The sequence below is a fragment of the Photorhabdus hindustanensis genome (assembly GCF_002968995.1).
Classification (GTDB): domain Bacteria; phylum Pseudomonadota; class Gammaproteobacteria; order Enterobacterales; family Enterobacteriaceae; genus Photorhabdus; species Photorhabdus akhurstii.
In genome coordinates, this window is the sequence record NZ_PUWT01000059.1 from 1 (window position 1) to 57671 (window position 57671).

The following is a 57671-nucleotide window of genomic DNA, read 5'->3' on the forward strand; positions in this document are numbered from 1 at the left end:
ATATTACCTATAGAACGGTACAAAGCAGGCTACATATCATTTATCAGAAAATAGGAATAAATTCATTAAGCCAGTTAAAAGAATATTGCAGGGGTAAGGGATATGATAACTATGCTCCTACTCGATTTATTAACACGAATCCCTATATACCTCTAGTATAACAATGAACTACACATTCTATTAGGGTTCTGCTTGGCAGAACCTTAAGCCTTGTTTCTCTCACATTCTATCCAGCATATTTCACATTGCAATTATTCATTAAAAACATAATTAATAATAAAAATTTTACACAATATAGAATATTAGTATATTGAAGATGATTACAGGAAACTGCTCCTCTGTAAAATCATCCGCACCAAATAGGTGCCCAGAAACTCATAAATATAATTATCCATTGTGTCGTAAAAGTGATAATTTTACATGGAAGTTTTTACAGTTTAATCATGATAGGTGAAATTATGAAAGATAACACTATGAGTTTCTCTGTAAACAAAGATCTGGATGTTCATTCAAAAAGCTTTGACGCCTTCATTTCATATATGGAAAACAGCAACGATTTTTGGGCTATAAAAGACAGGGAACATCGATTCGTCTATGCCAATGATACTATGATTTATTACAGCGGTCTTCCTAAGGGTTTTAGCATAGAAGGGAGACTTGTTAGTGAGTGTCCAGCTCCGTGGTCTGAGCTTGAAGATATTGTACATGCTAGTGATGGCAATGTAATGACGAGTCAAAAGACCATTCCGGTACTAAACACCTTCATTTACGGCGGGAGAGAAAAAATAATCCAACCATTTTTGGTCAATGTTACACCACTAATGAAGGATGGAGAATGTATTGGGGTTGTGGGGCACGGTAAAAAACTTGAAATTTATTCCATGTATCATTTTGAAAACAACAGGCATCCTGAATCATTATCATTTGGCAATCCAACTGAGATTTTTACAGATAGAGAGTTCGATATAGTATTTTTCGCTTTGCAATCACTCAGTGCTAAAGATATAGCTAAAAAATTAGGTATTTCATATAGAACAGTACAAAGCAGGCTACATGTCATTTACCAGAAAATAGGGATAAATTCATTAAACCAGTTAAAAGAATATTGCAGGGGTAAAGGATATAATAACTATGCTCCTACCCGATTTATTAACCCTAATCCCTTTATACCTCTGGCATAACAATGCACAGTATTGCTGTCGTTACTATACCATTAGGGTTCTGTCTAAACAGAATCCTATGCGCCGACCAAAACTCGCTTAACAACGCGAAAAAGTTTTATGGGATACCTCACATGGACGTTATCACGGTTTTACAGTTCAATCATGATGGGTGAAATTATGAAAGATAACACGATGAGTTTCTCTGTAAACAAAGATCTGGATATTCATTCAGAAAACTTTGATGCTTTCATTTCGTACATGGAAAACAGCAATGATGTTTGGGTTATAAAAGACAAGGAACATAGATTCATCTATGCCAATGATACTATGATTTATTACAGCGGTCTTCCTAAAGGTTTTAATATAGAAGGGAGGCTTGATGGCGAGTGTCCAGCGCCGTGGTCTGAGTTTGAAAGTATTATACAAGCTAATGATAACAATGTAATGATGAGTCAAAAGACCATTCCGGTACTACACACCTTCACTTATGTCGGAAAAGAAAAAATAATCCAACCATTTCTGGTCAATGTTACACCTCTCATGAAGGATGGAGAATGCATTGGGATTGTGTCGCACGGCAAAAAACTTGAAATTTATTCCATGTATCATTTTGAAAACAACATTCATCCAGAGTCATTAACTTTTGGCAAACCAACTGATTTATTTACCGACAGAGAGTTCGATATAGTATTTTTTGCGTTGCAATCTCTAAGCGCTAAAGACATAGCGAGAAAATTAGGTATCACATATAGAACAGTACAAAGCAGGCTACATATCATTTATCAGAAAATAGGGATAAACTCATTAAGCCAGTTAAAGGAATATTGCAGGGGTAAGGGATATGATAACTATGCCCCTACCCGATTTATTAACCCGAATCCCTATATACCTCTAGCGTAATAATGCACAATATGGCTATTTCTGCCCATCCCCCGATATGGGTCAAAGTTGGAAGTGACTGCTCCACGCCGTAAAGAGGATGTCGCAAAAGCCAGACCGCTAATATCCCCATCCGTACAGGGTAAGGGTTTACGGCGGTTTTTGCTAAGATTCTAATGCTTGCTTTCCATGCTCTCTAAACTCTCCATCAGATCCAACATATTTATATAATGCTTGCCTGCCGATCCCAAGCTCCTCACACAATTCAGAGACACTACAGTTGCTACTTTAATTGCTTCAACTTATCAATGGATTTGTTTTCTATAAGAATCTTCATTTGGTTGACGGCGACGTTATTAAGCTTTTGAAATCTATCGTTTGCTGGTACTCCTTGCTCAATAAGTTCAGCATTGAAGCTTTCTAGATTGGACAGCACTACAAGCTGCTCTAGCGTAGCATAATCTCGTATATTGCCTTTTAGATCCGGATTTTCTTTGCGCCAGTCACTGGCAGTTTTACTGAACAAAGCCAGATTAAGCATATCGGCCTCATTGGCGTAGACAAAGTTTTTCGCTTTCGGGTTAAGCTCCAAGGTGGGAATAATGTTTGAGCCGTTGGAATTCTTTTAACAAATACAACTTAAACTCTGCACTGATCCAGGAAGCAAACTCGAAAGCAATATCCTGATGCGCATAGGTTCCGCCATATCTGCCAGATTTCGATATGATCCCGATTGCATTGGTGGCTGTGATCCAGCGTTTCGGCGTAAGAGAGAAACTGTTTGACCCGGCTTCATTTTTAAACCCATCGAATTCGATGGAATTAAAATCCGAATTATGCAACTGCTCCCAAAGACCAATAAACTCAATAGTACTGCGATTACGCATCCAGTTTTGCAAGATGTAATCGCTACGATCCCCATCTTTGTACTTAGCAATGTCAGATAAGGATATATAGTCATCCTGTTTATCGGAGAATACGGATACTTTTACACCTCGAACATCAATTTTCTGTGCCATCTGTCTTCCAATAGGCTTTTTGAAGTATTAATTAAACGAAGGTTTAAATGACACTCTAGTTTTTGCCCGAATAAACATTAAAAATGTGTAATATAATCTGTATATTAATCTATGTCCATTAAATGAAATAAAAAAATAGAATGAATGATGCCCTCAACATAACCAATCCCGTCCATAAAAATAATGAATATCAATCAGCAGCACTTGGTGATCCTTACTCCGTCAGAAATCCAGAACTATTTTGGCCTCTTCCTATTTACTTTAGAGGAGCGAGAATATTATTTCATCTTATCTGTTTCTCTCACTTTCCATCCAGCATATTTCATATTGCAATTATTCATTAAAAACATAATTATATAGAACAGTACAAAGCAGGCTACATATCATTTATCAGAAAATAGGGATAAATCATTAAGCCAGTTAAAAGAATATTGTAGGGACAAGGGGCACGATAACTATGCTCCTACCCGATTTATTAACCCGAATCCCTATATACCTTTAGCATAACAATTACAGCATCGCTGTCGTTACTATGTCATTAGGGTTCTGTCAAACAGAACCCTACACCCCGTTCAAAAAATTTTGGTTTACCCACTTTTGTAATACTACGCCTATCTGGTGATCCGTGAAATCAACAGAGATATAAAGAAGAATGCCCACATAATAAAATATTAAATAATTGATGCCGAAAAAAATTAATTATGACAAACATCAAGACGTGACGTTAATAACTCTATTTTAATCTTATGATCATACCTGAAGCTTTCCACAAAACACCATGAAAGCTTCAGGTATTTAATCTCTTCTCATTAAATTTTTTTCGAGAAGTTTATTTTAATTCATTTTGAATATCTGCTTGGCCATATTTCGAAAGGCTCACAATCTAAAGCAGTAGCAATGAGCTGCTCACCTTTAGGCCACGGACGGTGCAAAGCATTTGATAAAGTGGATGATGCAAGCCCCGCCCCTCTTGAAATAGCAGATAACGACGTTCCCCGCTTTTTAAGCCCTGCAATAATATCAGCCGGGTGCCAGTCGTTTTTTACAATCATTCCTTATTCTCCTTTCAGTTTGGTTATTCAAGGTGCTATATTCATACTCTCTTTAGATTAATATTTTTATATTGTTACAGCTTTTTCCCTGAGTCCGCACTGGTGCGGAATATAAAAAATAGGTGTACTAAGACGTTAAACTCCGCTAAGTACAGCCAAATATTCTCCGAATAGGAACATGTTACATCTAACAGCTAAAAGGTCATAAATGAACTTTAATTGTTAAAAAATGTTCTTTTATGGATACTAAAATGTTTAAAAAGTTTAGTTATTTTTGGAAATGTTGGAAGCGCATTAAATACATTAGCGAACATCCTAAAAAAGCGCTTCAATTACGAGGAATAACACCAATTAATACTTTATGTCCATAGAAAAATTGCTTGCACAACAGCAAAGCCAGTCGATAATTATCGACTGGCTGAATGACTGTTAACGTGCTTCATTCTGTGCCGTTAACCTGCCCTTAATGCGACAAAACCACCGTCCTCCCAATATTGCCACCATAAGTTCAAGAGAAGCTATTGCAGCTAGAGTTAGGATAAATAAAGTTTTGCCCGCGCCAACTAATATCCATCCACCGATTGCCGGAAATCCAAATATCCCCACAAAGTAGGCGACAACGAACCAGGTGAGAGCAGCATGACGATTCTCAAGCGCAGAGTCGTTTACTGCCCATGTTTGAATAACGGGATACACCAATCCATAGCCTATCCCCGTTAACATGGCCGCCACAACCTGGAACATAGGGTGAACCGGTACGCCTAGCAGGGCCAGAATGCCCATAATCAAGAATAACATCAGCGCGATGACTAATGGTGTACGGGGCATTGTCGATAAACGGCGGGCTAATAAAAGCCGCGCTACAACCACAGTCGCTGCATGTACAGCAAAGAATGTACTTGCATTTGCTTGAGTCCCTTCAACCAGCGAACTCTGGAACGACATCATTCCAGAAAATACGCCACCTCCCAGCCCCACCATGATAATGGGACGGATCGCACTACTTGCAGCAATCTTGGTTATTTTTCTCACCCAAGGTCTCAGTGATAACTCCCGTTGACCATGCGGCTCCTTGATCCCAAAGGTCGCCAGAAGTAGGGAGGCGAGGATGCCAATGACGCCAACAAAGAGAAACGTTGTTTGTATGGGCACTCCTGCCTGTTCAACCGCTGCGGCAAGGAGGATGGGACTGCCGCAAATCCCAGCCATTTGAAACGCGCTGAAGCGAGTAAACCAGTGCCCCCTGTCAGCATCAGTAACACGTTCCGACAATGCCATAGGCCCACTGATATAGAACATTCCCCAACCGAGTCCAATCAAGAACGCTGCGATACGCGGGATATAACTCAGTTCACCGCTGAAACCGCCTAAAAGAAAATATCCGCAAGACATCGCCAGCGCCGCGAGGGCTGCAAGGCGTGATGCTTCCAGTCGCCCGGCAAACCATCCAACCAAAGGAACGCCAATCAAGGTGCCGACCAAGGCCACGCTAAGGGTCGTTCCAGTATCAATGTCACTCCCCCCTTGTGACCGAAAATACGCGGAAATAAGAAAGGTGGCGCCATATCCCCCCGCAGTGAACAGGGTTCCGAACAGGAGAAAAAGTGCCGACATTGTTCGCATGAGTCAAACTCCATCTTAATTATTACAGGACGCCGAATGGCTTTGGCGCCATCGACCTCAATTTATTCACCGCTTTTTGTAGACGTAGACAAACATACCGTATCTCGTCCTCGTCATTAAATCTGCCCAGTCCGAAGCGCACACTGGCTTGAGCCTGAGCATCGTTGAGTCCTATTGCTTTCAATACATGTGATGGCGCCCTGTTAGCGGATGTACATGCAGACCCAGAGGACAACGCGACTTCGGAAAGCTCCAGCAAAAGCGAATCAGCATCCAAGCCGTTGAAGGAGACATTTAACAGACCGGGAAGGCATTCGATGAGATGACCATTTATCCGAACGTCAGCCACATTCTCGATAATATACGACCGAAGCAAATCCCTTAAATAACGTAACCTCATCGACTCATCAGGCAAGTTTTTAACAGACAGCTCGACGGCGCGCCCAAAGCCGACTATCCCCGGAACGTTAAGGGTTCCAGAGCGTAAGCCTCGCTCATGTCCCCCGCCGACGATGAGAGGAGCGAGTGCTATATTCTTATTGCGTGAATCGATATAAAGTGCCCCGACCCCCTTTGGCCCATATATTTTGTGCGCGGAAAATGAGGCAAGGCTTATATTCATACGCTGTACATCAAATTTTATTTTGCCAAGCGCTTGCGTGGCGTCTGTATGAAAAGGAATGTCACATTCCTTACAGATCGCGCCTATCTCCTCAATTTTTTGTATTGAACCAATCTCATTGTTAGCGGCCATAATCGAAACGAGATAGGTATCATCTCTTATTGCACGAGATATTAAGTCTGGGGATACAATGCCGTCGCTTTACGGCGGTAAATAAGTCACCTCCGTTCCCATTGATTCGAGCCTACTGCAACAATCAAGAACAGCCTTGTGCTCAATTGTCGATGTGATGACATGCCCCTTTTTGCCCCGATGTTGAAGGCCCGCGATTGCAAGATTGTTCGACTCGGTGGAGCCAGACGTGAATATAATATCGGAATGACTCGTCGCATTTATCAATGTTGATATCACTTTTCTTGCATTATCAACAGCCTCCATCGCTTTCCACCCAAATGCATGGTTATTACTGGCAGCATTCCCATAAGCGCAGGTGAAATAGGGCATCATAGTTTGAAGCACATCGGGATCTAATGGCGTTGTAGCATTGTTATCCAAATATATCGGCCGAGTTAAGTTGTACATAATGTTCCCCCTTAACAAACAAAGATGAAATTATTTTTTTATTATCTTGACTATATTTACTAAGCAGTAACTACATCGCCTTTACTCACCTCCCCCTCTTCATTAACAAGATTAAGACGAATGGCAGTTGAAACTCCGAGCATGTGGCTGAGTTGCAGCCCACGCACATATGCCAAAGCTCTCGACCAAGCGCAGTCCTCAAAGAATACCTCCAGAATAGCGTCTGAGCCTTTGTGATCACCTGCGGCTTTCTCAAAATATTCCTTCGTAATTGCCGCACAGGTGAGTTTCTGAGTTGGCTCTTCGTAAGAAGTATCTGATGTCGACGGTTTGCCGTCAGCAAGGTTTTTGGACACCATCCGTCGAGTGATAATTTCGGGTATTTCCCCAGAGGCTAGGATGTGGACAAGGTGTTGCCTGGCTGAATCTTCGTGAATAACACGTATTTCACTGAGAGGAATCTGATATTTTTCTGCTACAGGTAAGAAGATATTCCTGATCGAAGCGTGGAGATGACTCAGGCGGGGGTTCCGTTTTTGAGAATTAGTCAGGTTCTCTATCAGGAACTGGAGGCGAAATATCCCATGATGATCGAACGCCACGGATATCCTCGGTAATTGGCCGCATTCATCTTGGCTTCGCTTGGCGAATATCAGAGCAGCCTCAAAAGCTTTCAACTGAGCTTCGATAACTATTTTACTATCCTCATTAAGATAAACTCGTGAATTCCCTGCCAGTATGCTTACGTTAGTTTCTCGCTGATTCATTTTCATCAATATCCTTTTCCAAGATGGATCGTATATATAAAAGATGACCACAAAGATTCATTAATTTTTGGATCAAGGGACTTTCTTAAAGAGTGGTTGATATAACGCATGGAAAATAAGGTGATCTTTAATAATTTCACATACGCTAAATACCGTTCTCTCTTACGGCCCCTGTTATAAAATAAGTATGTTTGATATCAGGCAAGGGTATAATTCCCATAAAAGAAGTTGGGTAAAGATTAACGTGTCTTTTTTATTAAAAAATAGATCTTCGTCTTGTTTAAATGTTTTTTCTTTTTAACCTTGCAACCGTGGTTCTAAGCCCGACCATCGGACATCATCTAGCTCTCAGCTTATCGGGTAATTCTGTCACACCAATACAAGGCTCTAATTGCCAAGTATGGATATATCCGAACTATTGTTGAGACAGCTAACTAAAATCCGTTATATCAAGGTAAATCTTCTCAGCAACATTAAGGAGGGGATTCTCGCTATTAATCCATCGGCGAAAAGTTTCACATGTGAAAACATAGCTACACCGACTGCCTCAGGAAAACTCAAAAATTGACGTTGTAGAAGTTATCGGGTTATTACCCTTATGAAAGAGGGCTTTATCCCTCCTGTCAGACCGCCGGCACAATACAGTATCGCAGCTAAAGCTGGTGGTTTTAGCCTTTCATTTGGAAGAATAAAATTATTTCAGGTTTGTCATGCTCAAACATCAACCTATTACACACAGCTCAACTTAATTCTTTCTCTTCGAATCACAGTTAGCTCTCCGCTCAACAAACACATTTAAAAAATCAATCACTTATCCTCTTACTATCCGAATAAATCAGCATGGCTACCAACTCGATACAATATCAATTCAGTGTCCGTACGTCGATAAATCAGAAGTAAATCCAGCGCTCCATGACATTCCAAATAACCAATATAGTTACCGTTCAGGCGGTGTACTTTATACTTCGGTGGTAATGGCTGGCTGGTTTGCAAAAGCGCAAGGGTTTTCATAATGATTTCTTGCGCTTTTTATTGTTGACGTACTTTTTGGCATCCTTTTTAAATCGGCTCTGATAAACGAAAATCAGCACTGTTACCAACCTAAATCACTTTTTAATTCATCAAGCGTGTTGGCACGGTGAACGCCTATCCCGTTCTCTAGATCATGAATTGCCTGTAACGTCTCGCTATTCGGTTGCAGCAACCCATCCGGCAGCCGACCTTCTGCGGCTAATCGATTAATAACCATACTTCACTTTTATATAGTAGTTGTTCCACTACCGGCAAAAGAATAAGAAACACTCAACACATCAAAACTGCCAAACAAATCAGTTCTTGCATCTGTATTCTTTGACATGCTTCTTCACTCGCTCACAAAGGGTAAAAAATTATGGTCCAATATCCGTATCAGCACATTGCATATCTCCCCCTTATTCAGGTATACCTGAACCCAGCGACACAATTCTGGAGAGCCAACGCTCATTAAAACTCTCACGTATTATTGGCGACCAACACAGCCCCACTGCAATGGCGTGCCTGGCAATGGCAGCGTCGTTACCATCGATGAGTCTACCCAACTGCGGCGAGCAGCCTTTTTATTTTCGGGGCAACGTTAACAACGGCTCGTATGTTGGTTAAGGCATTAAGGAGGGTTTTACCCCTCCTATTTAATGCTAATACTTAATTACCAATTAAGCCTGACCTTTTACTTCTTTTAAGCCATTGAAAGGTGCGCGATTACCCAAAGCTTCTTCAATACGGATCAACTGGTTGTATTTAGCAACACGATCAGAACGGCTCATAGAACCGGTTTTGATTTGGCCTGCCGCGGTACCTACTGCCAAATCAGCAATAGTCGCATCTTCTGTTTCACCGGAACGATGAGAAATGACCGCCGTGTAACCTGCGTCTTTTGCCATTTTAATCGCTGCCAGTGTTTCTGTCAGAGAACCAATCTGGTTGAATTTAATCAGAATGGAGTTAGCAATACCTTTCTCAATACCTTCTTTCAGGATATTAGTATTGGTAACAAACAGGTCGTCGCCAACCAACTGGATTTTTTCGCCCAAGACTTTTGTCTGGTAAGCAAAGCCTTCCCAGTCAGATTCATTCAATCCATCTTCGATAGAAACAATCGGGTATTTTCTGGTCAAATCTTCTAGGTAATGAGTAAACTCTTGAGAAGTGAAAGTTTTACCTTCACCTTTCAGTTCGTAGTTACCTGTTTCTGGGTTGTAGAATTCAGAAGCGGCGCAATCCATAGCCAAAGTGATATCTTTACCCAAAACATAACCAGCTTGTTCTACCGCTTCTTTAATAGCAGCTAGCGCAGCCGCATTAGATTCCAGGTTAGGCGCATAGCCTCCTTCGTCACCAACCGCAGTGCTCATGCCTTTTGCTTTCAGAACCTTAGCCAAGCTATGGAAAACTTCAGAACCGATACGAACCGCCTCTTTCAGCGTTTTTGCTCCAATCGGTTGAATCATAAATTCCTGGATATCAACGTTGTTATCCGCGTGCTCACCACCATTGATGATGTTCATCATCGGCAACGGCATAGAGAATTTACCCGGAGTGCCATTCAATTCAGCAATGTGCTCGTACAACGGCATACCTTTCGCCGCCGCTGCCGCTTTAGCGTTAGCCAGAGAAACCGCCAGAATCGCGTTAGCACCGAATTTGGATTTATTTTCAGTACCATCCAAGTTGATCATGATTCTGTCGATGTTAGTCTGATCTTTAGCATCCTGACCGATAACTGCCTGTGCAATCGGGCCATTCACTGCATCAACAGCTTTCAATACACCTTTACCCATAAAACGGGATTTGTCACCGTCACGCAGTTCCAACGCTTCGCGAGAACCGGTAGATGCACCAGAGGGCGCAGCCGCTAAACCCACAAAACCCCCTTCCAGATGCACTTCTGCTTCTACGGTTGGGTTGCCACGGGAGTCAATGATTTCACGACCGATCACTTTAACGATTTTGGACATTAGGTTTTCCTCAGTACAAGTTACATTTCAGGTAAGTGACGGAATACTTCATACCGTCACTCACTGCACATCTTATTTGAGCTGGCCTTTCTGATATTTACCGGCGGCTTTAACAAAACCAGTAAACAACGGATGGCCATCACGAGGGGTGGAAGTAAATTCTGGGTGGAACTGACAAGCCACGAACCAAGGATGGTCTGGGATCTCAATAATTTCTACTAATTTATGGTCTACTGAACGACCCGCTACCCGCAGACCAGCGTCTTCAATACGTTTCAACAGTAAATTATTCACTTCATAACGATGACGATGACGCTCAACAATCGTATCTGCCCCATACAAGGTACGCACCAAGCTATCTTTTGTCAGGTGACATGGCTGACCACCCACACGCATCGTTCCACCAAGATCACTCTCTTCGCTACGCACTTCTAAATTACCGTCTTCATCACGCCATTCGGTGATCAGGCCAATAACCGGGAACCGGCAATCTGGCTCAAATTCTGTTGAGCTGGCTTTTTCCAAACCCGCAACATGGCGAGAAAACTCAATCAATGCCACCTGCATGCCGAGACAGATCCCCAGATAAGGGATTTTGTTCTCACGCGCATAACGGGCTGTCATGATCTTGCCTTCCACACCACGGCCACCGAAACCACCAGGAACCAGAATCGCATCCAGTCCCTTCAATAATTCAACACCACGAGTTTCAACATCCTGAGAATCAAGCAGTTTGATGTTAACCGTCAGACGATTTTTCAATCCACCGTGCTTCAATGCCTCAATCACGGATTTGTACGCATCAGGCAGTTCAACGTATTTACCCACCATCCCAATAGTGACTTCACCAGAAGGATTAGCTTCTTCGTAAATGACCTGCTCCCATTCGGACAAATTTGCTTCCGGGCAATCAAGGCTGAATCGTTTACAAATATAATCATCTAAGCCTTGAGATTTCAATAGCCCTGGGATTTTATAAATGGAATCAACGTCTTTTAGGGAGATAACCGCTTTCTCCGGCACATTACAGAAAAGAGCAATTTTTGCCCGTTCGTTAGCAGGAATGACGCGATCTGAACGACAAATCAGAATATCCGGTTGAATACCGATAGAGAGTAGTTCTTTTACCGAATGCTGAGTAGGTTTAGTTTTGACTTCGCCAGCCGCTGCCAGATAAGGCACCAGTGTCAGATGCAGATATAAAGTGTGTTCACGGCCAACTTCTACCGCCATTTGGCGAATAGCTTCCAGGAATGGCAGCGATTCGATATCACCAACAGTACCGCCAACTTCCACCAGCACCACATCATGACCTTCACCACCACTGATGATGCGATCTTTGATTTCATTGGTGATGTGAGGAATAACTTGAACGGTCGCCCCCAAATAGTCGCCACGGCGCTCTTTGCGCAGCACTTCGGAGTAAACCCGCCCCGTCGTAAAGTTATTGCGGCGAGTCATTTTAGTGCGGATAAAACGCTCATAGTGACCTAAATCGAGATCAGTTTCAGCACCGTCTTCGGTAACGAAGACCTCCCCGTGTTGAATTGGACTCATCGTACCTGGATCGACATTGATGTACGGGTCCAGTTTCATAATAGTCACATTGAGTCCACGGGCTTCGAGTATAGCCGCCAGAGAGGCTGCGGCAATGCCTTTACCCAGAGAGGATACGACCCCGCCGGTCACAAAAATATAATTAGTTTTCATGCTGAACCTGAAAGTTTAGGTTTAAAAGATGATGGATATAACCAGGACGGGAAAGCAGTATACCCGAACCTTAAATTCGCCACAAATAATCTGAACGCAATCAGGTATTTTCCACTATACTTTAACCAAGAAACTCCCCTAATTATTATTTAAATTCATTAGGTTAGTTTCTTTAAGAAAAATCTCATTACTGCAAGAAACTGAAAATCTCAGCTTTACGATTATTGCTTCTTAACCTGTTGCCACATTTGTTCCATTTCTTCCAATGTCGCTGCTTCCAAGGTTTGGCCTTGGTTCAGGATCAGTTTTTCTACTTCTCTAAATCGGCTCTCAAACTTATTGCATGCTTTTTGCAATGCAATTTCTGGCTTGTAGCCCAGATGACGCGACAAATTCACAACAGCAAATAACAGATCGCCAATCTCTTCTTCCAGATGCTGTTGATCAACAACCGCCTGATGAGCTTCATCCATCACTTCGTCGATCTCTTCGTAAACTTTGTCCAGCACCGGCCCCAAAGTATCCCAGTCAAAACCCACCGCAGCACAACGTTTCTGTATTTTATAAGCTTTCATCAATGCCGGCAGGCTTGCCGGAATGTCATCAAGGACCGAATGTAGATCTTTTTGCGCTCTTTCCTGCGCCTTACTTTTTTCCCAACCACTGATAGCCACATCACCGCTGATATCCTGCTGCTGACCGAAAATATGTGGATGGCGGCGCTCCAGTTTATCGCTAATTGCATGGCAGATATCATCAAAATCAAACAACTGTTGCTCTTTGCCCATTTCAGCATAGAACACCACCTGAAATAACAGATCGCCCAATTCTTCTTTTAGATCAGAAAAATCACCGCGCTCAATGGCATCAATGACTTCATAAGTCTCTTCTAATGTATAAGGCGCGATGGTTTTGAATGTTTGTTGTTTATCCCAAGGACATCCCTGTTGAGGGTGGCGCAACTGCGCCATAATCTCCAGTAACCGTTCTATCGCAAATGATTTCATTTTTTATCCAAATTTTCCCGCGGTCAGTTGCCATGAAGACGTTTGGCTTCAATAACATCCGGTAACTGATTGATTTTCGCCAAGATCCGCCCCAGTACTTGCAGGTTATAAATCTCAATATTCATATCGATGGTAGCAATCTGCTGTTTTACATCACTACGGCTACTCACCCCAAGCACGTTCACCTTCTCATTCGCCAAGATCGTGGTGATATCACGCAATAATCCACTGCGATCGTTCGCAACAACACGCACAATCAGTGAGTAACCACTGGAATAGCTCTCTCCCCAAACCGCATCCACCACCCTTTCCGGCGCATTCGCCTGCAACTCCGCCAACTGTTCACAATCAACCCAATGGATAGAGATTCCCCGACCACGCGTGATAAAGCCGACAATCTCATCGCCGGGAATTGGCTGGCAACAACGGGCAATGTGATGCATCAAGTTACCCACACCTTCTACCACAATCCGCCCGTCATCTTTAGTAGAACTACGCTGAGGATGTGATTTACTCTCTAAATTGCGAAGCGCTTCCCGATCTGCATCCTCTGCGGTGGTTTTCTTGAGTTTGCTTTGTAAAAAATTAACTAATTGGTTAATACGGATATCACCAACGCCAATTCCCGCCAGTACTTCATCAAGTGTATGGACGTTATAACGAGCAATGAGCAACTTTTCCGCCTCTTTTAGGCTGATATCCAAGTGTTCCAGTTCGTTATCCAGCATCTGACGACCTGCGATAATGTTTTTATCCCGATCCTGTTTGCGGAACCAGTTATGGATTTTCGCCCGACCGCGGCTGGTGGTGACATATCCCAAGTTTGGATTTAACCAATCACGACTTGGGTTCGGGTGTTTCTGTGTGATGATTTCAATCTGATCGCCCATTTGTAATTGATAGCTGAATGGCACAATGCGACCACTGATTTTCGCTCCAATACAACGATGCCCCACATCGCTGTGAATATGGTAGGCAAAATCCAGCGGCGTAGAACCGGTAGGGAGATCAATAACATCGCCTTTTGGTGTAAATACATATACCCGATCATCAAACACCTGGCTGCGAACCTCGTCCAGCATCTCACCAGAATCAGCCATCTCTTCTTGCCATGCGATCAGTTTACGCAGCCATGCAATACGTCCTTCATATCCGGCACGACTGCCCGCCACCGCTCCCTCTTTATATTTCCAGTGGGCGGCTATTCCCAATTCTGCATCTTCATGCATCTGACGGGTGCGGATCTGAATTTCCAATGTCTTACCACTTGGCCCAAGCACTACGGTATGAATAGATTGATAGCCATTTGGCTTCGGGTTAGCAACATAATCATCAAATTCATCCGGCAAATGACGATAGTGAGTATGTACTATCCCCAGCGCCGCGTAACAATCCTGCAAACGTTCAACCACAATTCGCACAGCCCGAACATCAAACAGCTCATCAAATGCCAGTGATTTTTTCTGCATTTTGCGCCAAATGCTGTAGATATGTTTAGGACGCCCGTATATTTCAGTAGTAACGCCCTCCTTGAGCATATGCTTGCGTAATGTATTGACAAAGTGATCAATATACTGCTCACGATCAATTCGGCGCTCATGCAGTAATTTCGCAATTTTTTTATATTCATCAGGATGGAGATAACGGAAGCAGTAATCCTCAAGCTCCCATTTAAGTTGACCAATGCCTAGTCGGTTAGCGAGCGGCGCATAAATGTTGGAACACTCTTTCGCAGCCAGTACGCGCTCATCTTCAGTCGACTCTTTAACTTCCCGCAAATGGGCGATCCGCTCTGCCAATTTGATAATGACACAACGAAAATCTTCCACCATTGCCAGTAGCATCCGGCGCACATTATCAACCTGTACAGAGCAGATTGAATCGTGATGAGTGGCTTTTAACTGGCGAATGGCGTCCATTTCCATAACGCCTTTCACCAGATTGGTAATTACACTGCCAAACGCCTCGGTGACGGTTTGATCGTCAAGTAATTTAGCTTCCATCAACGGGAATAGTAGCGCAGCACGCATGCTGTCATTATCCATACTTAGCGTAGAGAGGATCTCAACCATCTCTACGCCACGCCATAATAGAAGTTCTGAATCAGGATGATTTTGCGCTTTTTCGTGACAATAACGCCAGGTTTCGGCTAATTTTTCACCCAATTGAAGATTCGCTACATTTAAACTAGCGATCCACCTGTTTACTGCAAACTCTCCCGCAGGGGTTAAATGAGCACTTCTTACCGCAACCATAATCTCTCCCGATTACTTCATAGCTTCTATCCAACCATGATCTTAACGACTAAATAGCGCCATTGACTCCAGATGGCCTGTATGCGGAAACATGTCCAGCATCCGCACACTGATAATTTGATAGCCAGCCTCAAGCAGAATCTTACTGTCCCGCGCCAATGTTGTTGGATTACAAGAGACGTAGACCACTTTTTCCGGGGCTAATGCAACAATGTGTGACATGACTCCTGCCGCACCCGCACGCGCCGGATCTAATAAAACCTTGTTAAACCCCAGTTTCGCCCAGGGTTGATGATGTATGTCAGCTTCCAAATTCTCATGGCAGAAAGATATGTTATCCAAATTATTTAATCTGGCATTATATTGCCCATTAGCTACCAGCGTGGCAACCCCTTCGACTCCGACCACAGATTGCACTACGCGACCAATAGGTAAGGTAAAATTCCCCATTCCACAGAACAGATCGAGCACCCTGTCATTCGGTTGTAAATCGAGCCACTCCATCGCCTGAGCAACCATTTGTTGGTTCACCTGATCGTTAACCTGAATAAAATCTCTTGGACTGAAAACCAGTTTCAAGCCACCTACCTGATACCAAGGTTCCGGCGGTTGATTCAGTGATTCAAGTGAGGTTTCATCCGCTGCCAGATAGACAGCAACGTTATGTTGCACGGAAAATGTGCATAGTTTCTCTTTATCTTCCCGTTTCAAGGGATCAAGATGGCGCAATATCATCAATGGACCATTATCTGCTAGCACCAACTCCACATGTCCCAACCGTTTAACCGCTTTCAAGTTATTCAGACACTGAGATAATGGCTGCAATAACTGTTCCAATTCAGGTCGCAAAACAGGGCACTCTTTTATAGCAACTAATTCATTAGATTGATTTTGACGAAATCCCATCACCAGTTGGCGCTGCTTTACTTGATAATGTAAACCAAGCCTTGCCCGACGCCGATAACCATATTCGGGACCGAGAATCACCGGCTTGGCAGAAACCGTTACACCGGTTTCCCGTCTAATCAGATGTTCGAGGACGCTGGCTTTACTCTCACGTTGTAAATCAGGCGCAACATGTTGTTGCTGACAACCGCCACATACTCCAAAATGCGGACAACGGGGATTTACACGATATGGACTGTCAGATAGACGCTTAACCAACTTTGCTTTTGCAAACTGACGCTTCTCTTCCGTTAGTTGTACCTGTGCTTGTTCACCGGGCAATAATCCGGCGACAAAAATAGTTTTACCCTGATGGCGAGCTACACCCTGCCCTTGGGCATCCAGATTATCAGCAGTAACTGTGATGATATGTCGATTTACTATTCGGCGGTTGGGGGAATAAAATTGCACCATGATTCTTACGGACTATGAATTATTAAGTTCTTATTTTCCCACAATGGACGATTATGACCAAATATAGCTTACGCATCCGCATGATGAGCCTGATCCTGGTTCCCATTTTACTGGTTGGCATGTTTTTCAGTATCTCATTCCTCTGTTATCACTATCGTGAACTGAAAAATCAAATTGTTCGATCTGGGATCAGTATTATTGAACCCCTTTCCATCGCCAGTGAAATTGGTATAAACCTGCACAACCGTGAACGTGTCAACTCATTGATAACCCGGCTTCATCGCAGAAATTCTGAGATAGTTCGGGCGATTGCCATTTTTAATGATGATAATCAGCTATTTGATATATCAAACTATAAATACAATGCAGCTCAACTACAGATCTCGCCAGATATGCCGCTGCCAACCACCCTGACAAAAACGGAGGTTAAAAATAGTATTATTTTACGCATACCCATTATTTCAGAACACTATTTGTCCCAGAATCAGCAGCATGCCGACGCCCCATCTTTACATCCGATTGGTTATATCGCTATTGATCTCGATTTACGGTCAGCTCACTTACAGCAATATAAAGAAATCGTTATTTTTATATTACTATTACTCATTTGCCTCGGTTGGGCATCGTTGTTCGCCTACCATTTGGTTCGTAAGATCACGAAGCCAATCAGCGATATCGTCAGTACTGTCGATAGAATTCGCCAAGGACAATTAAATAGCCGTGTCAATGGGAAATATTTTGGTGAATTGGATACACTGAAAAATGGCATTAACGCAATGGCCAAATCGCTTTCCAGCTATAAAGAAGAGATGCAAAACGATATTTATCAGGCAACGTCAGATCTTCGGGCAACAATGGAGCAATTCGAAATTCAGAACGTTGAGCTGGCAATAGCGAAAAAACGCGCTCAAGAAGCAGCCAGAATAAAAACGGAATTTCTGGCAAACATGTCTCATGAATTACGCACACCACTTAATGGCGTCATTGGCTTCACCCGCCAAGCACTGAAAACACCTTTAACAATACAGCAAACTGAATATCTGTATATTATCGAGCGTTCCGCTAATCATCTACTGAACATTATCAATGATATACTGGATTTTTCACGGCTTGAAGCGGATAAATTGGTATTGGAAAACATTCCATTCCTGCTACAAGATACGATTGATGAAGTTATGGTGTTACTGACACTCAGCGCCAAAAGTAAGAATATTCAGCTAACTCACCATGTTGATCCCCAAATACCGAATCTGGTCGTAGGCGACCCTACACGCCTCCAGCAAATATTCACCAATATCATCGGTAACGCGATTAAATTCACTGACCAAGGTTCTGTGGAGATAAATATCAATCTGCTACAACAGAAGCACCATAAAATCAATTTAGAGATTACGGTCAGCGATACAGGTATTGGTATCAGCCCTGAACAGCAACCTCATCTATTTCAGGCTTTTCATCAAGCAAATGCCAGCATTTCCCGCCGTTATGGCGGCACCGGCCTCGGTCTGGTTATTACACGGAAACTGATCCAAGAAATGGGCGGAAATATCAGTTTTACCAGTGAGCCGAAAAAAGGTTCTGTTTTCCGTTTTGATTTATGGCTAGGAAAAAACGATTTCATTCTAACCGGCTCGGTTGTACCACAAAAGACGCTTATCCATCCCCCACGTTTACCGATGACCGTCATGGCCGTTGACGATAATCCAGCTAACCTCAAACTAATAGGCTCATTACTGGAAGAAATCGTGGAAAAAACCGTGCTATGTAGCAGTGGAGAAGAAGCTTTGCAGTCAGTAACCGCTCACCATTTTGATGTTATTCTGATGGATATTCATATGCCAGGTATGGATGGCATCTGTGCTTCCGACCGCATCCACCAGCTACCGCAACACCGCAGTACGCCGATCATTGCGGTTACAGCCTATACTTGCCGACCAAAGAGCGATACAGATCAATCGCCATTTGAGGATTTCCTGACCAAACCTCTTGATGAAGATCGCCTGAGATCGGTGTTAAATCGCTACGTTAAGACGCCAAAATCACAACATATTAACTGGTCATTAGCTCTACAACAGGCAATTGGAAAAGAACAGTTAGCTACAGATATGTTGCAAATGTTGGTAGATTTACTGCCAACGATTAAAACAATCACAGAAAAAGTTTTGTCAGGGGAAACGGTGGAAGATTATCAGCAGCAGCTCCATAAACTACACGGTAGCTGCTGTTATAGCGGCGTGCCGCAACTTAAAGCCCTCTGCCAATTAATTGAACAACAATTACAACAAGGCGTTCAATTAACAGATATAGAACCCGAATTGTTGGAACTAGCAGATGAAATTGATAATGTCCTTACCGCCGCTAAAAAAATATTGAGTAGCGGCGAGAACATCAATTGCACACAATAAATTTGCGATACTCTTCATAAGCATAATTATCTGTCATGCCACTGATGTAATCCTGAATAAGACGAGCGCGATAATAGAACTCCATCAGCTCTTTTTCAGATTGATCAGTGGCAACAATTTTCTCTACTGCTTCACCATAAGCGAGACGATGTTTGGTGGAAAGTTTGTGTAACAGCCGGGTTTCCATAAAATAATCTTTGTGAAAATTGCTCTGGTTCAGTTCCACAAAATCCTGACGAGACATCTTCAATAACGGATAATAAAAATCCAATAACCCATTGATGATTCGGTATCCCTGCAACTCTAATTTTTCAATCTCTGGATGATTAAACACTCTCTTACAAGCAATGTTTTTCAATGTTCTAAGTAACCGATGCTCCTCGCTCTTATCTTCAAGTAGCGCTTGATTAAATGAACCCTCAAAAACAGCCGGCAGATGATCAATAAAACGACGAGCAGTGTAAGGCACAAGTTTGCCGGTAATATAAACCCGCAGATACATAAAAAATTGGTCCTGCTGACTTCGACGTAATTCGTTACCGTGAATTCCCTTGTACGCCTTTCTGACCGTTACGTCGAATAGATCCCCGGCCCGATGACCGCCATTTTCTTGCCACTCCTGTTCCAAATATCCCATCAGGGTATCGACGCTGAAAATCGCTTTTTCAACAGCATCATCCAAATCAGCAATGCAATAAGAGATATCATCTGCCGCTTCCATAATATAAGTCAGTGGGAAGCGACAAAATTCACCCATTTTAAGCTCACGACGTAATTCGCGCACAAAATGCGCTTCCGACCAATAAAAACCCGGTTTTTTCATCAAGTAATTAAATTGATTTGGTGTTTCTTCAAGACGAAAAGCAGGACAAGTATATTTTAGAATACAGCCAACTTGGGCATAAGTCAGATTGAGTTTTAATAAGCTATGCACCATTCGGATAGCTTGAGCATTCCCTTCAAACTGACACAGATCTTTACGCAACTGGCGACGAAAGCGATCTTTTTTCACATCACCACACAAACGCAATGAGGGTATTTCACATTGATCTTCCCGCTTAATATTTTCCAGGGAAAAATTAAGGTCGAGTTTTCTGGCAAACCAATCTTTAATTGCCGCTTCACCAAAATGACCAAATGGCGGATTACCAATATCGTGCATTAAACAAGCCATTTCAATCAAACTTTCAAATGATAATAGCCGTTTGTCCAGCCCGTAATCGGCCAGCAAATTACGCGTTCTCAATTCATTAATAATCGTTTTTGAAATATGGCGTCCAACCTGTTGCACTTCTAATGAATGCGTCAAGCGACTGCGGACAGCGGCATTATTTTCCAGCGGAAAAACCTGTGTTTTCTGCTGTAAACGGCGAATAGCCGCTGAATTCATAATCCGCCCACGATCGCTTTCAAACTGGCGAATAACCTGTTCTTCATCATTAGGATCAATATGATACTGACGGTATTTACGCTGATAGTTAAGCTTCTGACTAAAGTCTATCCCGGACATTTATCCCCCGACTTGTGAGATAGCACTGTTTTACATCACAGATTATCTGATTGTTCCGAATTCAATGTTAAACTCAAACACGAGATGATTTTATATGATTAATTAATCAACAGCGAGTATGACATCATGAAAGTAGGCGTGATAGGTGCTATGGAGCAAGAAGTGACTTTACTGCGCGATCAAATTGAAGATTGCCAAACACTGTCACGAGGTGGTTGCGAAATCTATACCGGTAAGCTCAACGGCGTGGAGATCGCACTGTTAAAATCCGGTATTGGTAAAGTTTCTGCCGCAATTGGTACAACTTTGCTGCTTGAACATTGTCAACCTGATGTGATTATTAACACTGGATCAGCCGGCGGCCTTGATCCGAAGCTACAAGTCGGTGATATCGTGGTATCCAGCGAAGTTCGCTATCATGACGCTGATGTCACCGCGTTTGGTTATGAACCCGGTCAAATGGCGCAATGTCCTCCGGCTTTTGTGGCGGATGACCAACTCATTGCTCTGGCGGAAGAGTGTATTCGTTCACTGAATCTGAACGCAGTACATGGACTGATTTGCAGCGGTGATGCCTTTATTAATGGCGCGGAACCACTGGCGCGTATCCGGGCGACGTTCCCACAAGTGACCGCGGTAGAAATGGAAGCCGCAGCGATAGGGCATGTCTGCCATCAATACAACACTCCGTTTGTCGTTGTGCGTGCTATTTCTGACGTGGCAGATAAAGAATCTCATATCAGCTTTGATGAATTTCTTGCCGTGGCAGCCCGTCAATCTACATTGATGGTCAACGCAATGCTGACAACGCTGAGTAAAGATAAATAATATATTACTGACACGCCCTGATTAATATTTTCGGGCGTGTTTGCGGGCAACATATTTCATGTTTTAAAGAGCGCACATCGATGAAATGGATAAAAAGCACGGGTTCAATTGGATTATTGCTTTTACTGTTTCTCGGTAGTTTCAGCCATTTTCTGTATGCCACTCCCTTACGAGTAATCAGTTTATCTCCGTCAACCACTGAATTAGCCTACGCCGCCGGGTTAGGTGACAATTTAATTGCCGCCAGCGCCTACTCTGATTATCCCCCTCAAGCCCGTAAACTTGAGCAAGTAGCTAACTGGCAAGGCGTCAATCTGGAACGCATTATTACTCTTAAACCTGATCTGATTCTGGCATGGCGCGGAGGTAATCCCCAACGTCCACTGGAACAACTTGCTGCTTTTCGCATTAAAATCTTTTATTCCGATCCCTCCACCACCGAACAGATAGCGCAGGATTTAGAACGGCTCGCTGAATATAGTCCTCACCCAGAAAAAGCAAAAAAATCCGCGACTGAACTTCGTCAACGATTTGCCAATTTGCAACAAAAATATGCCGCTACTACAACCCCCAAACCGGTCTTTTTACAATTCGGCACTTATCCTCTGTTTACCGCTTCAGGACAAACACTGCAAAGTGAAGTGCTTTCAATTTGTGGCGGCAGAAATATTTTTGCCGACAGCCCCGTCCCCTGGCCCCAAGTCAGTCGGGAGCAAGTACTCATCAGGAAACCTGAGATAATTGTTATCAGCGGCGGGCAAGAACAGGTCAGATTAATTAAAAATTTCTGGCATCCACAATTACGCGCCAAAGTGATTACATTACATGAAGATTGGTTTCATCGCGCAGGACCGCGCATCATTCTGGCAGCCGAACAGCTATGCCGGCAATTGAACGATGATGGTTCCTGATAAATCAAAATTATTTGAAAGATGACAGGAATATCCCGCAATAACATTCATAGACCTGTCATCGCGGGATATTCCCTAGAATCAAATACTGAAAGAAGAGCCGCAACCACAGGTTGTCTTCGCATTAGGGTTGGTGACGATAAAACGTGAACCTTCCAGACCTTCGGTATAATCCACACAACCACCTACCAAATATTGCAGGCTCATCGGATCAACAACCAACTCCACCCCCTGCTTCTCAATGGTCATATCACCTTCATTTATTTGATCATCAAAGGTAAAACCATACTGGAAGCCACTGCATCCTCCACCGGTGATATAAACCCGTAAACGCAAGTTTGGGTTTTCTTCATCCGAAACCAAGATTTTCACTTTGTTAGCGGCAGCATCCGTAAACTGCAAAGGTAATGCGATATCATCGCTCATCATTTTTACTCCAGACTGGAACCCGGCAAAGATATTTAGAAGACAACAAAAATTTGCCGATCATTAATAACTCGGATTATCCAATACCTGATTGGTTCGTTCAAGTTTTGTCATTTTGACAACACACCAACCGCCAAAAAATTATCACACCTGTAGCTTACTATTGCCAGCCTGTTACGATAGCCCCAAAGGACATTAAGCCGTCACTATAGTTAAATCCTTAGTCAATCAATTAGCAATAAGAAGGAAAAATATTGATTTATCATCATGATTAGTTACTTTATTGAATATTTTTCAAAGTAATCACATGGAGTTCCTATGCGAAAAATGTTACCACTGATGCTTGTTGCCGCGCTGGCAAGCTGTGCTACTCATAGCAAACAAGCCGATATTGACAGCTATACCGCGAAAAAAAATTAATGAAATTATAGACAACCAGGTAAAACCGGGAAATAAAGATAATCCAGGTGAAATAATAAAAAAACGTCTCTTATCAATTCCTGGGCACACCTTATGCCGCAAACAAACTTATTGGTTCCCCGACTGAACCCGAAAAATTAGTGATAGATTTTAGCGGGTTAGACTGTTTTACTTTTCTTGACTATGTAGAATCGCTAAGGAAATCCAACGACCAAAATGATTTTGTAAAAAATCTCATCCAGACAAGATATATCGACGGAAAGATTAGCTTTTTGCAAAGAAAACACTTCTTTACAGATTGGTCAACCAGAGAAAAATTAAATGCCAAAGATGTAACGGATGAAATAAGTCCTTCTTACATAACAATCACAAAAAGCCTAAATAAAAAGGCTGATGGTAGCGAATATATCCCCGGACTGGGTGTCACCAAAAGAGAGATCAAATATATTCCAGGCGATAAGGTCAATGATGCCGTTATTAAGAACTTAAAAACGGGCGATTATATTGGAATATATACCCATCTTGCCGGGCTGGATGTCACACATACAGGGATTTTTATTATGACGGATCATGGCCCAATGCTGAGGAATGCATCCTCACTTGCTGCGAATAAAAAAGTTGTCGATTCACCATTTCTTGATTACGTAAAGAATAAACCCGGAATTATCGTTCTAAGAGCATTATAATCCGTGGGGCAAACGGCAAATCCACTTAAAACTAGATTCAGGAGCCTTTCATGAGCCAATCCGACATCCTCTATTCTCAGGCAAAGCAACTTATTCCCGGCGGCGTCAACTCTCCGGTACGTGCATTTAATGGCGTTGGCGGTACTCCGCTGTTTATCAAACATGCTGATGGCGCTTATCTCTATGATGTTGATGGTAAAGCCTATATCGATTATGTCGGTTCCTGGGGGCCAATGGTGCTGGGACATAACCACAGCGCTATCCGCAATGCCGTTATCAAAGCCGCAGAGCAAGGGTTGAGTTTTGGCGCCCCCACCGCCGCCGAAGTGGAAATGGCGCAATTGGTGACTGAACTGGTGCCATCGATGGATATGGTGCGCATGGTTAACTCAGGCACCGAGGCGACCATGAGTGCTATCCGTCTGGCTCGTGGTTATACCAACCGCGATAAGATCATCAAATTCGAAGGTTGCTATCACGGCCACGCTGATTGCTTGCTGGTGAAAGCCGGTTCTGGCGCGTTGACCATCGGCCAACCAAACTCGCCTGGGGTTCCGGTTGATTTTGTCAAACATACACTGACCTGTACCTATAACGATTTGGACTCCGTGCGAGAAGCATTTGAAAAATATCCGCAAGAGATCGCCTGTATTATCGTCGAACCGGTTGCGGGCAATATGAACTGCGTACCGCCACAACCAGAATTCCTGCCCGGTCTACGCACGTTGTGTGATGAGTTCGGCGCTTTGTTGATTATCGATGAAGTGATGACCGGTTTTCGCGTCGCCCTATCCGGCGCACAATCTTATTACGGTGTCGAACCCGATATAACTTGCCTTGGCAAAATCATTGGCGGCGGTATGCCCGTTGGCGCTTTCGGCGGGCGTTATGAAGTGATGGAGAAATTAGCGCCAATTGGCCCTGTTTATCAGGCAGGAACCCTATCCGGCAACCCGATTGCGATGGCTGCCGGCCTTGCTTGTCTGAAAGAAGTGTCTCAACCCGGCGTTCATCAACGTTTGACTGAACTAACAGATAATCTGGCTGCTGGCCTGACGAAAGCAGCAAAAGAGGCTGGCATTCCTTTGGTAATCAACCATGTTGGCGGGATGTTCGGTATTTTCTTTACTGATGCAGAAACCGTCACTTGCTATCAGGATGTGATGAATTGCGATATTGAGCGCTTTAAACATTTCTTCCACCTGATGCTTGATGAAGGGGTTTATTTAGCGCCTTCCGCATTTGAAGCGGGTTTTATGTCTATCGCTCACACTGATGAAGATATTCAGCGTACTGTTGATGCGGCCGCTCGCTGCTTTGCCAAGCTGAAATAATTTCTTTTTTTCAAATAACAGCGCCGTATTTTTACGGCGCTTATTCTTTCCATCCTTCGAATGGATCACAAGATTGTTCTTGCTGACACCGCTCATCTTTACTCAGAAAATCATTAGGAACAGTTGTTCCCCTCAATGCCGCAAAAAATCCGGCCCAATCGTGTGGCTTACAGGACAGTATTACATCTCCTGTCTCAGGATCTTTTCGAATAAAAACTTTATCAGAATCAAACCGATAAGCTGCTGGCAGGCGTACCGCTTGACTCTTCCCATCCATAAACAATTTAGCTTTATGGCTCATACAACCTCTTGATATTGACTGGAATATCCCAAATCCTATCACAGATCTTGATACATAAATCAAAAGAGATTTGATAATCATGAAACAAATGTCACGATTAGCCTCATCCCTGAAGCCAATCTCTTTATTTTTCAGAAAAATCTAGCTATAAAACTGGCTGATACTCTCTTTTTCTTGGCCGGATACGATGACATTTAGCAATCGTTCATAATATGTAGCCATCTTATCAATGACTGCTTCTGTATACAGTTCCGGGTTGTAATTGAGTTCACAACTGATATTTTGTGGCATGTATAAGAAATTCATCCCAAGTGATTCAAAAGGAATTATTTCGGTATCTATCACTTCCACATCAAGATTTGGCAATGATAATTTTTCATCTTTAGACACGTCGATAAAATCATAGAAATTTTGTGCATCCAAATAGTTAAACAGAACGTTAAATATACCCTCCCTCGCCTTTTCTCCCACCATGTCAATCACGACAGACATGTGGATATTAGAATTCTCTATGGCGCGATGAATAGACTGGCTAACCTGCTTAATAATTCCTTGTAGGCTCATTTCCTTATTGATATTGGATTTTACTATCAAGTCACCCAAGAATAATCCTATTGTTTGATGGCTTTCTATGCGAGTTCGGTCAGCTTTTGGCGAGGTGACAATATGTTGTGATTCACCGGAGTGCATAAAAAGAGAAGTGTGGAACAAAGCCATAAATAACATATAAGGTGTGATTTTATGAGTTTCACAATATTGCAAAACAGCTTTATCCAGCGAATCAGGTATTTTGATATGACGGGCATGAGACCGATATTTTGAAGCCAGATGTTTTCTGAAAGAAACTGGAAAATCGCGCTCTGGATTAACATCAGCAAATTGTTGTTGCCAGAATTTAATTTGTTTTTTAGCCTCCTCAGTCGCATGGATTTCTTGCAACTCATAAACATAACCAGAATATTGCATGGCAACGGGTGGCAATGTGTTTTCTTGCCCCTGTGAATAAGCGGTATATAACTGTTTAAACTCATTCATAATGATATTGATAGACCATCCATCGGAGATAATATGGTGTACATCAATCAATAATACCGTGATTGTTTCCGAAACAGGCAGTAGGAATGTCTTGATTAACGGGCCATTATAAACATCAAAAGGTGTTCTTAATTTCTCTTCCCAGAGCTTGTTAATTCCAATAATAATTTGTTCTCTCTCGATTCCTCTTGGTAACGCTTCAATAACTTGAAGATTGATTTTCATATTGTTATCAGGCTGCATGAAAATCTGCTCATTTTCTTGATAAAACTTAAAACGTAAACTTTCATGTCGTTCCAAGATGGTATTTAAACTTTTTTCCAACGCACTGTAATTCAATTCTCCTTCCATTAGTAAAGTAATGGGTACGTGGAAACAGTCCTCTAACAACGTTTCTTGAACAAAATACCAATACATTTTCTGACAATAAGAAATAGGCATTTTTCCATCAAATATATTGTGAGTTGTCTTTGGTGCGGATATTTCATGCTTATGACTGTGACGAATCACACTTGCAATCTGAGCAATAGTTGGATTCGCAAACAACTCATGCATACTGAAATGATTGGTTAACGTATTTCTTATAGCAGCGGTTATTTTAACTGCTAAGAGTGAATGACCACCGAGTGAGAAGAAATTATCATAAATACCAATTTGATTGATTTTTAGATGTTCTTGCCATAACTGACAGAGTTTTTCCTCGATTTCATCTCTCGGCGCGATATAAGCCTGACGACGTAAGTCATTTTCATCTGGAATAGGCAACGCTTTTTTATCCACTTTATTGTTTAAATTCAGTGGAATACGTTCCAATGGGATATAGAGACTGGGCACCATATAGTCAGGCAGTTGTTTTTTCAAGGCGGATTCCAGTAGCTCTGCAAGTTCTCCTCTAATAGCAGGAAGTCGCAGATAATCAGCTAAATGCGTTTGGCTGTAATCTGCATTAAAAGCGGCCGCTTTCTCCGCCAGCCAATTCGTACTCGGGCAAACATAAGCAATGAGTTTCCTCTCCTCGCTGTCATGACCATCAGCGATCACGACAGCATTACTTAAAATCTCCTGCCCCGCCAGCACAGACTCGATTTCCCCCAATTCAATGCGATGGCTGCGAATTTTAACCTGCGAATCCCGGCGGCCAATGAATTCCAACTCACCTTCCGGCGTCCAGCGTACTAAATCACCCGTACAGTAAAGTCGGTCTGCCGGGTTGGTACTGAAAGGATCACGGATAAACTGTTTTTCCGTGATATCCGGTGCATTACGGTACCCCCGTGCCAGTTGAATACCGCCGATATGCAGTTCCCCGACAGCCCCAATAGGTGCCAGATTACCGTCAGCATTCAGGATACGCATCACAGTATTCGGCAACGGTTTTCCAATCGTCACTCGCTTATCGGCTGTTAATAAGGCGGAGGTTACAATCGAAGTACATTCTGTTGGGCCATAAACGTTAAACAGCTTTCTGCCCTGCGACCACTGCGCGGCAATATGCGGCGCCACCGCTTCCCCTGCCAGCAACAAGGTTGAAACTGTGCGCCATTTGTTGAAGTCCAAGTGAGGCAACAGCGCAGGTGGGAGTATGGCATGGGTAATGTGGTGTTTTTCAACTATCTCATCCAACCATTCAGGCGAGCGGCGATGTGTTTCTGAAATCAAATACAGTGTGGCGCCATAGGCCAGGGTCATCGCCATTTCCAACACTGCGGCGTCGAAGCTCCAGGAAGCAAACTGCAACCCGCGAATATCAGCATCCGCACCGAATAACGCAGCTTGTGCTTGTGCCAGATTCACCCAACCCTTGTGCTCCAGCATCGCCCCCTTTGGCCGGCCGGTAGAGCCAGAAGTATAAATAACATAGGCCAGATGATTTTCTGTCAGGGGCACTGAACGATGAACGATATTGTCGGTGGGCAGGTTTTGCACATATGACTGTACTGTTTCGGCATCCAGACAGATAACACGTTGCTGACTGATAGGCAATTTATCAACCAGCGGTGTTTCGGTCAGGATAAATTCAGCCCCGCTGTGCTCCAGCATATATTGCAGGCGGGCTTGCGGATAACTGGCATCCAAAGGCACATAAGCGCCACCCGCTTTGAGAATACCCAGCAGTGCAATCACCGTTTGCAACGACCGGGGAAGGCAAATTGCAACCAGAATATCTGGCTGGATACCCTGCTCAATCAGGTAATACGCCAATTGATTGGCCTGAGCATTAACCGCCTGATAACTTAAGCTTTCCTCACCAAAAACCAGCGCGGTTTTTTCAGGATTCAGTGCCGCCTGTTCTTCAAACAACTCATGGAAGCAGCGCCCTTGTGGGTAATGGTTCTGTGGCCCATTTAATTCATGCAGTAAGGTATGCTTTTCAGCTTCTGACAATAATGGGAGTTCATGAATGGAGGGCGCTTTATTTACTGAATCATCTGTCATTACCTCAACAATGCCAGAAAGCAAGGTTGCGTAATTGGCGATAAATCTTTCAATGGTACTGCTATAAAACAGACTGGTATTTGAAATCCATACTATAGATAATTCGCCTGTCTGCTCTTCTTCAAAAACATGAATTTCCAAATCAAACCGGGTTGTTCTAAATAAATTATCTCCGAGTTCAATAATATCATCCTGTCCCAGTATTGCGTCACGTCGGTTATTCTGTACTGCAAACATGATTTGGAAGATGGGATTATGGTTTAGGTTTCGTTCCGGGCTGAGCTTTTCCACCAACATCTCAAATGGCAAATCTTGATGTTCGTAAGCATCCAGGATGGTACGGCTGTTTTGCTTTAATAATTCACTGAACGTCGGCTGACCGGATAAATCTGTTCTGATAACCAATGAATTAACAAAAAAACCGATCAGAGGTTCAATATCAGGATGTTGTCTGCCGGCAATAACAGTTCCAACCAGAATATCTTTTTCATTACTATAGCGGCTCAGCAATACGGCAAAAGCCGTTTCCAAGAACATAAATAGTGTAACTTTATGCTTGGCACATAATGTTCTGATTGCTTGGGTAAGATGTGCTGAAATGCGCTGTAGATGAAGCCGCCCTTCGATATTTTGTTTTTCCGGACGTGGATTATCCAGCGGCACACGGTGGACGGATGAAATTCCGGCTAACTGATTCTGCCAGTATGTCAGTTGTTTTTTCAGCACATCATCTTGCAGCCAACCCTGTTGCCACTGGGCATAATCGGCATATTGAATTCTCAGCGGCGGTAGCGGATTTGCTTTAGCCTGACTATAAGCTTTGTATAACGTGAAAAATTCATGGAGAAATATTGCCATCGACCAGCCATCGAAGGCGATATGATGTATCGTATAAATAATAAGATAATCATCTGCTGCCAATTTTATTAACCGGATGCGCAACATCAGGTCCGCGCTAAGGTTAAAAATCAGATTCTCATCTTCCTTACTAAGTTGTTTTACCTGATCGTTTTTCTCAGTTTCAGACAACGCAGATAAATCATGATGTGTAATCGGTAAATCATAATCAGCGGCAATAAATTGCCGCGGTTCGTTATTGATGATTTTAAAATAGGTACGCAGGACTTCATGGCGTTCAAGTAATGCCTTAACGGCTGATTCAAACGCCTTTATGTTAATGAATTCCCGCAGCCTGAAATCCCCCATACAGTTATATTGGGGACTTCCTCCATCCAGTTGATCAATAAACCATAGTCGTTGTTGAGCAAATGAAAGCGGATAATGTTCCGCTTTACCATCACGCTGAATATCTTGCAAAAAGTGATGAGTTTGCTCTTCTGAATCGAGCTGGTTCAGAAAATCAATCAACTCCTGTTTATGTTGTTTCCATTCACTGAGCAAGGCTGGTGGAATACTGCCGCAGCTAGTCTCGTATTGTAAACGGTTATCAGTAACGAACAGAGTAATTCCCTGCTCTAAAGACTCATTAATAATTCGCGCGGCATTTCTCATATCTCACCCTTCAATAGTTCTTGCGCTGTCTCTTTCCCAGCCTGGAAATGTTTTCTTTTTTCTTTGATAAGATGAATAGTGACAATCTGTGATAGCTGCTCAAGTGTCGGGTGTTCAAAAACACTTCTCAACGGAACTTCTATTTCTAATTCGTTACGTATTGAACTAATAAGGCGGGTTGCCTGTAGTGAATGTCCACCCAATGTGAAGAAATTGTCATAGATGCCAACTTGACTGACATTCAATAACCGCTTCCACAACTGACCGATCTTAATTTCCATTTCATTTCTTGGCGCCACATAATTCTGGCGGCGTAAATCGTCTTCATTTGGGATCGGTAATGCTTTTTTATCCACTTTATTATTTAACGTTAGTGGCATTCGTTCCAAAGGAATATAGAGACCTGGAACCATATATTCTGGCAATTGTTGTTTCAGTGCGGATTCGAGTAATTCTGAAAGTTCCCCACTAATGGCCGAAATTTGCGGATAATTAGCTAAATGGGTTTGACTGTAGTTAGTACGTGCTTGTACCGGTGGTAACTCTCCACGACTAAAAATCACATCCAACAAATCAAGTTGCTGCTGTGACCATGTAATGCCGCATTGATAACCACACTGTTCAGCGTATTGCAATAAAGATTCGAATTCCCTAACCTGTTGTAATGCCTGTGGGGAGAAACTGCCGGCATTTTCTGGTGGCGTGATCATCTGATTGGCTGACCAGTGACGCAGCCCTTCTGCCAAAGTGAGGTCATCTTTAATTCTGGCGTTGGGGATACCTGAAACACCTAATATATCCTCTGCGCCCATCTGCAATAAATTACGCAGACTTTCAAAAGAATCGAAATTATGCCAATTTAACAGTAATTCATGACAAGATTTGGTGTTTTCATCGCTTTTGTGCAATATGACATCGTAACGATAACGCAACATTTCATTGTCGCCGATGCCACGTTTAACCAGAATATCAACCCGGCCAATTTCAGGATAACGCTCCGGTAATTGGGCAAAATAAGTTGGACTAAGTAAAAACTCGGGTTCTTGTTGTAAACGCCGCTGAATACGGTTCGCCAGCGCTCCTACCTGAATACGCTGCCCGTTAAGATGACTTTGCTCTATCGCTGTAGCATGGGCGGTTAATAGATCTAAATTGCGGATATCTCCCAGCAAGATTTTCCCACCCGCTTCAACTGCCGGTATTAACTGTTCAAGTACTTTTTCCAGATATTGAACATTGGGGAAATATTGGACAACAGAGTTAATCACGACAGTATCAAATTCATCAGCACTCAATGCTCCTAAGTTGAGTGCATCTCCTCTTCTGAGCTGCACATGTGACCAGCCACGTTGTTGCAGAATATGTTGATGCCGATTTAAAACCTCAGCCGAAATATCGGTCGCCACCACTGATTCGCACTGTTCAGCATAGCGATACAGCAATAATCCGGTACCACAACCGATTTCCAGTAAGCGATGAGGATGCAGGGCTTTAATCCTGTGCATGATTCCTGCTAACCACTCCTCCATTTGCTCAAGGACAATCGGTTGTTCAGTATAGCTGTTCATCCAGCCGCCAAAATCACTGTCTGATGCGACTGCATCACCGTTCTGAACGCTCTCTTTTCGAGTACTATCCGTTGTGGGTTGACGGTACTGCTCATCAAAAATTTCTGTCCAGTTCTCAACGCTGCTTGCGTTAAACTCAACCGCTTTTTCACCTAACCACTCTGTACTTGGGCAAACATACGCAATGAGTTTTTTATCTTCATCTTGACCATAAGCGATCACAACAGCACTGCTTAAAGCATCATGCCCGGACAAAACTGTCTCAATTTCACCCAACTCTATACGATGACTACGGATCTTAACCTGAGAGTCAACACGGCCGATAAATTCCAACTGACCATCCGGTGTCCAGCGCACTAAATCGCCAGTTCGATAAAGCCTGTTTTCCCTGCCATCCGTTACATGTGAGCTGAATGGATCTCGGATAAACTGCCTTGCTGTGATTTCCGGTGAATTTCGGTAACCACGTGCTAACTGAACGCCGCCAATATACAGTTCCCCGATAACGCCCATCGGAGCCAAATTACCTTCCGGATCAAGAATACGCATCACAACGTTAGGCAACGGTTTTCCAATCGTAATCTTCTCGTCAGTGAGTAACGCTGTGGTGACAATGGATGTACATTCTGTCGGGCCATAGACGTTAAACAGTTTTCTATTCTGTGACCAACGAACAGCAATCTGCGGTGGTACTGCTTCACCCGCCAAAAGCAAAGTTGAGACAGAACGCCATTTGTTAAAATTCAGATGAGGAAGCAATGCGGGTGGTAGTACAGCATGGGTTATCTGATGTTTTTCAACCACTTCATCCAGCAATTCAGGGGAACGCCGTTGGGTTTCAGAAATCAAATAGAGTATTGCGCCATAGGCCAATGTCATAGACATCTCTAAGATCATGGCGTCAAAACTCCAGGAGGCAAACTGCAACACCCGACAATGTGAGTCAATGCCAAATAAATCTGCTTGCGAGAATGCCAGATTCACCCACCCTTTATGTTCCAGCATCACCCCTTTCGGTTTACCGGTAGAGCCGGAAGTATAAATCACATAAGCCAGATGATTTTCCGTGAGCGGAAGTGGACGCTCAGTAATATTACCCGTAGGCATATGTTGTAGCTGAGACTGGACTATCTCTGTGTCCAGACAAATCACTTTCTGCTGGCTAATTGGCAGTTTTTCAACCAGGTGAGTTTCGGTCAGGATGAATTCGACTTCACTGTGATCCAACATATATTGGAGGCGGGCTTTCGGATAACTGGGGTCTAACGGTACATAAGCGCCACCCGCTTTAAGAATACCCAATAATGCCACAACCGCTTGTAGTGACCTTGGTATGCAAAGTGCGACCAACGTGTCCGGTATGATCCCTTGTTCAAGCAGATAGTGCGCCAATTGGTTAGCTTGCTCATTTAATGACTGATAGCTCAGGGTGTCATCGCCCAAAATCAGTGCATTTTTTTCAGGGTATTGTGATACCCGCTCTTCGAAGAGTTGATGGAAACATTTCCCGGTCGGATAAGGAATTTGTGGCCCGCTCCATTCATGCAGTAAGGTATTCCGTTCAGCGTCTGCCAATAATGGAAGGTCATGAACGGACGGCTCGCTGATACCAGTATGATGCTTCATCACATCAACAATATTAGTCAGCAAAATTCCGTAATTGGCGATTAATCTGTTAATGGTCGCATTTCTGAACAGGCTGGTGTCAGAGATCCATCCAATGGATAACTCACCTTCGTCTTCTTCATAAATATGGACTTCCAAATCGAATCGGGTGGTCAGAAGGGAACGTTCTTTAGATGTAACAATGCTATCCTGCTCCAGCGTTGTATCTCGTTGATTATTCTGTACTGCAAACATGATCTGGAAAATAGGATTATAATTTAAATTCCGTTCTGGACTGATTTTCTCCACCAGCATCTCAAAAGGCAGGTCTTGATGTGCATAAGCATCCAGGATCGTACGACTGTTTTGTTTTAATAGTTCACTGAATGTAGGCTGACCGGATAAATCCGTTCTTATCACCAATGAATTGACGAAAAATCCAATCAAAGCCTCAGTATCACGGTGTCTTCGGCCTGCAAGCGGCATGCCAACCAGAATATCCTTTTCACTACTGTAACGACTCAACAACACAGCAAAAGCCGTTTCCAGAAACATAAATAACGTCACTTCATGTTTGGCGCACAGTGCTCGAATTTCTTGGGTCAAAGCTTTTGAAATACGTTGTGGATGAACATTCCCTTCAAAATTTTGTTTTTCTGGTCGTGGATTATCCAGTGGGAAACGGTGAAGGGGAGAAATACCTGATAATTGGTTTTGCCAGTAATCCAGTTGTTTTTGCAGAATATCCCCTTGCAGCCAGTCCCGCTGCCATTGGGAATAATCAGTATATTGAACTGGTAATGGCGGCAGAGGATTACCCTCGCCTTGGCAATAAGCGCGATATAATGTCAGCAGCTCGCTGATAAAGATTGCCAGCGACCAGCCATCACAAGCGATATGATGAATCGTATAGAGAATAAAATAATCATCATCTGTTAATTTTAGCAACCGAATACGCAGCATCAGGTCAGTGCTGAGATTAACAGCTTGTTTCCACTCTTGCTCACCGAGTTGTTTAAGCTGTTGTTCCTGCTCAAATTCTGAAAGTGTGGACAGATCATGTATGGTAATCGGCAAATCATAAGCAGTAGCGATAACCTGCCGTGGCTCATTATCAATAATTTTGAAATAAGTACGCAGCGATTCATGGCGTTCAAGCAATGTTGCTATTGCAGCTTCAAAAGCTTTGAGATTGAGCGGCTCTCTCAATCTGAAATCACCTGTACAGTTATACTGAGGGCTGCCTTCGGTAAGTTGATCGATTAACCACAAACGCTGCTGAGCAAATGAAAGTGGGTAATGTTCCGCACGCTCATAACGCGGAATACCTTGCAGTCGGTGAGCGTCCGTATCCTCTTCTGAATCGATTTGCTTGAGGAAATCAATCAATTCTTGTTTATATTGCTTCCATTCACTGAGAAGTTCCGGAGGAATGCTGTCTCGGCTGGTTTTATATTTCAGTTTGTTATCAATAACAAACAGAGTAATCCCTTGATTTAAAGCCTCATTGATAATCTGTGCCGCATTTTTCATATATTGCCTTCCAATAGTTCCTGTGTTGTCTCTTGCCCAGCCTGGAGATGCTTTCTTTTTTCTTTAACCTGATAAATCGTGGCGATTCGTGCTAATTGCTCAAGTGTTGGATGCTCAAAGACACTGCTCAACGGTATTTCAATGTTTAGATCATTGCGTATTAAGCTGATAAGGCGGGTTGCTTGAAGAGAGTGACCACCTAGCACGAAAAAGTTGTCATAAATGCCGACTTGACTAACGCCCAACACTTCTTGCCATAACTGACTGATTTTTCTCTCCGCTTCATTTCTTGGCGCGACATAACCTTGTTGTCGGAAATCATTTTCATTTGGAATAGGCAACGCTTTTTTGTCCACTTTGTTATTTAACGTGAGTGGCATTCGCTCTAGCGGAATATAAAGGCTTGGAACCATGTATTCTGGTAATTGTTTTTTCAGTGCTGATTCAAGTTGCTCTGAAAGTTCAATTTTAATATCGGAGGATTGAGAAACGTTGTCGGTATTAAATTTCAGCCCTTTTTTATCCAGCCAATCTTTGGTTGGACAAACATAAGCAATCAATCTCTTATCGTTCCCATAAGTAATAACCGCAGCACTGCTTAAGGCGTCATGTCCGGCCAGTGTAGTTTCGATTTCTCCCAATTCAATCCTAAATCCTCTAATCTTGACTTGAGAGTCAATCCGGCCAATAAATTCCACACTACCGTCAGGCAACCAACGGGCTAAATCTCCCGTTCGGTATAAACGTTGGGATTGGGATTTACCCATCAAATCAGTAATAAATTTCGTTGCGTTTGTTTCAGGAGCATTCAAATATCCGCGGGCCAGTTGGATGCCGCCAATACATAATTCCCCCGCAACACCAATAGGCACCAGATTGCCTGATAGATCAAGAATACGGATAACAGTATTGGGCAATGGTTTCCCAATCGTAATTTTGTCATCAGTTAATAAGCCCGAAGTCACAATGGCTGTACACTCTGTCGGGCCATAGGAGTTGAACAGTTTTCTGCCCTGTGACCAACGAACAGCGATCTGTGGTGGTACCGCTTCCCCCCCTAAAAGCAAGGTTGAAACGGAACGCCATTTGTTAAAGTCCAGATAAGGCAGCAAAGCAGGAGGTAATACAGCATGGGTAATCTGGTGTTTATCAACTAATTCATCCAAATATTCAGGAGTGTGCTGTTGGGTTTCTGAAATTAAATAAAGTGCGGCTCCATACGCCAGTGTCATAGATATTTCTAAGATCATGGCATCAAAGCTCCAGGAAGCGAACTGCAATCCCCGGCTATATGAATCAACACCAAATAAACCTGCCTGTGAAAGTGCCAGATTTACCCACCCTTTATGTTCCAACATAACCCCTTTTGGTTTACCAGTAGAACCAGAGGTATAAATGACGTAAGCCAGATTATTTTCCGTTATTGGGAATGGGCGTTCAGCGATATTGTCCGTAGGCATGTGCTGCAATTGTGATTGCATTGTCTCTGTATCCAAACAGACGACTTTCTGCTGGCCGATTGGGAGTTTTTCTACCAGATTTGTTTCGGTCAGAATGAACTCAGCTTCGCTGTGTTCCAACATATATTGAAGACGAGGTTTCGGATAGCTGGGATCTAACGGCAAATAAGCTCCCCCTGCTTTAATAATCCCCAGTAACGCGACTACAGCGCGTATTGAACGAGGAATACAGAGCGCGACCAATGTTTCTGGTTTGATCTTTTGTTCTATCAAATAGTGAGCGAGTTGGTTAGCTTGTTTATTTAGCTCCCGATAACTTAATGAATTGCCGTCAAAAATAACTGCTGTTTTTTCGGGATATCGGGCAACTTGTTCCTCAAACAGTTCATGAAAACAGCCGTCATGCTGGCTATGATCCTGTAGGCCATTCCATTCATGTAATAAAGTGTGTATTTCAGCTTCTGCTAATAATGGAATATCATGGACAGAGGGTTCCCTGTGTATTAAATCGGAAACAATACATGGCTTCATTACATTAATAATATTAGCAAGCAAGGTTTCATAATTGGCGAGTAATCTTTCAATAGTTATATTTCTGAATAAGCTGCTGTCATAAACCCATAACAGGGATAATCCTCCTTCCTCTTCTTCATAAACATGAATTTCCAAATCAAATCGGACTTTCAGCAGCAGACGCTCTTCAAGTTCAATATTATTATCCCGCGCCAGTGTCGTATCACGCTGAGTATTTTCCAGAGTAAACGCGATTTGGAATATAGGGTTATAATTTAAGTTTCGTCCCGGACTTATTTTTTCTACCAGCATTTGAAATGGCAAATCTTGATGAGCATAAGCATCCAGGATAGTACGACTGTTCTGTTTTAATAACTCACTGAAAGTAGGCTGGCCGGATAAATCGGTTCTGATCACCAGAGAATTAACAAAAAAGCCAATCAGAGGCTCAATATCATGGTGCCTTCTCCCGGCAAGTGGTGTCCCGACCAGAATATCTTTTTCATTACTGTAGCGACTCAACAATACGGCAAAGGCTGTCTCCAGAAACATGAATAATGTGACTTCATGTTGGTGACATAATGCCCTTATTTCTTGTGTCAAATCCTTTGAAATACGTTGCTCACTAAGATGCCCCTCGAAACTCTGTTTCTCTGGTCGTGGGTTATCCAGTGGAAGACGGTGAAGCGGAGAAATACCTGATAACTGAATTTGCCAATAATCCAGTTGTTTTTTCAGAATATCACCTTGCAGCCAATTTCGTTGCCATTGAGCATAATCGGTATATTGGATTTTAAGTGGCGGTAATGGGGATATTTCTCCTTTATGATACGCGCGATATAGGGTGATAAGTTCATTAATAAAGATTTCTATTGACCAACTATCACAGGCAATATGGTGAATGGTATAGATAATCACATAATCATTTTCAGCCAGCTTTATCAGACGAATACGCAACATCAAATCAGTACTGAGATTAAAAACCAAGTTATCTTCTTCTTTGCTGAATCTTTTGACTTGAGATTCTTGCTCAGTTCCAGAGAATGCGGTCAGATCATGTAGTGTAATGGGTAAATCATAGGAATGTGCTACGACTTGCCGTGGTTCATTATCAATAATTTTAATATGGGTACGTAACGCCTCATGACGCTCAAGCAACGTTTTTACCGCAGCCTTAAAAGCGTTGAAATTAAGTTGTTCCCGTAATCTCAAATATCCGGGACAATTATATTGGGGGCTACCTTCGGTAAGTTGGTCGATAAACCACAAGCGTTGTTGAGCAAATGAGAGTGGATAATGTTCTGCATTGCCATCACGTTGGATATTCTGTAATTGATATGTTTGAATTTCTTCTTCTGCATCGATCTGACTCAGGAAATCGATCAACTCTTGTTTATAATTTTTCCATTCACTGAACAATTCCACTGGAATACTATCACGGCTGGTTTCGTATTGTAATCGATTATCAGCAACAAACAGAGTAATTCCTTGATTTAAAGCCTCATTCACAATTTGCACTGCATTTTTCATATATCTCCTTGAAAATATAATATCAAATTATTTATTAAGTGATTATTTATGATGTCCGTAATTTCAAAATAACAAATTTCTAATCATGTTAGCATATGGGCATCGAAAATCATTAGCTATGTTGTTTGATTTTATTATCAAAACAGAGGAAAGATAAATAACTCTTCATAATTATGACACACTCCATTTTATTATTCTCTGTTATTCCTATAGGAAAATGAATTCAAAAATACTTTCACTTTTTCGAGCAACTGCCACGTATGCTAGCAGCAATGATTTCGTGTCACTGTTTCATACAGGGATTACCATAGGCGTTCAATTTTATTCAGCCAGGGATAATAAACGTATAAAATAATAGGTTAAATTTAGGATGACGTACCAGCCAATCACTGACCAGCCGGCTTTTATGAATACTGTACTTACCCAAAATTAACGTTTGGATTTCAACGTGACAATATTGGTATTCAAGTTCTTTCAATACATTAATAATCTAGGATTCTTATTTAACCCGCCAACATATTTCAGATTAGCAATTGAACGATTAATCATCTTAAAACCCTGTAGGTTTGGTTTTATAAGAGATTAATCCTTGATTAAAAATTCCCTGATAAGATTTACCTAAGCTATTTATTAACACTAAAACATTGATCGCCATTATTTACATAACCTATTTATTCATATCTTACCGCTAGTATATAAATATGGATAACGGTTTATTAGCCACTATCCAATAAAAATAAAAAAAACTCTATAAGACATTTATTCAAAACGTTCAAATATTAATGCATGTACCCGTAAATCAGCCAAATAGAGAAAACGAATCTCTGTATTAGGATATTGCTTACTTAACTTATGTGTATAAGAATCATATCCACCAACCATGCCAATAACAGGGATTTTTTCTGGGCCACCAGCAGAATCTGGTTCCCCCATAAGTGCTCTAACGATTGCTCTATCCATTGAATGTGAAAATGGATAAGGCAATTCTCCATTATATTCTCCACTACCCTCATAAGCGTTAATAAGTGTAATTTGTACAGATTTTAATACTCTTGAATCAGCGTTAAATACCAGTGTAAGGCCAGCATCAGGTCCACAATCGAATGTATCAGCATTCTCAAACAAAAACTCAAACTTTCCGGCTGGAATAAGTTTTTTTTCAACTAATTGTTCCACTGTTTGTCCTAAACTTTTAATCATCGTCATAATATCTGCCATTATTCCCCCTTTTTCAGATAGTGTTGAAAGTAAGTACTCTCACTCGATAATAAACATCATAAATAAAAATGACTTCCACGTTTTGATAAGATTTTATACGATTTATATAAGCATCGTATCCACCAATAATACCTATAATAGGCGCTTCTATCATATCTTTTGACTCCGTAGGTTCTCCATACTCAGCTCTTATCGTTGCCTTATCCATTAAAGATAAAAATGGATAAGGCAAACTACCATTATATTCATCATGATCACCATGTATATCAATTAAAGTTATCTGGACTGAATTCAATTGCCTAGATTTAGAATCAAAAACTAATGTGATTCCTTTTTCAGGTTCGCAATTGAACGATTCATCCCCTTCAAAATGAAATTTAAATATTCCTTTAGGTATCTCACCAATTTCAACTAATGCTTCGGCAGTTCTCCCAAGATATTTAATTAATTTCGTAATATTAATCACTAATTACCCTACCCTTATTTTGCATTCAATCAATGTAGTTCTTCCAATATCTTATTCTGCATCCGTTCATTACGCTTTTAAGATATTACTACCATGTCACACTTTCAGCACGAAGGAAAGTTATTGTCTCAACTTGTTCAAGCAAATCATGGGATAATTGTATATAAATCTTTTCCTCATATTCAGATACATTGTAAAGGTAGAGGTCTTTCCAACCATATTGACAGTTAAACACCTTACATGGTGGAAAAGACTTAATTGCCTGCCCAAAATGCTTCTTAACCCATTCACGCGTCATTGAATTAATCAGAGGGGACGGCAATTGATTTGGATAAACATAACGGGGCCGTTCTTCATCGATCAATGTCAGAGTAACATGTGTTAATTTCTTACTGGTCCGGTTAAAAGCCAGAAATATCCCCTCTTTCTGCATATCTAACGACACATAATCGTCACCAGAATCTCCTCCAGGCTTACTCTTATAAGGAATCAGACCTTCATTAAAAATTTCCTGACAAGATTTACCCAAGCTATTTATTAACGCCTCTACATTTATCGCCATTATTTATATAACCTCTTTATTCATATCTAACCTCTAGTATATAAACATGGATAACGGTTTATTAGCCGCCATCCAATAAAGATAGAAAATTAGAAAAAACATTCCAAAAAACATCTATACAACTTGTTCAAATGCTAATACATCTACTCGCAAATCAGTTAAATATAATCGCAGAAATCCTTTTGCTAATTTACCGAATCCCTTTTTATTTTTTGAAGCCAGGTTTGCCGTTTTTAGCTCGCCATTCTTTTATAACTTTAAGCACACCTCTAGGACTATCTTCAACTCCATTTTCTGGGTAAAAAATTAGTCCATTTCGTCTGGGATGCTCGGTAATTATCTCAATATGTTTTACTAAACTGTGATATTCTTTCTCAGTTTTACATTCACCATCGAAGATTTTGTTCAGCAGAACTAAAAATTCAGCTTCTGTATAATCTTCCAACTTATTTTTCAAATTCATCCCACTTTATCCCCTTTATTAGCATGTATTTTTATATACCGCTTCGGTGTCAATATGAGCAGATTATCCATGTTATAAACCTCACCACCTTCATTTTCCTAATTTACCGAACCCCTTTTATTTTTTGAATCCGGGTTTATCGTTTTTAGCTCGCCATTCTTTTATAGTTTTTAAAATTCCTTCCGGGGAATCATCTTCTCCATTTTTGGGATAATAAATTAAATCTGATCCTGAAGGATACTCAGTTATTTTTATAAACCCCTCCAATAAAGCATCTTGCTCTTCCTCTGTGCCTTCATCCAATATTATTCTTAAAATCAGCTCCATAAACTCATTTTCGGTATATTCTTCCAATTTATTTTTCAGTTCCATTCTACTTTACCTCTTTATTTAAATGAGTTGGCTATTAAAACGGTTTCCCTCTTATTATTGATTACCAACGCACTTCTGATGTGGGTAAGAATGTCACTGATATAACTTGCTCCAATAGATCATAATCAAACTTCATACTGGTCGGAATACGAAAATCCAGCAATGTATATAATTCAGTCCAGCCAATGTCTTTTTTGAGCCTTTTTCTCGGTGGAAGAAATTTTTCTGGTTTGCCAAATTGTTCATGAACCCACTGTCGGCACATCAATGGAATTAATGGTGAAGGCAGCTCATTAGTAAACTGGTATAAGGAATTCTTCTCGTCAAACAAAGTTAATGTAATTTCTTTTAATCGCTTTCCTTCCCGATGGAAAGACAGAAAGACGCCTTCTTTAACCATATCCAAGCACACTACACTATCACCGGCAAACCCTGTTGGTTTAGTTTTATAAGGAATTAGTCCCTCATCATAAATATCTTGGTAGGTCCTACCTAAGCTATTAATTAACGCTTCAACATTAACCGTCATTATTTTTACATCCCCTTCTCTGATATATCTTCTACTTAGGTTTTCAAATTTTTTACAGGAAAAAATCATATTTCCCTCTCAAAAACCAGTCCTCGAACACGCAAATCCTTTAAATATAGCACACGAATATTTGTATCAGGGTATACAGATTGAAGTTTGCGAATATAACAATCATGTCCGCCGACAACACCAATAACAGGAACTTTTGTTTCCTCTGAGGTAACATCAGGTTCGCCTAGCAAAGCTCTAACAGCAATTTTATCCATTGATAGAGTAAACGGAGGAGGCATTTCCCCATGATACATTTCACTATTTCCAGAATGTCCAGAAGTACTAATAAGTGTAAATTCAACTGACCTTAATTTTCTCGATTTATCATCGAATACCAAGATAAGACCAGCCTCAGGTTCATAATTAAACGTATCAGCTCCTTCAAAAAGGTATTCAAATTTTTTATCAGAAATAAGTTTTTTTTTCAACTAATTGCTCCACTGTTTGGCCCAAACTTTTAATCATCGCCGTAATATCTGCCATTATCCCCTGCCTTTTCAGATAGTGTTGAAATTCTGCATGTGTTCCATTTCTTGGTCGCCCCGAAAAATTTCTATACAAATCTACTTCAAACAATTTCACCGGTGGTTTACTCAAATACACATACACCGGCGACATATTCGGAATAGGAAATACCAGAATATAATCGCGGAAATCCTTCTCTTCCTGCATGGACAGCGATTCAATATCGCTGCCCATATTGTCCAAAATAAATAGTGAGAGATTACTCTTCACCCAGATTTTTTAAAAGTTAGATCACTTACCCTTTGATGTATTGTGTACCCAAAAACAATATTGATTGCCGGATATAAGTCTTTTAAGCAATCGATATAAACATCCCAGCCACCAACCATACCAATAATCGGTACTTCTGTAGCTTCATTAACCTCAGAAGGTTGACCTAAAATAGCTCTCACTGCGGCTTTATCCATTACAGGTTGAAATGGTGAAGGCATATTGCCTTTATAAACTTCAATTTCAGGTAAATATGATGTCAAAGTAATGCATACAGAGATTAATTTTTTTGTGAATTCATCAAAAACTAGCATGAGCCCAGGCTCAGGTTGACAATGGAACTCCTCATCACTATTAAAGATGTGCTCAAATTTCCCAGCCGAAATAAGTTGTTTTTCAATTAACATATCGACTGTTTGTCCTAAATTATTTATGATTGCAACAACATCAGTCATTATTTATATAACCTTTATTCCTAGTTAAACCAATTCATCTGCAATTTGTTTTTAAACTACTCACAAATGAATTGGCTATTAAAAAATCTCCCTTTTTATTATTGACTACCAACGTACTCTACTTGTAGGTAAGAATGTAACTCTACTAACTCGATCTAAAACATCATGCGATATTTGCATGCTAATTCCCTGCTTACCTTGATAGGAATAAAGATATGTCCAACCAAATTCACGTTTTAATGCTTTAAATGGCGGCGCGGTTTTAGTTGGCTTTCCTAAATTATCATCTATCCATTGACGATTCATCTCCTTATTTAAAGGATATGGTATATCGTTTGGAAAAACAAAGCTAGGACGATCAGGTACGATTAAAGTTAGTGTCATCTCTATAAATACCTTAGTTTCTCGATTAAATGATAAAAAAACACCTTCTTTCGCCATATTTAAGGATATAGTTTTATCTCCAGAAAAACCACTTGGTTTAGTTTTATAAGGAATTAATCCCTCATCATAAATATCTTGGTAGGTTTTACCTAAGCTATTAATTAATGCTTCAACATCAACTACCATTATCTGTATAACCCCTGTTCTTGGTTAAACCAATTCAACTGCTATGTTATTTTTTCAAACTACTCACAAATGAATTGGCTTTCAAGAATAACCACCCATCTATTACTAACTACCAACGTACTTCTGATGTAAGCAAGAACATTACAGATTCAACACGCTCAAACAGGTCATAATCAACCTGCATACTAGTCGGCATCCGAAAATCCAATAACGTATATAGCTCTGTCCATCCAACATCCCTCTTGAGAATTCTTCGCGGAGGAAGAGCCTTTTCTGGTTTACCTAATTGCTCGTGCAGCCATTGCCTGAACATCAATGTCTTCAAAGGAGAAGGCAACTCATTAGGAAATTGGTAGGAGGATTTCTTCTGATCAAACAAAAGAAGCTCTATAGCAAACAGAATTTTGCCATCCCTCTTAAAGGCCAAATACATACCCTCTTTAATCATATCCAAAGTGATATCAGGATCTCCTGGGTATCCTGTTGGCTTAGTCTTATAAGGGATTAACCCCTCATCAAAAATTTCCTGATAAGGCTTACCCAAACTGTTTATTAATGCCTCTACATTGACTGTCATTTATATAACTCCTGTTCTTGGTTAATCTTATGCATTTTAGCTCTAGCATCCTCAAGCTGCTCTTCTGTTGCACCATACTGTTTCAACGCTGGTTTTATAGCATCAAAATCACGATCTACAGCCGCTCTCAAATCATTAGCATCTTGCTCTATTTGAGACAGAGAGTTTCGGCCTCCATAAGTTGCACTAAACTTTTGATGTACCTCAGCCGGAATAATAATGGCAGCAACATCCTTAGCGTCTTCATTTAATTTAGAAATTGATAAGGTTGGATATCGCTTCCTCAATTTAGCTCTCACAGCCGCTGCCGAAGGCATATGATCAGCATGCGTTCCATTTCTTGGTCGCCCCGCAAAATTTCTATACAAATCTACTTCAAACAATTTCACCGGTGGTTTACTCAAATACACATACACCGGCGGCATATTAGGAACGGGGAGGATCAGAATATAATCACGAAAATCCTTCTCTTCCGGCATAGGTAACGATTCAATATCGCTGCCGACTTTATCCGGGATCGGCAACACGGTTATTTGCGACGGAATAAACGGTTGTTCTTCATTCCCGGTATGCGGTGGAACTTTGAATTCCTGCTCGCTCGGCGTCCATAAAATTGTCGGCCGGTTTTCTCCCGGTTCCCAAAACTCGTAATTACCGGTGGTCCGATTCAGCGTCATCATGCGAACCGGTACTTTATCCAGACCACCTTCCGGGCTGACGTGATATCCCTGAACCGTCATCCTGCCGCTTTTTTCATCTCTGATCCAGCGAAAACGCACACGGGTAGAAGCTTTACCGTACTGTTCCGCTATCTGGCTCAAACGATACGGGGTTAAGTAATCCTCCTCGCCTTCATTCAGCTTAGGTGAATAAAACAGCCCCATTAATCCAACCGTTACCGGATTCGGCGCCGCCAGCCAACGTCCTGCACTGATAGCGCCGCCGCCAATGTAACGCATCACCAGCGTTTCCCCTTCCGCTACCGCGCTGCGGGCAGTGGCGGCCACAGCGGTAGCGGCGGCTTCGGCTTTATCTTCACCACTACGGAACCACCGTTTATACCACGGTAATTTTTTATCCTGCGGTTTATCCGGTTCAGGCGGCTGTTTCTCACCTTGTGGAGATGGTTCCGGTTTTTGTGGCGTCGCCGGAGTGGGAGATGACGGAACCTGATATATCGCCATTCTGCCGAAGTTATTCGCCGGTTCAGCCTCGGTTCCGGCATCAGTACAACCTTTACCCCGTAAGCAGGATTTCGCAAATACCGGTATTGGAGGCTCTTTAGTCACAGGAGGTGCGGGCTGAACGTTTCTCGTTTCCTTCACCGGCGACGAGAAATTCTGGGCCGCCATATTCACAGGCGCTGTAGCCCGATGATTAGGCTGCTCCTGCTTCTCATAGCTGTCCATCTCCGAGTTGATAAACCTAGCCCGACAGGGGCAAGTACTCACACTGTCCAACGTGCCAGCCAGCTTGCGGCCCATGTCAAACACGTCAGATACACCACCGACAATCATGTAAGTACCGGGATGTTTGCCACAGGTAACTGTATCCCCTTCACGAGCGGTCGCCCGTCCATTAAATGTCATGGTGTGATCACCGGTGATAATCTGTCCGCCACAGGTTGTCTTATCACCAACGAGCAAGAAATATCCTATTGCCATCTATTCACTTCTCCATTGGTTTACAGCATGGAGAGTGAAGCTAATTGAAATTATCGTCATATTATTATCGCCATCAAGCTAATACACATGATCAACAATTAATCAGATTTCACTTAAAGAAGATATAGGAATATTCTGAAAATTGCTGATTTTATTGCCTATGATGGGCGTAATAACTCATAATTTATAACAATTTATTTACAATTAAATAACAAACATAAGACTAAAAGGATAATAACGCGGTATGTTTGGAAAGCAGGTAAAAAGGGAGTGAACAGCTCTGTGGGATGAATAGCGCTCTACTTTACCCAGAAAACAAAAACGCTGACCATAGAGATCAGCGTTTTGTCATTTATCTCATCAAATATTTATTATTGGCCAAACATCTCCCGCAACCAGCCCGGTGCTTGTTCTTGCTGTTGAACAGGTGCTGATACCTCTGTTTGCTGGCACAAACTTTGTGGATCATAAGTCCAAACCGGTAATGTTCGCCAACCACTGCCACTACAGCTAAAGCTGCCATCCTGATTAACCGCCATATCGACAATGCCTTCTGGTGGAATGTTATTCAACATCAGCGGCGTCTGATTTTCCAGATAACGGCGATACACATTCAACGCCCCTGTAGCGCCTGTCAGATTAGTCGGGTCGTTGTTATCGCGGCCAACCCACGCTATCACCACCTCTTTACCATCGATTCCGGCAAACCAGCTATCACGCAGATCATTGGTGGTACCCGTTTTACCCGCCAGATTATAACGACCAAACTTAGCGTTCAGAGAACGAGAAGTTCCATTCGCTACCACCTGCTGCATACCATATAGCGTCAGATAAGCCGCCTGAGCCGGTACAGCCCGTTCAGCCTGTGGGTAACTCTGATATATCACAGCGCCATCTTCCGCGATGACAGAACGTAACGCGGAAAGCGTCGCACGGTTGCCGCCACTCGCCATTGTCTGGTATTCCTGCGCTACTTCCAAAGGTGTCAAGCTGAGAGAACCCAGTAACATGGCCGGAACCTGCTGAATCACTTCTTCCGGTACGCCAAGCCGGATCAATGTGTTGCTGACATGATCAAGACCAACCGCCAATCCAAGGTTCACCGTAGGAATATTCAATGAATTTGCCAGCCCATCTATCAACATGACTCGCCCACGGAAACGACGGTCATAATTTCTCGGTTCCCAAACCTTGCTGTTCGGCTGTTTTACCGCAAGAGGTTCATCCGCCAGCCAGGTATTCAACCGATATTGATCCGGCTCGCTCAATGCCGCCAAATAAGTCGAAGGTTTCGCCAGCGAGCCAATTGAACGACGCGCCATCATCGCTCGGTTAAATCCAGCATACTGAGGTTGAGAACCTCCAACCATCGCTCTGATTTCACCACTGATACGATCGACAACCACCATTGCCCCTTCAAGGTCAGCAATTTTGCGGGTTTTTCTCAGGTTGGCAATTCCCTCTTCTACCGCGTTTTCAGCCGCATCCTGAGATACCGGGTCCAAAGTAGTGAAGATTTTTACGCCGGACAGATCATTTACTCGATCCCCCAGTCGGTCCTGCAATTCTTTACGAACTAGCTGCATAAACGCCGGTTGTGGGGTAATAACACCACCTTTCGGTTTTACCCCCAGTGGACGAGCACTCAATAACTTATAAAGATCTTCATCAATAATTTGCTGGTTTTGTAACAGCTTGAGCACCACATTACGACGCTGGAGAACGAGTTTAGGATTACGCCACGGATTATAGAGTGAGGCCCCTTTCACCATACCGACCAGCAACGCCTGTTGATCTAAACTCAATTCATCCACGGGACGGCCAAAATAGTAGAGGCTCGCCAGCGGGAATCCTCGGATCTCCCCATCACCACTTCGGCCTAAATAAACTTCGTTCAGATACAGTTCGAGAATCCGATCTTTGCTGTAACGATAATCCATCAGCACCGCCATATAGGCTTCATTGGCTTTGCGCACCAAAGTACGTTCATTGGTCAGGAACAGGTTTCTCACCAATTGTTGCGTCAGGGTACTTCCCCCCTGAACCGTACGTCCGGCAGTCAAGTTAGCCAGTGCTGCACGCCCAATGGAAAGAATACGGATGCCATCATGTTGATAGAAATGGCGATCTTCCGTCGCCAGCAAGGTGTTAACCAGTAAATCGGGGAAACCAGAACGTGGCACAAATAACCGCTGCTCCCCATTGGGGGACTGCAACATGGTAATCAGCTTCGGATCAAGACGGAAGAACCCAAACTGACGCTGATTTTCCAGATTTTCGATCCCCGCCAAGCGGTTATCGCTGAAAGTCAGCAAAGCGTGGATCTGCCCCTCTTTACTGTCAGGGAAATCAAACGGACGGCGCAACATTTCAATGGTTTCACCTCTGACAGAAAACTCCCCAGCGCGGGTAATTTTTGTCACCTGGCGATACTGCATCCCTTCCAGCAGATGTACCATCTCTTTCTTACTGTAGTTCATGCCCGGTTCAAGATTGACCATGCGGCCATAGACTGCCGCCGGTAACTCCCAGACTTTTCCATCAATGCGATCGCGGATTTTGGCATCCAGATAGACACCATAAGCCGCCAGTAATACGGCAAAAATAATAAATATCTTGAATAACAACCAGAACCAACGCCACTTTTTCTTAGGTGGGCGAGAATACATTCCTTTCGTTGTCATGGGTTGATCCTCTTCATCATCGTAGTCATCATCTTCATAGCCATTATCATCCAACCGATATCGCCTTTTTAATGGCCCTTTACTGCGGGATACCAACTTTTTGCCTTTACGTCCGATTGGTTGACGATCTTCACCAGACATTCCAAAATTCTCCAAAACCGCTCAGATGCTCTTATTTGGGTTTTCATATTTTTTAATGAATTTATTCGCCAGAAAAAACAAGGAGTAAATTCTATTACGAATATTTTTTTGTCCGCCGAGTAGGTAGCGTATTTGCCGGATCATCCGGCCATAAATGTTTTGGGTAACGCCCTTTCATCTCTTTTTGTACTTCACGATAGGACCCTTGCCAAAAAGCAGCCAGATCCTGCGTGATCTGCAATGGCCTTTGGGCTGGCGATAAGAGTTCAAGCACCAGTGTTATCCGCCCTTTTGCCAGAGAGGGGCTTTGCTGCTCGCCATACATTTCCTGCATCCGAACAGATAATACCGGTGGTTTATCACTGAAATAACGAATTGCTATCCGACTGCCGGTAGGAACAGTGTAATAAATAGGCAGTTCATTATCCAGACACTGTTGTTGTTGCCAATCCAGCAAGTTTTCCAACACCGGCAACAAATCAATCTGTTTCAGCCCTTTCAAATCACGCACGCCAGTAAGGAACGGCATCAACCAATCATCAAGAGAAGCCATTAATGCATCATTATCTACTGCCGGCCACTCCATTTCAGGCAACCATTTAGCCGCACATTGGATACGGATGCACAACTGAACTGCCGCAGGTGACCAGTTCAGCTCATGTAATCCCTCACTGCGTAACCAGTTTAGCAGAGCCTGTTGTAATTGCTCATCGGAAGGTTTTGCCAATCGTTGGGCTTTTACTGTCAGGCTGCCACATTGCAGCCGTTTCCATGCTCGTAATGTCCCTTTGTTATCATCCCATTCAACGACACTTTGCTCACTGAATAAATTCGGTTGTTGCTGTACCAGTCGTTCAATATCCAGAGGACAAGCCAGCAAAATACGCGCATCAGGATTTTTGCTGTTTTGTAATAACGAAGGAGCCACCAGCCACGATTCGCCAGACAACTTTTCTTCATCATCGATTATCGTTCCCAAACCATTCGCCAGTTGAAAACGCCCTCTCTTATCTCGATTTTTGGCTATTCTGTCAGGGAAACCCTGGGCTAATAGCATTGCAACAAATCCACCATCCGGTTCACCAAAATGATCGCCCATATTCCTGGTTAACTGCTTGGCTCGCCGTAACCAATGAGCCTGTCGCTGTTCAACCCAATAAGTGATATCCGGCTGACCATCTCGGGGCGGTTCCTCCAGAATCGCGGTCAGCATAGCTGCGGTTGCCAGCATATCGGCCCCTTGTTCCAGCCCTGCACATAACATCGCAGCCAAACGCGGATCACTGCCGGATTCCGCCATTTTTCTGCCTCTGGACATTAACTGACCATTGTTATTGACTGCGCCTAACTGTAATAACAGCGACTTGGCTACTGCCAGAGCTGCCGCCGGTGGCATGTCTAGCCAATGCAATTGAGAAATATCATGACAGCCCCACTGCAATAAGGAGAGCCATAAGCTACTGAGATCAGTATTCAGAATTTCAGGCTCACTATGTTCTGCCGATCTTTCTGCCTGTTCCTGGCTGAATAGGTGCCAACAAACTCCGGCTTCCAGTCGTCCCGCTCGGCCAGCCCGTTGTGTCATAGAAGCTTGACTGATGCGTTGAGTGATCAGACGAGTCAGCCCATTTTTGGGTTCAAAACGCGTCGTGCGTTCAAGACCGCTATCAACCACCAATCGAATACCTTCAATCGTTAAGCTGGTTTCCGCAATGTTAGTCGCCAAAACAACTTTACGGCGTCCACATGGTGAAGGTTCGATCGCTTTTTGTTGTTCAGCCAATGACAACGCACCGTATAACGGGCACAAATCGGTATCCTCGGCAACTCTCCCGCTAAGAAGTCCAAATACCTGTTGAATTTCTCCGCTACCCGGCAAGAACAACAGCATAGAACCTTGTTCCTGTTGGAGTAACCGCAATACAACGGTAGCTACACTCTGTTCAAGAGGTTGATGAGTTGGCAAATGACAATAATGTCTGGTCACAGGAAAGCTTCGCCCTTGAGAAGTAATCACCGGCGCATCAGGTAATAAAGAACAGAGCCGCTGATTATCCAGCGTCGCTGACATAATCAAAATTCGCAGATCATCCCGCAGCCCTGCCTGTACATCCAGCAACAACGCCAGCGCCAAATCGGCCTGCAAGCTACGCTCATGGAATTCATCCAGAATCACCAGAGAAACCCCGGTCAGCATGGGATCTTGCTGCAACATACGGGTTAAAATGCCTTCCGTTACCACTTCAAGGCGAGTGGTTGTACTCACTTTCGTCTCTGAACGCATCCGGTAACCCACCGTCTGCCCAATATTTTCATTCAGTTGAGCTGCAAGGCGATTGGCAACACTGCGAGCGGCAATCCGTCGTGGTTCCAACATTATGATACGTCCAGAAAAATCGGCTTTTTTCAGAATTTCCAATGGCAAAACTGTCGATTTCCCGGCACCCGCCGGAGCATGAAGCAGGACCTGTTGTGAACTTTTCAACGCACTCAAGACAGGCTCGACGACTTCATATACAGGCAATAAAGACACAAACACTCCATACAAAGAAAGTTAACTTTCAACCGTCGGTATTGTAGCATTGCCCGCTTCAATCTTATGCCATCAGTCATCAAGGAGTTTTTATGGAATTCCATCCACCCTTACAATCTGCCACGCTAATTCGTCGTTATAAACGTTTCCTGGCTGATGTCATCACACCGGAAGGCGAAACACTGACCATCCATTGTGCCAATACGGGCGCAATGACCGGCTGCGCGACACCGGGAGATACGGTTTGGTACTCCACATCTGATAATCCCAAGCGTAAATACCCCAACAGTTGGGAATTAACAGAAACGCAGGATGGTCACTGGATTTGCGTCAATACGCTCAGAGCAAATGATTTAGTCGCTGAAGCCATTGCAAAAAATGCTATTCCAGAATTTTCTGAATATAAAAAAATCAGTCGCGAAGTGAAATATGGCGAAGAGAACAGTCGGATAGATCTGTTATTACAGGCAGAACAACAAGTTAATTGCTATATTGAAGTGAAATCAGTGACTCTTCTCCAGGAAAATTGTGGCTATTTCCCTGATGCTGTTACGGCCCGCGGGCAAAAACACCTACGGGAATTGCAGCACATAGCAGAACAAGGGCAAAGAGCGGTTTTGTTCTTTGCGGTTTTGCATTCCAGCATCAGGCAGGTCGCGGCGGCGGCACATATTGATCATAATTATTCATCTCTTTTGGAACAAGCGCAAAATTCTGGGGTCGAAGTTATCTGTTACCAGGCCAACATGACCGGAAAAGGGATGATTTTAGGCGATAAGTTAACTTTTGTACTAAAATAATTAATTTATCGATTTACCTAATTATTTGCAGCCAAGTTGTACAAGGTGTAAAGGCATGCAATACATTTGCTTCCACACCATTGTGAAACTAATGGCAGGAACAATTGCCAACCCATGCTCCATCTGCTATTTATAGCGGCCTGTTTTTTTCCCCGCTAGGGGTTTGTTTGATAGTGCGTGTGTAGGAGAAGTATTATGCAAGAAGGGCAAAAACGTAAAACCTCGTCCTTAAGCATTCTCGCCATCGCTGGGGTAGAACCTTACCAAGAAAAGCCAGGTGAAGAATACATGAACGATGCCCAGTTGGCGCATTTCAAGCTAATTCTTGAAGCATGGCGCAATCAACTCAGGGATGAAGTAGATCGTACTGTATCTCATATGCAAGATGAGGCAGCGAACTTCCCTGATCCAGTTGACCGTGCGGCGCAGGAAGAAGAATTCAGTCTTGAATTACGTAACCGCGATCGTGAGCGTAAATTGATTAAGAAGATCGAGAAAACCCTGAAAAAAGTCGAAGATGACGATTTCGGTTTTTGTGAATCCTGTGGCATTGAGATCGGCATCCGTCGTTTGGAAGCCCGCCCAACCGCAGATTTGTGTATTGATTGTAAAACTCTGGCCGAAATCCGTGAAAAACAGATGGCTGGCTAATTAATGGTGTTCCGAATACGGCGTCTTCATGGCGCCGTATAAACAACTCCACTGATCCCATATGATAAAATCTGAACGTCCCCACTCTTATATTGGGCGTTTCGCCCCATCACCTTCTGGCGACCTGCATTTTGGTTCATTAATCACTGCCATTGGCAGCTATTTGCAAGCCCGCGCTTGTCAGGGAAAGTGGCTGATACGTATCGATGATATTGATCCGCCCAGAGAAGTTCCCGGTGCTGCCGACCGTATTCTTCACGCGCTTGAGCATTACGGTTTACATTGGGATGGTGAAATTCTCTATCAATCTCAACGCCATGAGGCTTACCGTCATATCCTTAATCAATTGCAACAACAAGGCTTAAGCTATTACTGCACTTGTACCCGTCAACGCATTCACCAGACTAATGGTTTTTATGATAGAAACTGTCGTGAATTAAATTTGCCCGTTGATCATGCAGCAATTCGATTCAAACAGCGTCATCCGATTTACGGTTTCGAAGATAAGTTGCAAGGATATCTGAACGCCGATCCGATCATGGCTGAAGAAGATTTTATTATTCACCGTCGTGACGGTTTATTTGCCTATAATTTAGTGGTTGTTATTGATGATGATTACCAAGGGGTGACCGAGGTGGTAAGAGGAGCTGATTTGATCGAACCAACCGTCCGTCAGATGGCGCTTTATCAGCGGTTAAATCTGAAAATACCTGACTATATTCATTTACCACTCGCTCTGAATCAGGATGGCAATAAACTTTCCAAACAGAATCATGCTCAGCCGATCCCATTGGATGATCCTCGGCCATTACTGATTGAGGCACTATCTTTCCTTAATCAACCTATCATAGAAAACTGGCAAGATCTTTCTCGTGATCAATTGCTGAAAAAAGCAACAGCACATTGGGATCTGGACCGAATTCCACGACAAGGTAAAATACATAGGTAACGTGAATAAAGTTACGGTTAGTCATAACAACCATTCTCAAAAAATACACAGTAGGCTATGATTAGCCGCTGTTTTTATTTGTTTTATATGATTAGTTACTTATCGAGGTGTACCATTTTTAACCGAGTAGCAAATTTCTGCCGTAACTTATTGATCCGCGAAGGGAAAACTAACCGCGAACCACAGGCAGCCAGTGAAGGATCAGTCACCGGATCTAATCGTTCTACTCAGGAAGAGTACGTAACTCTTCACTCTAATCGCCAAAACCCTTATCAATCTTCATCCAATGTGGAAATACAAAGGAAGGTTGAACAGGAGAATCCTCATCCTGACTCATTAATAACGATAATTCCACGGGAACAACATAGTATTTCCCGCAGAGATATCAGTGAAAATGCACTGAAAGTTCTTTACCGTCTGAATAAATCCGGCTTTGAAGCCTATCTGGTTGGCGGTGGCGTCCGTGATTTATTGCTCGGCACGAAACCGAAAGATTTTGATATTGCCACCAATGCAACGCCAGAACAGGTACGTAAACTATTTCGCAACTGCCGTCTGGTTGGGCGCCGCTTTCGTTTAGCTCATATTATGTTTGGTCAGGAAGTGATCGAAGTCGCAACATTCCGTGGCCCACATGAACAGACGAGTTCCGGCGATAAAAATCAGTCACAACAAGCACAAAGCGGCATGCTACTGCGGGATAACATCTTCGGATCAATTGAAGAAGATGCTATGCGCCGCGATTTCACCATAAACAGCCTCTATTACGGCATCAATGATTTCTCTCTGCGTGATTATGCCGGTGGCCTGCATGATCTGGAAACCGGTGTTATCCGCTTGATTGGCGATCCTGAAACTCGCTATCGAGAAGATCCAGTAAGAATGCTGCGTGCGATCCGATTCGCCAGCAAACTAAATATGACCATCAGCGAAGATACCGCCGAACCGATTTCTCGTTTGGCTTTTCTGCTGAGTAATATTCCACCAGCCCGCCTGTTTGAAGAATCGCTAAAACTTTTACAAACCGGTCAAGGCTACAGCACTTATCAACTTCTGCGCGAGTACCGCCTATTTCAACCACTTTTTCCATTGGTTCAACGCTATTTCACCGAAAATAACGACTCGCCAATGGAACGTATGGTCAATCAGGTTTTGAAGAATACCGATTTCCGGTTACAGAACGACAAACGGGTTAATCCGGCGTTTTTGTTCGCCGCGATGCTCTGGTATCCACTGGTTGAGCATGCGGAAAAGCTGTCCCAAGAAGGTGGTCTGGCTTACTACGACGCTTTTGCATTAGCTATGAATGATATTCTGGATGAGCAATGCCACTCCATTGCTATTCCCAAGCGCCTGACAACCATCATGCGTGATATCTGGCAATTACAGCTACGCCTGCCGCGCCGTCATGGTAAGCGGGCAAATAAGCTGATGGAACACCCGAAATTCCGTGCTGCCTACGATTTGCTGGAACTCAGGGCCAATGTCGAAAACCGCAATGAGCTAAAAGAGCTTGCCCATTGGTGGGGAGAGTTTCAGCAAGTCAATGCATCACAGCAACGGAGTATGATTTCCGACCTGGGTAGTGAGATTGTCCGTCGGCGTACACGACCGCGCCGTCACTATAAACAAAGACTGAGCAGGAACGGCTGATAACTATGGCTCGTGTTTATATCGCTGTTGGTAGCAATCTGGCGGAACCTATGCAGCAAGTAAAAAATGCACTTGCTGCATTAAGGGATTTACCAGAAACAGAATTTATTGCCTGTTCCTCACTGTATCGTACTAAACCAATGGGGCCGCAGAATCAACCTGATTTTCTGAATGCGGCAGTCGCGCTGGAGACCTCGCTAACACCGGAAGAATTACTCAATCACACTCAGGCGATTGAACTGGCTCAAGGGCGAGTAAGAAAAGATGAGCGCTGGGGGCCAAGAACACTTGATCTGGATATCATGCTATTTGGTGATCAGGTGATTAATACCGAACGCTTGACAGTGCCTCACTACGGACTAAAACAACGCGAATTTATGCTCTACCCGTTAGCTGAAATTGCCCCTGATCTCATATTTCCTGACGGGGAAGCTTTATCTGAAAGACTAAAACATATTCCAGAAAACGGCCTGGAGCTCTGGCTGCAACCGCAGTCCTCTGATTCTAATCATTACATATAAGGATCTCAGTTCAGTCCGTGGCCGATTTCTGTACATAACAAGAAAAATTGCAGGAGAAGGAAGATAGATAATGAAACCAATAACCATGACTGATCTGAATCAGCTCAAGAACGAAAAACGTAAATTCGCAACTATTACCGCTTATGACGCCAGCTTTGCCCACCTGTTTGCCGAGCAAGGTATCGATGTCATGCTGGTGGGTGACTCACTGGGTATGACAGTACAAGGGGCTGATACCACCATTCCAGTGACAGTTGAAGATACTGTCTATCATACTCGTTGCGTCCGTGCCGGAGCACCTTATACTTTTATTATTGCCGATATGCCTTTCATGAGTTATGCCACACCAGAGCAGAGTTGTGAAAACGCGGCTAAGCTTATGCGTGCTGGCGCTAACATGGTTAAACTTGAAGGCGGTAGCTGGTTATACGATACCATTAGTATACTTACCGAGCGTTCTGTACCCGTTTGCGCTCATTTAGGACTAACTCCGCAGTCAGTTCATATTCTGGGCGGTTATAGAGTCCAAGGACGTGATGAAGAATCAGCGAATCAATTGATAAAAGATGCCATTACCTTAGAAAAAGCGGGCATACAACTGCTAGTGCTAGAGTGCGTCCCCGTTGATTTGGCTAAACTTATCACCGATGAATTACAGATCCCGGTAATCGGTATTGGCGCCGGTAATGTGACTGATGGGCAAATTTTAGTGATGCATGACGTGCTAGGCATCACAGTAAGCCCGCCTAAGTTTGTGAAAAACTTCCTTGAAGAAGCGGGAAATATACCTGATGCCATCCGCCTATATAAAGAGCAAGTAGAAAGCGGCGCCTACCCAGGTAAAGAACATTCATTTTATTAATAAACTACCCTTTGTTAGCCCGAAGGCTGCAAACATACTAAGGAGTATTAAGCAATGCTGATTGTCGAAACCGTACCGATTCTACGCCGTGAAATCCGCCGCTGGCGTCAGGAAGGAAAACGCATTGCACTAGTGCCAACAATGGGTAACTTGCACGATGGCCATATGACG

General features: G+C 42.8%; 47 protein-coding genes and 6 pseudogenes (1 of these 53 running past the window's edge). 16 read left to right on the forward strand and 37 right to left on the reverse strand.

Translation table 11 applies throughout. The annotated features are described in order from the left end of the window. The 3 genes from C6H66_RS26975 to C6H66_RS19520 form a co-directional block, all read left to right on the forward strand. Positions 1 to 161: helix-turn-helix transcriptional regulator (locus tag C6H66_RS26975; protein WP_422615623.1), on the forward strand; the 161-nt coding region annotated here is incomplete at its 5' end. Between the two features lie 297 nt (positions 162 to 458). Next, positions 459 to 1181, forward strand: coding sequence for a helix-turn-helix transcriptional regulator (locus C6H66_RS19515; protein WP_105396452.1), 723 nt, complete (start codon positions 459 to 461; stop codon positions 1179 to 1181). 159 nt (positions 1182 to 1340) lie between these two features. After that, positions 1341 to 2063 carry a helix-turn-helix transcriptional regulator gene (locus tag C6H66_RS19520; protein ID WP_105396453.1) on the forward strand — a complete coding sequence of 241 codons (723 nt, stop codon included), beginning with the start codon at positions 1341 to 1343 and terminating at the stop codon, positions 2061 to 2063. A 262-nt stretch (positions 2064 to 2325) separates the two neighbouring features. On the opposite strand, the gene C6H66_RS27730 is transcribed toward C6H66_RS19520, so the two are convergent. Then, positions 2326 to 2583: a hypothetical protein gene (locus C6H66_RS27730; RefSeq protein WP_235319389.1), complete on the reverse strand. Its 258-nt coding sequence runs from the start codon at positions 2581 to 2583 to the stop codon at positions 2326 to 2328. Positions 2584 to 2623: 40 nt separating this feature from the next. After that, entirely contained in the window at positions 2624 to 3061 is a 438-nt protein-coding gene (locus C6H66_RS27735; protein ID WP_248000740.1) for a KilA-N domain-containing protein, read from the reverse strand. 355 nt (positions 3062 to 3416) lie between these two features. Here C6H66_RS27735 and C6H66_RS26990 point away from each other — a divergent pair. After that, a pseudogene (locus tag C6H66_RS26990) lies at positions 3417 to 3568 on the forward strand (helix-turn-helix transcriptional regulator); the annotation flags it as partial. 332 nt (positions 3569 to 3900) lie between these two features. On the opposite strand, the gene C6H66_RS19540 reads toward C6H66_RS26990, so the two are convergent. The 12 genes and pseudogenes from C6H66_RS19540 to rlmD form a co-directional block, all read right to left on the reverse strand. Next, complete coding sequence (locus tag C6H66_RS19540; RefSeq protein ID WP_036808528.1) at positions 3901 to 4110, reverse strand: helix-turn-helix domain-containing protein; 210 nt, start codon at positions 4108 to 4110, stop codon at positions 3901 to 3903. A gap of 432 nt (positions 4111 to 4542) precedes the next feature. Then, a complete protein-coding gene (locus C6H66_RS19545) occupies positions 4543 to 5736 on the reverse strand; it encodes an MFS transporter (protein WP_105396454.1) in 1194 nt (397 codons plus the stop codon). Between the two features lie 22 nt (positions 5737 to 5758). Then, a pseudogene (locus C6H66_RS19550) lies at positions 5759 to 6940 on the reverse strand (cysteine desulfurase family protein). A gap of 59 nt (positions 6941 to 6999) precedes the next feature. Further along, positions 7000 to 7707: a hypothetical protein gene (locus tag C6H66_RS19555; protein WP_036808530.1), complete on the reverse strand. Its 708-nt coding sequence runs from the start codon at positions 7705 to 7707 to the stop codon at positions 7000 to 7002. A gap of 822 nt (positions 7708 to 8529) precedes the next feature. Beyond that, positions 8530 to 8718 (reverse strand): type II toxin-antitoxin system RelE/ParE family toxin, encoded by a 189-nt coding sequence (locus tag C6H66_RS19560; protein WP_181150247.1) that lies wholly within the window; start codon positions 8716 to 8718, stop codon positions 8530 to 8532. Positions 8719 to 8800: 82 nt separating this feature from the next. Next, positions 8801 to 8956, reverse strand: coding sequence for a type II toxin-antitoxin system RelB/DinJ family antitoxin (locus C6H66_RS27000; protein WP_052739485.1), 156 nt, complete (start codon positions 8954 to 8956; stop codon positions 8801 to 8803). A 181-nt stretch (positions 8957 to 9137) separates the two neighbouring features. Further along, positions 9138 to 9284: a hypothetical protein gene (locus C6H66_RS26115; RefSeq protein ID WP_160297028.1), complete on the reverse strand. Its 147-nt coding sequence runs from the start codon at positions 9282 to 9284 to the stop codon at positions 9138 to 9140. A 114-nt stretch (positions 9285 to 9398) separates the two neighbouring features. Next, on the reverse strand, positions 9399 to 10700 hold the full coding sequence (gene eno, locus C6H66_RS19570; RefSeq protein ID WP_105396456.1) for a phosphopyruvate hydratase: 1302 nt from the start codon (positions 10698 to 10700) through the stop codon (positions 9399 to 9401). 72 nt (positions 10701 to 10772) lie between these two features. Then, positions 10773 to 12410, reverse strand: a complete 1638-nt coding sequence (pyrG, locus tag C6H66_RS19575; RefSeq protein ID WP_046396912.1) for a glutamine hydrolyzing CTP synthase — start codon at positions 12408 to 12410, stop codon at positions 10773 to 10775. 221 nt (positions 12411 to 12631) lie between these two features. Then, complete coding sequence (mazG, locus tag C6H66_RS19580) at positions 12632 to 13417, reverse strand: nucleoside triphosphate pyrophosphohydrolase (RefSeq protein ID WP_105396457.1); 786 nt, start codon at positions 13415 to 13417, stop codon at positions 12632 to 12634. Between the two features lie 23 nt (positions 13418 to 13440). Continuing rightward, on the reverse strand, positions 13441 to 15672 hold the full coding sequence (gene relA, locus C6H66_RS19585; RefSeq protein ID WP_105396458.1) for a GTP diphosphokinase: 2232 nt from the start codon (positions 15670 to 15672) through the stop codon (positions 13441 to 13443). A gap of 42 nt (positions 15673 to 15714) precedes the next feature. Next, the gene (rlmD, locus tag C6H66_RS19590) at positions 15715 to 17031 is read right to left on the reverse strand and encodes a 23S rRNA (uracil(1939)-C(5))-methyltransferase RlmD (RefSeq protein WP_105396459.1); all 1317 of its coding nucleotides are present in this window, start codon (positions 17029 to 17031) and stop codon (positions 15715 to 15717) included. 53 nt (positions 17032 to 17084) lie between these two features. Between rlmD and C6H66_RS19595 the strand changes: the two genes are divergently transcribed. Continuing rightward, positions 17085 to 19436, forward strand: coding sequence for an ATP-binding protein (locus tag C6H66_RS19595; RefSeq protein WP_105396460.1), 2352 nt, complete (start codon positions 17085 to 17087; stop codon positions 19434 to 19436). On the opposite strand, the gene dgt is transcribed toward C6H66_RS19595, so the two are convergent. Continuing rightward, entirely contained in the window at positions 19420 to 20946 is a 1527-nt protein-coding gene (gene dgt, locus C6H66_RS19600) for a dGTPase (RefSeq protein WP_105396461.1), read from the reverse strand. The genes C6H66_RS19595 and dgt overlap by 17 nt on opposite strands. Before the next feature lie 126 nt (positions 20947 to 21072). Between dgt and mtnN the strand changes: the two genes are divergently transcribed. Further along, positions 21073 to 21774 carry a 5'-methylthioadenosine/S-adenosylhomocysteine nucleosidase gene (gene mtnN, locus C6H66_RS19605; RefSeq protein ID WP_046395634.1) on the forward strand — a complete coding sequence of 234 codons (702 nt, stop codon included), beginning with the start codon at positions 21073 to 21075 and terminating at the stop codon, positions 21772 to 21774. A gap of 80 nt (positions 21775 to 21854) precedes the next feature. Continuing rightward, entirely contained in the window at positions 21855 to 22685 is an 831-nt protein-coding gene (gene btuF, locus C6H66_RS19610; protein WP_105396462.1) for a vitamin B12 ABC transporter substrate-binding protein BtuF, read from the forward strand. An 81-nt stretch (positions 22686 to 22766) separates the two neighbouring features. Here the strand turns inward: btuF and erpA are convergent, their stop codons facing one another. Next, a complete protein-coding gene (gene erpA, locus C6H66_RS19615; RefSeq protein WP_036781943.1) occupies positions 22767 to 23111 on the reverse strand; it encodes an iron-sulfur cluster insertion protein ErpA in 345 nt (114 codons plus the stop codon). Positions 23112 to 23429: 318 nt separating this feature from the next. Between erpA and C6H66_RS19620 the strand changes: the two are divergent. Beyond that, a pseudogene (locus tag C6H66_RS19620) lies at positions 23430 to 24217 on the forward strand (DUF1460 domain-containing protein). A 50-nt stretch (positions 24218 to 24267) separates the two neighbouring features. Further along, the gene (hemL, locus tag C6H66_RS19625) at positions 24268 to 25551 is read left to right on the forward strand and encodes a glutamate-1-semialdehyde 2,1-aminomutase (protein ID WP_105396463.1); all 1284 of its coding nucleotides are present in this window, start codon (positions 24268 to 24270) and stop codon (positions 25549 to 25551) included. Positions 25552 to 25591: 40 nt separating this feature from the next. On the opposite strand, the gene C6H66_RS19630 is transcribed toward hemL, so the two are convergent. From C6H66_RS19630 to hrpB, 21 genes and pseudogenes are all read right to left on the reverse strand, one after another. Further along, positions 25592 to 25852 (reverse strand): antitoxin, encoded by a 261-nt coding sequence (locus C6H66_RS19630; protein WP_105396464.1) that lies wholly within the window; start codon positions 25850 to 25852, stop codon positions 25592 to 25594. Between the two features lie 141 nt (positions 25853 to 25993). Continuing rightward, positions 25994 to 30835, reverse strand: a complete 4842-nt coding sequence (locus tag C6H66_RS19635) for a non-ribosomal peptide synthetase (protein ID WP_105396465.1) — start codon at positions 30833 to 30835, stop codon at positions 25994 to 25996. Continuing rightward, a complete protein-coding gene (locus C6H66_RS19640; RefSeq protein ID WP_105396466.1) occupies positions 30832 to 35541 on the reverse strand; it encodes a non-ribosomal peptide synthetase in 4710 nt (1569 codons plus the stop codon). Before C6H66_RS19640 ends, C6H66_RS19635 begins: the two co-directional genes overlap by 4 nt. Next, positions 35538 to 39044 (reverse strand): non-ribosomal peptide synthetase, encoded by a 3507-nt coding sequence (locus C6H66_RS19645; protein WP_105396467.1) that lies wholly within the window; start codon positions 39042 to 39044, stop codon positions 35538 to 35540. Before C6H66_RS19645 ends, C6H66_RS19640 begins: the two co-directional genes overlap by 4 nt. Positions 39045 to 39235: 191 nt before the next feature. Then, positions 39236 to 39563: pseudogene (locus tag C6H66_RS19650) on the reverse strand (IS630 family transposase); the annotation flags it as partial. 34 nt (positions 39564 to 39597) lie between these two features. Beyond that, positions 39598 to 39699: pseudogene (locus C6H66_RS26400) on the reverse strand (DUF6392 family protein); the annotation flags it as partial. Between the two features lie 104 nt (positions 39700 to 39803). Continuing rightward, the gene (locus tag C6H66_RS19660) at positions 39804 to 40262 is read right to left on the reverse strand and encodes a DUF6392 family protein (protein WP_105396468.1); all 459 of its coding nucleotides are present in this window, start codon (positions 40260 to 40262) and stop codon (positions 39804 to 39806) included. Between the two features lie 13 nt (positions 40263 to 40275). After that, complete coding sequence (locus tag C6H66_RS19665) at positions 40276 to 40728, reverse strand: DUF6392 family protein (RefSeq protein WP_105396469.1); 453 nt, start codon at positions 40726 to 40728, stop codon at positions 40276 to 40278. Positions 40729 to 40816: 88 nt separating this feature from the next. Further along, positions 40817 to 41290, reverse strand: coding sequence for a DUF6392 family protein (locus tag C6H66_RS19670; protein WP_105396470.1), 474 nt, complete (start codon positions 41288 to 41290; stop codon positions 40817 to 40819). Positions 41291 to 41495: 205 nt separating this feature from the next. Next, positions 41496 to 41753 carry a bacteriocin immunity protein gene (locus tag C6H66_RS19675; RefSeq protein WP_105396471.1) on the reverse strand — a complete coding sequence of 86 codons (258 nt, stop codon included), beginning with the start codon at positions 41751 to 41753 and terminating at the stop codon, positions 41496 to 41498. Beyond that, entirely contained in the window at positions 41750 to 41824 is a 75-nt protein-coding gene (locus C6H66_RS27740; protein ID WP_377311706.1) for a hypothetical protein, read from the reverse strand. The genes C6H66_RS19675 and C6H66_RS27740 overlap by 4 nt, the downstream gene beginning before the upstream one ends. Before the next feature lie 46 nt (positions 41825 to 41870). Next, positions 41871 to 42125 carry a bacteriocin immunity protein gene (locus C6H66_RS19680; RefSeq protein WP_105396472.1) on the reverse strand — a complete coding sequence of 85 codons (255 nt, stop codon included), beginning with the start codon at positions 42123 to 42125 and terminating at the stop codon, positions 41871 to 41873. A gap of 61 nt (positions 42126 to 42186) precedes the next feature. Continuing rightward, positions 42187 to 42654: a DUF6392 family protein gene (locus tag C6H66_RS19685; RefSeq protein ID WP_105396473.1), complete on the reverse strand. Its 468-nt coding sequence runs from the start codon at positions 42652 to 42654 to the stop codon at positions 42187 to 42189. A gap of 65 nt (positions 42655 to 42719) precedes the next feature. Further along, positions 42720 to 43133, reverse strand: a complete 414-nt coding sequence (locus C6H66_RS19690) for a DUF6392 family protein (RefSeq protein ID WP_339417730.1) — start codon at positions 43131 to 43133, stop codon at positions 42720 to 42722. Positions 43134 to 43218: 85 nt separating this feature from the next. Beyond that, a pseudogene (locus tag C6H66_RS27745) lies at positions 43219 to 43416 on the reverse strand (S-type pyocin domain-containing protein); the annotation flags it as partial. 20 nt (positions 43417 to 43436) lie between these two features. Beyond that, the gene (locus tag C6H66_RS19700) at positions 43437 to 43895 is read right to left on the reverse strand and encodes a DUF6392 family protein (protein WP_105396474.1); all 459 of its coding nucleotides are present in this window, start codon (positions 43893 to 43895) and stop codon (positions 43437 to 43439) included. Between the two features lie 105 nt (positions 43896 to 44000). Beyond that, complete coding sequence (locus C6H66_RS19705; RefSeq protein ID WP_105396475.1) at positions 44001 to 44465, reverse strand: DUF6392 family protein; 465 nt, start codon at positions 44463 to 44465, stop codon at positions 44001 to 44003. Between the two features lie 109 nt (positions 44466 to 44574). Continuing rightward, entirely contained in the window at positions 44575 to 45042 is a 468-nt protein-coding gene (locus C6H66_RS19710) for a DUF6392 family protein (protein ID WP_105396476.1), read from the reverse strand. Beyond that, positions 45039 to 46706, reverse strand: coding sequence for an S-type pyocin domain-containing protein (locus C6H66_RS19715; protein ID WP_105396477.1), 1668 nt, complete (start codon positions 46704 to 46706; stop codon positions 45039 to 45041). The genes C6H66_RS19710 and C6H66_RS19715 overlap by 4 nt, the downstream gene beginning before the upstream one ends. A gap of 371 nt (positions 46707 to 47077) precedes the next feature. After that, positions 47078 to 49531 carry a bifunctional glycosyl transferase/transpeptidase gene (mrcB, locus tag C6H66_RS19720; protein ID WP_105396478.1) on the reverse strand — a complete coding sequence of 818 codons (2454 nt, stop codon included), beginning with the start codon at positions 49529 to 49531 and terminating at the stop codon, positions 47078 to 47080. Between the two features lie 94 nt (positions 49532 to 49625). Then, positions 49626 to 52064, reverse strand: coding sequence for an ATP-dependent helicase HrpB (hrpB, locus tag C6H66_RS19725; protein ID WP_105396479.1), 2439 nt, complete (start codon positions 52062 to 52064; stop codon positions 49626 to 49628). A 92-nt stretch (positions 52065 to 52156) separates the two neighbouring features. Here hrpB and sfsA point away from each other — a divergent pair, with 92 nt between their 5' ends. The 7 genes from sfsA to panC all read left to right on the forward strand — a co-directional run. Then, positions 52157 to 52864: a DNA/RNA nuclease SfsA gene (gene sfsA, locus C6H66_RS19730; RefSeq protein ID WP_105396480.1), complete on the forward strand. Its 708-nt coding sequence runs from the start codon at positions 52157 to 52159 to the stop codon at positions 52862 to 52864. 195 nt (positions 52865 to 53059) lie between these two features. Next, complete coding sequence (dksA, locus tag C6H66_RS19735) at positions 53060 to 53515, forward strand: RNA polymerase-binding protein DksA (RefSeq protein WP_011145244.1); 456 nt, start codon at positions 53060 to 53062, stop codon at positions 53513 to 53515. 61 nt (positions 53516 to 53576) lie between these two features. Beyond that, positions 53577 to 54464 carry a tRNA glutamyl-Q(34) synthetase GluQRS gene (gene gluQRS / locus C6H66_RS19740; protein ID WP_105396481.1) on the forward strand — a complete coding sequence of 296 codons (888 nt, stop codon included), beginning with the start codon at positions 53577 to 53579 and terminating at the stop codon, positions 54462 to 54464. An 87-nt stretch (positions 54465 to 54551) separates the two neighbouring features. Beyond that, positions 54552 to 56117, forward strand: coding sequence for a polynucleotide adenylyltransferase PcnB (pcnB, locus tag C6H66_RS19745; RefSeq protein WP_105396488.1), 1566 nt, complete (start codon positions 54552 to 54554; stop codon positions 56115 to 56117). Positions 56118 to 56122: 5 nt separating this feature from the next. Beyond that, positions 56123 to 56638, forward strand: a complete 516-nt coding sequence (gene folK / locus C6H66_RS19750) for a 2-amino-4-hydroxy-6-hydroxymethyldihydropteridine diphosphokinase (protein ID WP_046397337.1) — start codon at positions 56123 to 56125, stop codon at positions 56636 to 56638. 70 nt (positions 56639 to 56708) lie between these two features. Next, positions 56709 to 57500, forward strand: coding sequence for a 3-methyl-2-oxobutanoate hydroxymethyltransferase (gene panB / locus C6H66_RS19755; RefSeq protein WP_046397338.1), 792 nt, complete (start codon positions 56709 to 56711; stop codon positions 57498 to 57500). 54 nt (positions 57501 to 57554) lie between these two features. Then, a protein-coding gene (panC, locus tag C6H66_RS19760) for a pantoate--beta-alanine ligase (RefSeq protein ID WP_105396482.1) crosses the window boundary here: on the forward strand, positions 57555 to 57671 show its beginning. Its footprint extends 738 nt past the window's final position; only the first 117 of its 855 coding nucleotides appear in the window; it begins with the start codon at positions 57555 to 57557; its stop codon lies off the right edge, out of view.

Excerpts from the sequence above, each read along its gene's own strand:
- C6H66_RS19515 (WP_105396452.1), top strand. The coding sequence starts at position 459 with ATGAAAGATAACACTATGAGTTTCTCTGTAAACAAAGATCTGGATGTT.
- C6H66_RS19520 (WP_105396453.1), top strand. The coding sequence starts at position 1,341 with ATGAAAGATAACACGATGAGTTTCTCTGTAAACAAAGATCTGGATATT.
- C6H66_RS27730 (WP_235319389.1), bottom strand. The coding sequence starts at position 2,583 with ATGCTTAATCTGGCTTTGTTCAGTAAAACTGCCAGTGACTGGCGCAAA.
- C6H66_RS27735 (WP_248000740.1), bottom strand. The coding sequence starts at position 3,061 with ATGGCACAGAAAATTGATGTTCGAGGTGTAAAAGTATCCGTATTCTCC.
- C6H66_RS19545 (WP_105396454.1), bottom strand. The coding sequence starts at position 5,736 with ATGCGAACAATGTCGGCACTTTTTCTCCTGTTCGGAACCCTGTTCACT.
- C6H66_RS19555 (WP_036808530.1), bottom strand. The coding sequence starts at position 7,707 with ATGAATCAGCGAGAAACTAACGTAAGCATACTGGCAGGGAATTCACGA.
- C6H66_RS19560 (WP_181150247.1), bottom strand. The coding sequence starts at position 8,718 with ATGAAAACCCTTGCGCTTTTGCAAACCAGCCAGCCATTACCACCGAAG.
- C6H66_RS27000 (WP_052739485.1), bottom strand. The coding sequence starts at position 8,956 with ATGGTTATTAATCGATTAGCCGCAGAAGGTCGGCTGCCGGATGGGTTG.
- eno (WP_105396456.1), bottom strand. The coding sequence starts at position 10,700 with ATGTCCAAAATCGTTAAAGTGATCGGTCGTGAAATCATTGACTCCCGT.
- pyrG (WP_046396912.1), bottom strand. The coding sequence starts at position 12,410 with ATGAAAACTAATTATATTTTTGTGACCGGCGGGGTCGTATCCTCTCTG.
- mazG (WP_105396457.1), bottom strand. The coding sequence starts at position 13,417 with ATGAAATCATTTGCGATAGAACGGTTACTGGAGATTATGGCGCAGTTG.
- relA (WP_105396458.1), bottom strand. The coding sequence starts at position 15,672 with ATGGTTGCGGTAAGAAGTGCTCATTTAACCCCTGCGGGAGAGTTTGCA.
- rlmD (WP_105396459.1), bottom strand. The coding sequence starts at position 17,031 with ATGGTGCAATTTTATTCCCCCAACCGCCGAATAGTAAATCGACATATC.
- C6H66_RS19595 (WP_105396460.1), top strand. The coding sequence starts at position 17,085 with ATGACCAAATATAGCTTACGCATCCGCATGATGAGCCTGATCCTGGTT.
- dgt (WP_105396461.1), bottom strand. The coding sequence starts at position 20,946 with ATGTCCGGGATAGACTTTAGTCAGAAGCTTAACTATCAGCGTAAATAC.
- mtnN (WP_046395634.1), top strand. The coding sequence starts at position 21,073 with ATGAAAGTAGGCGTGATAGGTGCTATGGAGCAAGAAGTGACTTTACTG.
- btuF (WP_105396462.1), top strand. The coding sequence starts at position 21,855 with ATGAAATGGATAAAAAGCACGGGTTCAATTGGATTATTGCTTTTACTG.
- erpA (WP_036781943.1), bottom strand. The coding sequence starts at position 23,111 with ATGAGCGATGATATCGCATTACCTTTGCAGTTTACGGATGCTGCCGCT.
- hemL (WP_105396463.1), top strand. The coding sequence starts at position 24,268 with ATGAGCCAATCCGACATCCTCTATTCTCAGGCAAAGCAACTTATTCCC.
- C6H66_RS19630 (WP_105396464.1), bottom strand. The coding sequence starts at position 25,852 with ATGAGCCATAAAGCTAAATTGTTTATGGATGGGAAGAGTCAAGCGGTA.
- C6H66_RS19635 (WP_105396465.1), bottom strand. The coding sequence starts at position 30,835 with ATGAGAAATGCCGCGCGAATTATTAATGAGTCTTTAGAGCAGGGAATT.
- C6H66_RS19640 (WP_105396466.1), bottom strand. The coding sequence starts at position 35,541 with ATGAAAAATGCGGCACAGATTATCAATGAGGCTTTAAATCAAGGGATT.
- C6H66_RS19645 (WP_105396467.1), bottom strand. The coding sequence starts at position 39,044 with ATGAAAAATGCAGTGCAAATTGTGAATGAGGCTTTAAATCAAGGAATT.
- C6H66_RS19660 (WP_105396468.1), bottom strand. The coding sequence starts at position 40,262 with ATGGCAGATATTATGACGATGATTAAAAGTTTAGGACAAACAGTGGAA.
- C6H66_RS19670 (WP_105396470.1), bottom strand. The coding sequence starts at position 41,290 with ATGGCGATAAATGTAGAGGCGTTAATAAATAGCTTGGGTAAATCTTGT.
- C6H66_RS19675 (WP_105396471.1), bottom strand. The coding sequence starts at position 41,753 with ATGAATTTGAAAAATAAGTTGGAAGATTATACAGAAGCTGAATTTTTA.
- C6H66_RS19680 (WP_105396472.1), bottom strand. The coding sequence starts at position 42,125 with ATGGAACTGAAAAATAAATTGGAAGAATATACCGAAAATGAGTTTATG.
- C6H66_RS19685 (WP_105396473.1), bottom strand. The coding sequence starts at position 42,654 with ATGACGGTTAATGTTGAAGCGTTAATTAATAGCTTAGGTAGGACCTAC.
- C6H66_RS19700 (WP_105396474.1), bottom strand. The coding sequence starts at position 43,895 with ATGACTGATGTTGTTGCAATCATAAATAATTTAGGACAAACAGTCGAT.
- C6H66_RS19705 (WP_105396475.1), bottom strand. The coding sequence starts at position 44,465 with ATGGTAGTTGATGTTGAAGCATTAATTAATAGCTTAGGTAAAACCTAC.
- C6H66_RS19710 (WP_105396476.1), bottom strand. The coding sequence starts at position 45,042 with ATGACAGTCAATGTAGAGGCATTAATAAACAGTTTGGGTAAGCCTTAT.
- C6H66_RS19715 (WP_105396477.1), bottom strand. The coding sequence starts at position 46,706 with ATGGCAATAGGATATTTCTTGCTCGTTGGTGATAAGACAACCTGTGGC.
- mrcB (WP_105396478.1), bottom strand. The coding sequence starts at position 49,531 with ATGTCTGGTGAAGATCGTCAACCAATCGGACGTAAAGGCAAAAAGTTG.
- sfsA (WP_105396480.1), top strand. The coding sequence starts at position 52,157 with ATGGAATTCCATCCACCCTTACAATCTGCCACGCTAATTCGTCGTTAT.
- dksA (WP_011145244.1), top strand. The coding sequence starts at position 53,060 with ATGCAAGAAGGGCAAAAACGTAAAACCTCGTCCTTAAGCATTCTCGCC.
- gluQRS (WP_105396481.1), top strand. The coding sequence starts at position 53,577 with ATGATAAAATCTGAACGTCCCCACTCTTATATTGGGCGTTTCGCCCCA.
- pcnB (WP_105396488.1), top strand. The coding sequence starts at position 54,552 with ATGATTAGTTACTTATCGAGGTGTACCATTTTTAACCGAGTAGCAAAT.
- folK (WP_046397337.1), top strand. The coding sequence starts at position 56,123 with ATGGCTCGTGTTTATATCGCTGTTGGTAGCAATCTGGCGGAACCTATG.
- panB (WP_046397338.1), top strand. The coding sequence starts at position 56,709 with ATGAAACCAATAACCATGACTGATCTGAATCAGCTCAAGAACGAAAAA.